This is a genomic window from Bacillus cereus (genome assembly GCF_015071065.1).
Classification (GTDB): domain Bacteria; phylum Bacillota; class Bacilli; order Bacillales; family Bacillaceae_G; genus Bacillus_A; species Bacillus_A cereus_BA.
This window is the reverse complement of sequence record NZ_VOVA01000011.1, coordinates 1-57,671: the sequence shown is the minus strand read 5'-3', so window position 1 is coordinate 57,671 and position 57,671 is coordinate 1. Positions and strand designations below refer to the sequence as shown.

Here is a 57,671-nt window from a genome sequence, read left to right as displayed (position 1 = left end):
TACGAGGAGCGCCGGCAATAGGTGTTTCAGCAGCCTACGGTGTGTATTTAGGAGTAAAGGAAGTTGCTAAAAGTTCGGCGGAAGAATTCATAGCGGAAGTAAAAAAAGTATGTGCATACTTAGCGACATCAAGACCGACGGCAGTAAATTTATTTTGGGCGCTTGAAAGAATGGAAAGTGTAGCGAAAGAGAATGCTCACTTATCAATCTCGCAGTTGAAAGATAGATTATTAGAAGAAGCAAAAGAGATTCATAGAGAAGATGAAGAAATTAACCGTCAAATTGGAGAACATGCATTAACATTATTCCATGATGGAATGGGGGTATTAACGCATTGTAATGCAGGTGCGTTAGCAACGACTAAGTATGGTACTGCGACAGCTCCAATGTACTTAGCGAAAGAAAAAGGATGGGACTTAAAAATCTATTCGGATGAAACACGCCCTAGATTACAAGGTTCAACGTTAACAGCATTAGAACTGCAGCGAGCGGGAATTGATGTCACTGTCATTACAGATAATATGGCAGCAATGGTCATGTCACAAGGGAAAATTAATGCAGTAATCGTTGGATGTGATCGTGTAGCAGCAAATGGGGATGTAGCAAATAAAATTGGAACATTAGGTGTTTCGATTTTGGCTAAATATTATAACATTCCGTTTTATGTAGCAGCACCAACGCCGACAATTGATTTGAAAACACTTACAGGAAAAGAAATTCCAATTGAAGAAAGGGATGCTTCTGAAGTGATCAATCGTTTCGGACAATATTCGGCTCCGAAAGAAAGTAAAGTATACAATCCGGCATTTGATGTCACACCACATGAAAATATAACAGCGATTATTACGGAAAAAGGAATTGTGAAAGCACCGTTTATGGAGAATTTAAAAAAGCTATTTTAGTAAGTATATATAGTCAGTCATCATAAGCTTCATACTTAGGGGGATGTATATGTTATTACAAAAAGAAAGAGAAGAAATTGTAGCGTATGGAAAGAAAATGATCTCTAGTGGTTTAACAAAGGGGACCGGGGGAAATATTAGTATTTTCAACCGTGAACAAGGTCTTGTTGCAATTAGCCCAAGCGGCTTAGATTATTATGAAACGACGCCTGAAGATGTAGTTATATTGAATTTAGATGGTGAAGTGATAGAAGGAGAGAGAAAACCATCAAGCGAGCTAGACATGCACCTTATTTATTATAGAAATCGTGAAGATATAAATGCGCTTGTGCATACACATTCTCCTTATGCGAAGACAATCGCATCATTAGGATGGGAACTTCCTGCTGTGTCATATTTAATTGCTTTTGCAGGTCCGAATGTTCGCTGTGCACCGTATGAAACATTTGGTACGAAGCAATTAGCAGAGGCAGCTTTTGAAGGAATGATTGATCGTCGTGCAGTTTTACTTGCGAATCATGGTTTGATGGCTGGTGCAAATAATATAAAAATGGCGTTTACTATTGCAGAAGAAATAGAGTTTTGTGCTCAAATTTATTACCAAACGAAAAGTGTTGGAGAACCGACGTTACTGCCAGAAGATGAGATGGAGAATTTGGCGAAGAAGTTTGAAGGGTATGGGCAGCAGTAGAATGAAACGAAAACACCCTCAAGATTTCACTCTTGAGGGTGTTTTTATGCTTTCTTAAGCAACAAATACATAAAGTAAGGAGCACCAATTAAAGCAACGACAATACCAGCTGGAATACCGCTAGGTTCGACGATATTTCGTCCAATTGTATCCGCTAGTAGCAATAACCACCCGCCGATTAAAACGGCGATTGGCATGAAGATTTGATGCCTTGGACCTACTAAAGATTTCGCGATATGAGGAGCCATTAGTCCGATAAAGCTAATGCCTCCTGTTACGGAAACAGCTGCAGCAGCAAGTGCAACGGCTGCGATTAATAAGTATCTTCGTTCTTTTTCAATTTCAATTCCAACACCGATTGCTACTGGTTCGTTTAATGCTAGTATATTTAATCGATTTGCTTTATAGAAGACAAAAGGGATTAATATGATTAGCCATGGAAGCATTGCTAAAACAAATGTCCAGTCATCTCCCCAAATGTTTCCGGCAATCCATTTTGAAATGAAATCTACTTTCATACGATCTGCAGATGAAATAAGTACAATCATCATTCCAGATAGTGCAAAGGAAAATCCGATACCGGTTAATGTTAATCGTATTGGCTGAAGCCCAGTTGATTTGCTATATGAAAATACGTAAATTAGAACGGCTGTAAGAAAAGCCCCGACAAATCCAACGACTGGTAGTAAGTAAAGAAATGAACCTACGTCTATCGGGAAGTATAGAAAGAAAATAGAAACAGCAACACCGGCACCAGCGTTAATGCCGAGAATACCAGGTTCAGCTAAATCATTTCGGGTAATTCCTTGTAAAATAGCGCCTGATAAAGCGAGCGCCATACCAGCTAATAATGTAATAACAATTCTAGGTAGTCGTAAAGAATATAAAACGAATTCTTCTTTAAATGTACCTTGTCCCATAAGTGTTGGGATTAATCTGTCATAGGAGAGAGAGGCAGAACCGAGCCCCATTCCAATTACAATTGTTGTGATGGTAAGTATAAGTAATGCAAGTATGATAAGGCGTTGTTTCTTTATAATAGATTGCATCATGAGAAAGTTCTTCCCCCTTTACGTACAATGAATAGGAAGAATGGTAATCCTACAATTGCAACGATAGCGGCAACTGGCGTTTCGTACGGAGCGTTAATGGTACGTCCGATTGTGTCTGCAAGTAACATAAAGGAAGCACCAGCGATTGCTGACATCGGAATGACAAAACGGTAATCGGGACCGACAATTGGTCGCACCATATGAGGTACCATTAAGCCAATGAATGCCATATTTCCGACAAGCGCTACAGAAGCACCAGCAAGCAAGATAATAATGATAAATAAAATCGTTTTAATGACGATAATTTTTTGACCAAGTCCAACAGCAACTTCTTCACTGAAACTAAGGACTGTCAATTTTCTTGCAAATAAGATAGCGATAAATATACTGATTGAAATAACCGGAATAATAATTTTTAATTGGCTCCAAGTCGTTCCAATTACGCCTCCAGCTGTCCACATTGATACATCTTGTGAAATTTTAAAATAAATGCCAACACCTTCTGAAATTGCGAGTAGAAATGCTGAAACAGCAGCACCAGCTAATACAATTCGAAGAGGAGAAAGGCCGCCCTTTTTCACCATGCCAATTCCAAATACCATAATAGCGCCAATTGCAGCACCGATAAAGCAAGCTAGTGTTAAGTAAAGGTAGCTTATAGAAGGATTGAAAGCAAGTGTTAGTGCAAGTGCAGCATTTGCACCACCAGTTAGGCCGAGTAATCCTGGATCAGCAAGAGGATTTCGCGTTAATCCTTGCATAATAGCACCAGAAACAGCGAGTCCAGCTCCTACAAAAATAGCAGCAACTTCACGTGGTAAACGTATTTCACGAAGGATAGATAGCTTATCTCCTTTAGCAGAGGAAGTAAGTGCTAACCATACGTCTTTTATAGAAGTATCTGCAGCACCTAACACCATTGCAACCATAAAAATAAGAAAGAATGCAATGATACTCAAAATTAATTTGTATGTAAAAGCGTTGGAACGTAGGGTGTCTTGCTCTTTTTTCATCAGCTTCACATCTTTTCTTTTCATAGAATAAAGGAAGAGGAATTCTTAAATTAAGAATTCCTCATGTTTGAATTATTGACCAAGAAAGCTTTTCTTGAAGAAGTCTAGTTGGAAGTCTAATGTAAGTGGATCATTGAAATAGAATTCCATCATGTTTGCTTCAAATACACGATTATTTTTTACTGCTGGAATGTTTTTATATGATTCTGTCTCTTGGAATGAGTTATCAGTATCTTTGTTTTTACTTACGATTAAGTAATCACCAGCGAACTCAGGTAATACCTCAGTAGATAATGCGTAGTAGCCTTCTTTTAAAGCTTTTTCTTTTACTTTTTCAGGCATTTTTAATTTCATTTCTTGGTAAAGAATTTCTGTTCCACGGCCCCAGTTTTCGCCGTATACGTAAAGCTGTTTGTTGAAGTTTTCAACAACAGAAACTGTTGCATCTTCACCGATCTTCGCTTTAATGTCTTTTCCAGCTGTTTGTGCGCGTTTCTTGAAATCATCAACCCAAGTTTTTGCTTCTTTTTCTTTATTTAATAATTTACCGATTTCTAAATGTTGTGTTAAGTAATCAACTTTTCCGTAAGTGTATGTTACAGTAGGAGCGATTTTCTTTAACTTATCGACATTTTTAATATTTGATAAACCAATAATTAAGTCTGGATTTAATTCTGCAATTTTTTCAACATTCTCATCTGATACTTCAGCAACATTTTTAAGTTTGCTATCGAAACGTGGGTTTTGTTTAGACCATGAATCTACCCCAACAAGGTTTACACCTAATGACATTACGTTACCAGCGAATGATGATAGGACAACAACACGTTGTGGATTTGCTGGAACTTCTACTTTACCATTTTCTGATTGGTATGTAATTGTTTCTGACTTCTTACCTTTTGCGTCGTTCTTCTTGTCTGTTGAACCATTGCTACAAGCACTCATAACAAGGACGAACAGAACTGTTAGTGAAATAAATAATTTTTTCATCGTCTTTCTCCTTTTGATAGATGATATGTGATATACAATAAATTGTTTAGCTTTAATCTTTTGAAAAGTTAGTGGTAATACAAAAGTCTTATTAACAATCTTGAACTTGAGATTTTACCATATAGTATTCGCCATAGTAATAGAAGAAGATGTAATCTCACAGTTGCTAATAATTAAAAAATTGATAATGATTATCACTATTGATTCTTTAAATAATATAATTTTATATAGGTGTATTGTCAATAGTAATTTTGATTGTAAATTTTGCGGAAACAGGTTATATTTTATTGAGAATGATAATCAATGACTGATAGCTGAGGAGTGGGCACGAATGAATCGAGAAGAATTGTTTGATGTAACTGTGATAGGCGGAGGACCTGCAGGGCTTTATTCAGCTTTTTATAGTGGACTCAGAGAGATGAAAACGAAAATAATAGAATTTCAGCCACAGTTAGGTGGAAAAATACATGTTTATCCGGAAAAAATGATTTGGGATATTGGCGGATTGTTACCGGTTACTGGTGAGAAATTAATTGAGCAACTTGTACAACAAGGATTAACATTTCAGCCTGAAGTTGTATTGAATACAAAAATAGAATCAATTATTCGTAATGAAGAGGGTATTTTTACGTTGAAAACAAGCTCTGGGGAAGAACATTTTTCAAAAACAGTGATCGTCGCAACTGGGAGTGGTATATTGAATCCACAAAAGTTATCAATTGAAGGTGCGGAGAGATTCGAAGTCTCAAATTTAAATTATACAGTTAAATCGTTAAAACGTTTCAAAGATAAAACGGTAATTATTTCAGGCGGAGGGAACTCTGCAATTGATTGGGCGAACGAATTAGAACCAATCGCGAAAAAAGTTTATTTAACATATAGAAAAGAAGAATTATCTGGTCATGAAGCACAAGTAAAACAACTTATGAACAGTTCGGCGGAGTGCTTCTTTAATACATCGATTACAAAATTAATTGCTGGTGATAATCATGAGGCAATTGAATATGTAGAATTAACGAATCATGAGACAGGTGAAGTTTCTCATTTACCTATTGATGAAGTTATTATTAATCATGGATATGAACGTGACATTACATTATTGGAAAATAGTGAGCTAGATGTCGCTATTGTTGATAATTATTATATTGCAGGGAATGCAAATAGTGAGTCCTCGGTAGACGGATTATATGCCGCTGGAGATATTTTAAAGCATGACGGAAAATTACATTTAATCGCAGGAGCGTTCCAAGATGCTGGAAATGCTGTGAATAAAGCGAAACAATTTATTCAACCTGATGCAAGTGAGTACGGAATGGTTTCTTCTCATAATGAAGTATTTAAGAAGAGAAATCGAGAATTGATAAAGCAGATGATGAAATAATAAAGGAACAAGTATACCCCCATTTACTTCTCTATTCGCATGGACGAGAGAGGTAAATGGGGGTTTTCCTGTTTATTATATCTTCAATCATTATCATGACACCGGTTTCATTAGTTCATGTGACATGAACGTTTTATTTGTAATCTCTTTAGAAAACAATGAATCTAGGTTTGGTTTATGCGGTCCCTTTTGCCTGTTCATTAGGGAATGGAATATTTTGTATAGAAATAATATATTGTTTTCCATGTTGTCGAGCTAATGATTCTAATATTTGGCGAACACGTTTTGTAAGATGACCTTGTTTTTTTATAGCCTCACAATATGCGTCATAGAACACGTATTTAGCCCAAAGGAAATCATCTTGTTGGAACAAGAAATGATTTTTGTACCATTCACCAATTGTATGGTAGCAATTGCTTTCATGTACTGCTGCACTTTGTGAAAGAATACGATCGGATAAAGACTTAGATAGATGAGAAATTGTGTTTTCTGTTTCAACTCGTAATGTTTTTTCTAACATTGTAATGATGTGACGAGTAGCCATATGTTAACTCTCCTTTGTGTAAATGGGTAATACCATTCTATATTTTAAAAAGATACTTACTATACTATTATACAATATATGGAATGCATCTACCTGCTTTTTGATTCGCATTTACAAAATCTTTTTTATTTGTTTACAAAAATAAAGTAAGATACAGTATATATATGAAAAAACAATAAAGGAATGAACACATTGTATATAACGATAGAAGAGGCTGCGGAGTATTTGAAATTACCAAAATCGTATGTTGAAGACTTAATTCAGCAAAAGAAAGTTCGTGCATTGTTTGATGGAGAGCAATATTTAATAAACAAGGAACAGTTTAATACACATTTAGAACAAATGGAGAAATATAAGCAGTTAGTGGAAGAAATATTAAACGAACCAATTCCAGAAGATATGGATGTTAAAGACGAAGATTAAATTTATGAAAAGATCCCGTAATAAGGTATACAGGAATGTATCTTATTACGGGATCTTTTTATATTAAGGGATGAAAAAGTCATCCAAAATCCTAGATTTACTTTAAGTGAAAGAAAGTAAATGTGGCGATTGCTATATCTCATGTTTCTACTCTGATGATGATAATTTTGTCGATGTATTACGTGACTTGAAGTATAAGTGGGTAAAAATTAACCGTGGTGGACCAGAGTGTGTAGAAGGCTTATTAAGTGAAGTACATGATGAATGTATAACACTAGTAAATGGTGATGAAGTTATTTACGTGATTATTTATCATATTAAGAGTGTGAGTCAAGTAGTTAAATGTAAAAAGAATGAAGAAGAATAATGTTTGATAAATAAGAGGGGCATTATGATTGGAAGTGAAGAACGATTTCTTATATCGATACAATTATGTTGCGATATAAGAAAAGGAATTCCTTACTATTAAAAGATGAAACATTGCCCCTGATTATTTTTTAGAAATAGAAGACAGGAAAAGTAGTATTTCATAGGAAGGAGGATGTAGATGAATGAATTAAACAAGAGCATTGGGGAAAATATGTACGTTAAATTAATCGGTGAAAAAAGATTTAAAGGTGTATTAATTGATGTAGGAAATGATATTGTTGTTCTCTACAATGGACAAGACTATGTATATATATCTTTATATCATGTCCAATATTATAAGTTTTTAAGAGAGCATGATGAAGAAATATTAAAGCCAGATGTGGACTCTGTAATTAAGAGGGAATCACCTTCAATTTCTTTGAGAAAAGTATTAAGCACATCTAAAGGGATCTTTACAGAAATTTATGTGGCAGGCAATGCTCCAATACACGGTTATGTTACAAGTGTAATGAATGATTATATTGTTTTTTATAGCCCAGTTTATAAAACGGTATATATATCTTTAAAGCATTTGAAATGGTGAATTCCTTATAAAGAGAATCAAGTACCTTATGCCCTCAATAAAAATGAACTCCCCGTAAATCCATTAAATATTACTTTAGCTAGAACATTTGAAGAACAGCTTATTAAAATGGCTGGGAAAATTATGGTGTTTGATTTAGGTGAGGAATCTAACAAAATCGGAAAGATGGCGAAAATTGATGAAGGACATATTGAAATATTAAAAGCACGTGACGCAAAAATGTATGTGAATATTCAACATGTGAAATCTGTCCATTGTCCGTAGGCTAGTTTAAAGGGCTGGCTTTTTCTTTTATGTATGCGGAAGAAAAGGTCGAGCCTATTTGTTTACCGCTATTTGGATATGAGGGGAAAGTGAATTGAATATATAAGTATGGTACTGTTTTTTACCTATGAAGAGATAACCCTGTGTGAAATTATAAAAAATCTGTACGAGCTATCTTTTGGTGTATTCAATTCATTTTTGAGGAAGTACTGCTCAATTAATCTATTAAAGGGGTTTTGTTTGTGGAGCAGTTTCCAAATTCTTTTTCTATTACATTACTTGGAAGTGCTGGTGGAGCAGCAAAAGCAGTGTTAGCAATTTTAAATCAAGCGGTAGTAAATGAAAGAGATCCAATTTATGAAGTGATAAAAAATGTGGATTTGCATTTGGTGGATATAAAACAAAAAGATAAGAGTTATTATGATGAGTTGTTTCCAAATTTGAAAGATCAGTTTTTTTTATATGAAATAAATCTTCAAGATGTGATCAGATTTAAACAGCATTTAAAAGAAAAAAGAACGAAGGTTGTTATTGATGTTTCAGGTGCAGATACGATTAGGGTACTGAGTTGTTGTAATGAACTTGGCATTTGTTATATTAATTCGGCTTTGGAAAATGAGGTGGTAGATCAAGACGATAGTTTACTTGGTTTTCAGCTTACGGAAAGGTATACGAGGTTTGAGAAGGAGAAAGAAACATTTACAAATACAAGAGCAATTATAGGCTCAGGTATGAATCCAGGTGTTGTTCAATGGATGGTTGTTGAGCTTATGGAAGAACGTCCAAATGAAAAACCAAGAGCATGTTATATTGTAGAACATGATAATTCATTTTTGAATGATAAAGAGCTTATAAAACCTCGTACACTTTATGCATCATGGGCAGTTGAGCGTTTTCTTGATGAAGCGATATGGAGTTATCCTATGTATATGAGTCAACATCGTTCACTTTACTTTTATGAGGATGTATATGCTTCAGAGTATAAAGTGAAGTTAGGAGAAAAAGAATTTTATGGTTGCTTAATGCCGCATGAGGAAGTCTTAATTTTAGGGAAAACTTTTAATATGGAAGTTGGTTTTCTTTATCGAATTAATGAATATACAACAAATTTAATTAGACAAAACTTAGATAAAGTAGAAGATTTATGGAATTGGAATCGTAAAGTATTTAATCCCGCAGAAGAAGAGATTACGGGAGAGGACTTAGTTGGTGTGCTACTCGTATATGAAAATAGCGAGACATACATGTATAATGTAATGAATAGTAGTCAAGTTTTTCAAAAGTATAAAACAAATGCAACTTACTTCCAAGTAGGATGTGGGATTTATGCGGGCTTGTGTAGTTTACTTTTAGATACCTTTGGACAAGGTGCTTATTATGTAGAAGAATTATTATTAAATACTGAAAGTAAGTATGGGGAATATTTAAATTTATATATGAAGGATTTTGTAATAGGGCATAATAATTTTACAGATGGATTGCTACATGATAGGGTAAGGTGGCTATAAATTGTGACTGAAAAGGAAGGAGTTGTGTCTCCTTCCTTTTCGTATTAGAAGGTTACATATTGCCCTGAAAGCAATTTCATATTTATAATTTAAAGAGATAATAGTTGAAATGTTTATTGGGGATTGATCAAGAGGAGTTTTTATATGAACAAATTCAAGAGCTTGATTTATGAAGAAAGAGAAGCTTTAAAAGTATTTATATTATTATTCTATATTATATTCTTTTTATATGACGCTATATATTATTTTATGTATCCCGCCATGAATATTAATGGGACAGAGATAGGGTGGCCAAAAGGTAGCCTTGGGATAGGTGTATATATATTTGTAATAGCATTATTTCCTATTTCGATATATCTTCAAAAAAGAGGCTATGTATACTCTGTAAAATATTTATTTTTATTGGGGTACATGTTTATCAACCTTATTAATAATTTAATGATTTATTTGCGAACGGATAGGGCTTTTGAACATGGTAGTATGGTAGAAATGTTATTAATTTTATTTGCACCGGTTTTCGTGAATAGAAAATATTTTTATTTAGTTTCCTTTAGTGTAATTGGAAAGTACATATTTTTCACATTGATATTAAAAGATTTAAAAGTTGTGATTCCGCTTGTTTTATGTATATTCTATTTCATTATTTCACATTCTTTGTTAAAACGATTTCAATCTTATGTAAGAACCGTTGTTGAAATGATGAACAATATGAAAGAGACGGAAAATTTGGCTGTTATTGGTACAATGTCTACAACAATTGCTCACGAAATTCGAAATCCATTAACAGCTTTAAAAGGATTTACACAAATCCAAAAAGAAAGAAATCCTGCTGATGCGATGAGTTATGAAATTATGTTACAAGAAATTGAGAGGATTAATGGATTCGTTAGTGAATTGATGTTATTAGGAAAACCCAAACCAATTAATTATGAATGGTGTAATATACGAGAAATCCTTTTATATGTTGTGCAGTTAATGGAAAGTTATGCGGCTCAATATAAAGTGAAACTCCACTTGCAAGTAGATGGAAATTTACCCGATATAAATGGCGATGATAAGCAATTGAAACAAGTGTTGTTAAACATTATCAAAAATGGAATCGAATCGATGCCAGAAGGTGGAGACATTCATATTTGTGTATTCAAAAAAGCTGGAGATAATTTGTGTATTTCTGTCGAAGATCAAGGTTTTGGTATAGAGAATGAGAAAATAGAAAAAATCGGAAAGGCATTCTATACAACAAAAGAGAATGGTACAGGCCTTGGGTTAATGATTACATATAAAATTATTGAGGAACATCAAGGGAGTATCGCGATTCAAAGTAGTATGGGCGTAGGAACGAAATTCGAAATTTATTTACCAACAGTGTAGTACATTAGAAGAAATTATTTTTCAGAAAAGTTTTCTTGTTGTGTAAATATAAACATTTTATAAAATGTTTAAAGAAGGGTTTTTTTTATAAAACACTTCGTTTATAATGGAGGAAAATATCGACACGCAGCTTTTGGCTCGTGTAACGGTTCGGTAGTGTTAAGAAAAGAAAAGAAGGGGTGCACGCGCATCCTTTTTTCTATGCAGATATGATGAAAGGGGTGGTATGATGGAATTAACACTAAATTCAACTGTATGTTTACACACAATTCAATTTCGAAAAGAGCAAAAGAATTATATTGTAAAAGATACGATTACAGGAGAGACATATGAAATGCCGCCACTTTGGATTGATGCACTAGCAATGATGCGTGACGGTTTTTTATTGGGAGAAATTGAGGAGAAATTAAAAGAAGAATATCCAGCAGAAGAAGTAAATATGCTAACATTTACGAGGCAACTGTTAGAGCTAGAACTTGTCGGAATGGTAGATGGAGAAGAGATAGCTTGTACAAAGAAGAAAGATAAAGATTATTTAGCTTGGATACGTCCAAGGGTGGAACAATTCTTTCTTAACTTAAATAAAAAATATAAAAGCAAAGGTCAAAAGTGATCTTTGCTTTTTTAGTGCAATACAAAATAGGTATTCACCCAAATAAAGATTTTCGCATATTGTAGCTTATGTAAGTAGAATGCTGCGAAGGAGTGAGTGCAGTGACAGGGAATGTATTGAATTATTATGCCGGTGGAAATACAGCTAGAGGATTTCACAGCTTATACGAAGAGAATTTGAAGGGGCTAGACAGGTTGTTTATTTTAAAGGGAGGCCCAGGAACGGGAAAATCTTCTTTAATAAAGGCAATAGGACGTGAATGGGTTGATAAAGGGTATAATATTGAATTTTTACATTGTTCTTCTGACAATAAATCAGTTGATGGTGTGATTATTCCAAAATTAAAAGTAGGGATTGTTGACGGTACATCACCGCACGTTATTGAACCGAAAATGCCTGGGGTTGTTGAAGAGTATATAAATTTAGGCGTTGCTTGGGACTCAGGTAAATTAAGAAAGCAAAAAGTAGAGATTGAACGATTCGTTTCAGAAGCGAGTAAAGCCTTTCAAGCAGCTTACGGGTGTTTTAAAGAGGCGCTGGAAATACATGATGAGTGGGAGAAAATATATATTAGTAACATTGATTTTAATAAAGCAAACGAATTAACAGATCAGCTTATACAGAAACTATTTACAGATAAAAGTGGAAAAAAATCGATTGTGAAACATCGATTCCTAGGAGCTGCTACACCGAAAGGAGCAGTTGATTTCGTTCCTAATTTAACAGAAGGGCTCCCGCATCGCTATTTTATAAAAGGTCGCCCGGGTTCTGGAAAATCAACCATGCTTAAAAAATTAGCAAAGGCAGCAGAAGAAAAAGGATTTGAAGTAGAAGTATATCATTGTGGATTTGATCCAAATAGTCTCGATATGATTATCGTAAGAGAATTGGGATTTGCAATTTTTGATAGCACAGCACCGCATGAATACTTTCCAAATCGCGTGGGTGATGAGGTTATTGATATGTATGATCTCATTGTTACACCAGGGACAGATGAGAAGTATGCTACGGAAATTCGTGATGTATCAATTCGGTATAAAACAAAAATGAATGAGGCGATGTCCTGCTTAGCAAAAGCGAAATCAGTCCGTGATAAATTAGAACGAATTTATATTGCTGCTATGGACTATTCAAAAGTGGATGCATATAAAGAGGAGATTCAAAAAGAATTTGAACGTATTGCGGCTACTGTAATGGAAAAGAAACAATAGGTGCTTTATTGAGCTGTCAGAAATTGTCTGACAGCTGTTTTAGTATGTAGTAAAATTAGTCGTATATTTGTCGAATTTCCAAGGAAATAATCAAAAAATGGGGATGGTATGAAATGAGAGAAAAAATTGAATTAGAGTTAGAAAGAATTGAAAAAGAGAATGATGTGAAAATTTTATTTGCAGTGGAATCAGGGAGTCGGGCGTGGGGGTTTCCATCGAAAGATAGTGATTATGATGTTAGGTTTGTTTATGTACACCCGGTAGAATGGTATTTATCAATCAATGATAAGCGTGATGTAATCGAATATCCAATTAGCGATGATTTAGACATAAGTGGTTGGGATATGAAAAAGGCTTTGAAACTGTTTGCAAAGTCAAATCCAGCGTTACTCGAATGGATTCGATCGCCGATTTTTTATTCGAAAAACTCGAACCTTCCAGAACAGCTTCAGCAAATGAGTGAAAAGGATTTTGATCCGAAAGCAACGATATATCATTACTTACATATGGCTTCAAAAAACTATCGTGAATTTTTACAAGGTGAAAATGTAAAGTTGAAAAAGTACTTTTATGTACTACGTCCTCTTTTAGCCTGTAAATGGCTAGAAGAGAAAGAGACATTGCCTCCAGTAGAATTTGACCGGTTAATTACGGAACTATCAGTAGAGCGTAGTGTATTGAATGAAATTGAAAAGCTGCTAATAAAGAAAAAAGCAGGTACTGAATTAGATATTGGATTGAAAATTAATGTGTTGAATCAATTTTTAGGGGAACAAATTAATTATTATCAACAATATGTGAGAGGAATTGAAAAGGTATCAGGGATTGATATAGAGAACTTAAATACATTATTTCGAAATATGTTGTTTGAAGTATATGAAAAAGAGCACAAATAAGTTTGTGCTCTTCTTTATTTTCTACTCGTTATCAACCCGTTTTAATGGTTGATCTGCTGGACCTTCCATAACATCCCCATCAATTGAAAAACGAGAACCGTGGCAAGGACAATCCCAAGTACAATCACCGTTGTTCCATTCAACTTCACAGCCAAGGTGTGTACAAGTCGTATCGACGATATGTAATTTTCCTTCCTTATCTTTATAGGCACCTGCTCGTTTACCGTTGACATGTACAACAGATCCCTCGCCAACTTCAAGATCTTCTGGTTTACGTAATGCAGTTTCAATTTTCCCTTCAATTAAATGTTTAGCAACATCAATGTTCTGAGAGAGGAATGTTTTTATATCTGGGTTTGCATGAAAGCGTGATGGTGCAAACAGCTCTTTATATGGGCTGTGGACTTTTAGAATGGAGTCCTTCAGTAAATGAGCTGCAGCAGTTCCTGTTGTCATTCCCCATTTGCGATATCCAGTTGCAACAAATATATTTGGATTTCTTTCGTTAATATGTCCGATATAAGGGAGTTTATCTAGAGTAATTAAATCTTGTGCTGACCATCTATAGGGAACTTCATCTACTCCAAAAGTTGCTGCAGCAAAAGAATAGAGTGCTTCATAATGAAGCATCGTATTTATTCCTTGTCCTGTTTTATGACTTTCTCCACCAATCAAAATCAACTTTTCTCCATTGTTTGTTATATAGCGTAAGGAGCGTTTTGGATCATCAATACTTAAATACATGCCACCTGGATAATCCGTTTTTGTTTTTATTGCAAGAGCATAGGAGCGTTCTGCGTACATTCGCGTAAAGAAAAAGCTATTGGCATCATAAAAAGGAAAATGTGAACAAGAGACAACATATTCACAAGTGATGCGATGGCCCTCCTTTGTAATTACTTGTGGATAATCTCCCTTTTCCACATCCATAGCTGTTGTTTGTTCATAGACCTTTCCGCCCATCTCCACAAACTTTTCTAAAAGTATTTTCAAATAAAGGAGGGGATGGAATTGTGCTTGATTTTTCATTACAAGTGCAGATTGTACGGGAATAGGAATCGATAGAGATTGAACATAGTCACAAGGTATATTTAATTTTTGATAAGCTTCATATTCTTTCGATAAATTTCTTAATCCGTTATCAGTAGTTGTATATAAATATGAATCTTCATTTGAGAAATTACAGTCGATTTTATATGTTTGCACAGTGTCATTTATGAATTGTAGAGCATGATTATTTGAATCGTAGTAAAGCCCGGCCTTTTCAACACCGAAATGAGTTATTAATTCGTCGTAAATAAGATCATGTTGTGCTGTTACTTTCGCTGTTGTATGTCCAGTCGTCCCGTTTAAAATAAGGCCAGAATCAATTAACACAACGTCGATGCCTTCTTTCGCGAGTAAATAGGCGGTAGTAATACCTGTAATACCAGCACCGATAACAGCAACTTTCGTCTTTATATTTTCGGATAAACGAGGGAAAGTAGGAAACGGAGTAGAGTCAATCCAATAAGATAATGGCAATTGTGGAAATGTATCACTTGTCATTGCGGAAACCTCCTGATTTTAGAACAATTTTCCTTTTAATATTTCCAGATTATATGGAATTCATGTATGTTGTTTTAGTAGCATCCTATTTTTATTAAAAGAAAGATAAAATTATTTTAATATAATTATTTTGTTGGGGCAGTATGAGGAAGTAGGATTTATATAAAGCTAAATTTAAGTGATTCCATTTGTGGATTACATAGAGAGTTCTTGAATAAGGTAGAGTCTATGGAGTTTAATTGGATGTATATGTATAGCGGATAAAGCCTTGTGAAACCTATACTTTTTCTTTAGCGCAATAAAGTGTAATTATAAAAATATAACCAACTTTTATTACTAGGTCATAAAAGTTGTTGACAATATAGAAATTCTATTGTTATGATTCATCATGTGGAAAGGTTGATAGAGAGTAAAAAGAGAAATGTTTTTCATTGATAATAAAAGCGAAAAATAAGTGACGATAGAGTGAGTATATTTTCCTTATAATAAATGCTTTTTGGATCACCTAGTAAGATCAATCTGGAAGCAAGAATTAATATATGCAAGTTGCGCAGGGCGCGGCATAAGAAAGGGGCAAAAGGATGAAGGAGCTTCATACGTTTGGGTGGTATGCAGCACGTGTATCACCACATTTGCCGAAAAAAGCATTTAAACCAGTGCCTACTCGTTTATTTGGTGGACTGGCTTATTTACTTGTGGCATTAGCGGGGTTAATAGCGATTGGTGTATTTGAATTGAATATGTGGGCAAATCTAGGAATTGCGATTGTTCTTGGATTATGTTTTGCTTCACTTGGGTTTTTAGGGCATGAAATTTTACATGGAACAGTTGTAAGAAAGGCATGGCTTCGTGATTTCTTAGGCGCGATAGCATTTATGCCATTATCAACTGGCCCAAAACTTTGGAGAAAGTGGCATAATGCAACGCATCATGTTCACACACAGCATGAAGAGAATGATCCAGATGCATGGCCAACATTTGAGAAACTGAAAAAGAGTAAGTTTTTGAGTTGGGTATATCGCATGCCTCTTCATGTACGTTCATTCTTCAGTTTTCTGTCACTAACAATTCAATTTACGTTACATTCGACTCGAATGTTCTTTCATTTTATAAAAGAATTTAAGTCATCCAACCAAAAATCTGTATGGCTACAACTTCTTTTGCCCTGGACAGTTTGGATTAGTTTATTGTTTATTATGGGACCTGCAAAGTGGTTCTTTGCATACGTGATTCCGTTGTTAATTGCTAACTTTATTGTAATGGCATATATTGCAACAAATCACCGCTTAAATCCAATAGTTCCAGTAAATGATCCGTTAGCAAACTGTTTATCAGTAACAGTGCCGCGCTGGGTAGACGTTTTACATTTCAATTTCTCATACCATACGGAACATCATCTGTTTCCTGCTATGAGTTCTAAATACTATCCATTAGTAAAAGATAAAATTAAAGAAATGTGGCCGGAACGCTATCACGAAATGCCGATGACAAAAGCACTGGCAGCACTTTGGAATACACCACGTGTGTATTATCACGGAAGTGAATTAGTTGATCCGCATAGGGAGCATTTCTATGGTTCTTTAGGAAATGGATTGGATCCTCATAATATTTCATATCGTGAGGAACATATAGAGGAAAAAGAGACTATAAAAAAAGTACATCAATAATGGATATATTTTACGATGAAAAAGCAAGCTCTCTTAGAGCTTGCTTTTTGTTATAAAGAAACTTCTTTCTTGTTTTTTGTCTTGACGTGGACAGAGTTATTTTCTTTCCGTTGTAGTCGTTTTTCTAAAAGGTTAACAAAATAAGTAAACAGAAGAACAAGTACGAGATAATATAAACCAACGATTATGTATGTATCTAATTGTTGGAAGTTACCTGCAGCAATGGATAAACCGGATCCCCATAATTCGGACAGTCCTACGTAAGCGACAAGTGAAGAATCTTTTAATCCAATAATAAATTGGTTTCCTAGAGGAGGAAGAGATAGACGAAATGCTTGTGGTAATATAATCCGGCGCATCGCTAAAGGGTAAGGCATCCCTAAAGAGCGAGCAGCTTCTAATTGTCCCCGGTCAACGGATTGAATTGATCCGCGGAAAATTTCGGTAATATATGCACCGTTATGAATTGCTAAAGCAATTGCTCCTGCCCAAAAAGGGGTAAACACAATAACGGATGTAATCCCAAAATAGAGAATGGCAATTTGAACAATTAAAGGTGTACCACGAATAATGGCGATGTATACATGAGCAATACTATTTAAAACCTTATTGTTAGAGATTCGAAAGAAAGCGACTAGTAATCCAATTAGTGAACCGAGTAATAGGGATGTTAGTGTTAATTGTAATGTGACAATAGTAGCTTTTAAGAGTGTGGGATAGGTAGAAATAAATATTTCAAACATATGTGTCACCTCATATTGTATAGATTTTAGTAGGGAATGAAATGCCCCACATAAAGTGAAATTGTAATCAGTGGGGGTGTTCATCCCCCACTGATTATTAGCCTTCACCAATCGGGCATGTACAGGCAGTTGATCTCCCACCTAATTTCTTTGCTTTACAACCAAATTTTGAGGTGGGAGTTTTACTACCCGCAAATAGAGAGATAAAAAGTGGGGCATAATCTATGAAATCTCTGAATAGCCAACTTACTTTGTTTTTGCCTCTTCCCCAAGAATATTGCGCCCAAACCATTTTTTACTAATCTTTTCATACGTGCCGTCTTTAATGATTTCATCTAGCGCTTTATTTACCTTTTCGACCATGTCTTTATTGTCTTTATGAATAGCAATTCCCATCTCATCAAGGTTTAACGGTTTTCCAGCTTCTTTTATATTAGATTTACCTTCTTTAATCATACGAAGACCAACCATTTGATCAGTAATAACTGCGTCTACACGTCCTGGTTCTAAGTCCATAAGTGCAGTAATATCACTATCATATTCTGTAATTTGATCTGTATATTTTGCAATAAGAGTTTTGAAAGTACTTGCTTTTACAACACCTATTTTTTTACCTTTCAAGTCCTCTGGAGAAGAGATAGATGTATTCTTTTTAGCTACAAAAATTTGTGCACCAGAGCGATAATATGGATTTGAGAAATTCACGGCTTTTAATCGTTCTTCTGTAATTGCCATACTTCCTAATATCACATCATATTTTTTTGATTGTAGACCTTGAATCAATGTTTCCCAAGGATTTGTAACAGGAACAGGTTTCATTCCCATCTTTTTCGCGAGAGCTTCACCTATTTCTACATCAAAACCGACAAGTTTCCCGTCATTTTCTTTATAGTTAAAAGGTTTGTATAAACCACTCATCGCATAACGAAATTCTTTTTCACCATTAGATGAAGTGGTAGAGCTTTCCTTACTACATGCTCCTAGTATGAAGGATGTACATAATGTAATAATCGCAACAATGGTTAATAGTTTTCTTTTCATAAAACCCCTCCTATATATTGATCATACGGATTGTTTTCAATATGTTATGGAGATATTTTATTTGGACAATTAGTTGTGCCCCGTATGAATGCATTTCTTTATGTTTTGAACAGAAGTTACATTATAAAACGTTGCGTAAAAATTGCTTTGCCCGTTCATGCGATGGAGCGGAAAAAAATTGCGCTGGCGAAGCATCCTCTACAATTTTCCCGTCATCCATAAAGATGACGCGGTCAGCTACATCTCTTGCAAAATTCATTTCATGAGTAACAATGACCATTGTCATTCCTTCTTCAGCAAGTTCTTTCATAACTTGCAACACTTCTCCAACAAGTTCAGGGTCTAAAGCTGAAGTAGGTTCATCAAATAGCATAATTTTAGGATTCATGGCAAGAGCTCGTGCAATCGCAACTCGTTGTTTTTGACCACCGGAAAGGAGGTGGGGAGTTACATCTGCTTTATCTTGTAGGCCGACTTTTTGTAGGAGTTGATTTCCAATCTCCTTTGCATTTGCTGTCTCCAATTTTTTTACGTGAATAGGTGCTTCTATGATGTTTTCTAGTGAGGTCATATGAGGAAAGAGGTTAAAGTGCTGAAAAACCATACCGACATTTTCACGGACTTTGTTTAAATTTGAATGCTTTGGATCAATTCGCTCACCTTGTAAGTGAATTTCACCTTCATCGTACATTTCTAAAAAGTTAAGACAGCGAAGTAATGTACTTTTGCCGGAACCACTGGCACCGATTAAAACAACAACTTCTTTTTCTTTTACTTCTAAATCAATTCCTTTTAAAACATCAAGTGATCCGAATGATTTTACTAGATTTCGAACTTGAATCATACAAAACCCCCAGTCAAAAATGTATTTTACAAATGTTGCCCCTTATTTCTGTTATTAGTCATAAATTGTCAGAATCCTTTATTTTTTTCGTAGGATTTGATATTCAAAGAAATAATGATTTTTAAAATCCCTATATCTTTCTATAACGAAAATATGGATAATAATATATAGGTAGTACTTATATTGCTTATAAGAAGGGGGAAAGAAGAGATGGGAAAAGAAAGAAAAACATTTTCCTTTGGCTTGCGTATACAGCTTATGTTATTTACTACAGTTTTAGCTTTCATTACATATTCAACAAGTTTAATTTTCATTTACGTTATATATGATTATTTTCAAAGTTATGTAAGTCAAACTGTTTATAATATTATCGTTATGTTATTAGGTGTAGTATGGTCTGGAATTTTAGCGTATGGGGCAGCAATATTTTTAATTAAACCACTTCGGAAGTTGGAAGAAGCTGCAAGGAAAGCAGCTGAGGGTGATATTCGGGAGGATGTCCAATTGCCAAAGGCAGACGATGAAATTAAATCTTTAAGTGTTGCATTTAATATGATGCTAGGAAATTTAAGAGTAATGGTAAAAAATATCGATACTACATTTTCGTATACAAATAATCAAGTTCAGCGAATTAGAAAACAAACAGGTGAAGCGACAAAGCAAGCACAAGGTGTGTCTGAAACTCTTGCGGAGATTTCTTCCGGTGCCGAGCAATCAGCAGCATCGATACAAGCGATCGTTTCTACTGTTGATACAACGACTTCTATTGCAAATGAAGTAGAAGGAAAAGCAAAACAGTCTGACGAGTTGTCTTCAGAAATGGTTCAAGCTTTAGGTCAAAGTACACGTGTCTTCACTTCTTTAATTCAAGGTATTCAAACATTGGCGAGAGAAAATGAAGATTCGATGCAAAATGTACAGAAGTTAGAAGAACGAATGAAACAAGTTGAACATATTGTTTCTGTTGTGAGTGAGATTGCTAGCCAAACGAATTTATTAGCACTCAATGCTTCTATTGAGGCAGCTCGTGCTGGTGAACATGGAAGAGGTTTTGCAGTTGTAGCAGAAGAAGTACGTAAACTTGCTGATGAAAGTGATCATTCTGCCAGAAATATATCGCAATTATTACGGGATATGCAGGAAGAAGTGCAACAAGTCGCACTGAAAATGACAGAGCAAGTGAAAACAGCTAAAGAAGAGGCAAAACGAGGAGAAGCTACTGAATTAATTTTAAAAGAAATGTCATCAAGCATTATGGAAGTAGCCGATGTAACCAAGCAAATTAGTAGTTATATGAATGAACAAGTGAGTCACATTCATCAGACAGGAGCACAAACAAAAGCTGTAGCAGCAATTGCTGAGGAAACGTCAGCTGGTTCGCAAGAAGTGGCACGTGTGACTCTGCAACAATCTAAAAACATGGTGGTAATCGATCGATTATTAAAGGATTTAGAGAAGCAAGCAGCTGATTTGAAACAAACGATTGAACGATTTTCAATGTAAAAAGGAAGAACAGAATTCTGTTCTTCCTTTTTACATATGGAAAGGAGGGATGCTTTGTTGAAAACGAAAAACATTACAAGGGTCATATGCTGTCTTCACTTTACGCAACCTTTGAAAATTAGAGCCATAATAACTAGTTTGCCAATTTTTTATGTCGATATCGGGCCAATTGACATAGTCTCCTAGTGTGTAAGGTTCTAAGCTTTCCCGTAAATCTTTAACCCAGCGTATATTTCGGTTTTCTTCATCGTTGCGTTTCCAAGAAGTAATATATTCTTGAGCAATAATTGCCTTGCGGTGGAAATAAGCTGTTTCGTTAGGGGAAATGTTTTCTACAGCACCTACGAGTGATTGGTGCCAAATACTTGCATCTTTATTTGGTGCATGAGAAAGAAAATGTTGTAAGATTTGAATACCTTTAAGAGGGATAGGTTTATATACGTAGGAACCAGAGCGTTTAAATTTTTCAGGAATATTACCACCGTTAAAGAATTGAACAGCTTTTATATATGGAACTTCCTCAATAAAGCGAGAGGGATTACCGGTTTTAAGAAGAGGAGATAATAGATGATAGAGTTCAGAAGGAGAGCCGACAAATTCACCTTTCACCTCAATTTTATTTCGTTGTTTAGAGAATAATTCAATTGATGAAGTGAGACGTTCATCTATATAAGGTGCCCAGTTTTGCCAAGCTTGAAATGCAGCAACAAAGTCTTTCCATTCCCATGTAAGTGAGAAAATTGATACGTTTTTTATAGGGTGGACTCGAAAGGTTAAGGAAGTAACAATTCCGAAGTTTCCACCGCCACCACCACAGCATGCCCAAAACAGGTTAGGGTTTTCTCGTTCATTTGCGCGAATGATTTTTGCACCAAATTTTCCGCACGCTTGTACCATTTCGACTTCTACTAATTGATCACATGTTAGTCCAAATAAGCGTGAAAGCATGCCAATGCCACCGCCGAGTGTTAACCCCACAATTCCGACACTTGCACTTGTGCCAGCGGGTATTGTAACACCATATTTCCAAAGTTCTTTATAAACAGTTCCAAGATTTGCGCCAGCTTCAATGGTTGCTGTTAATTTTCCTGCACTAACCGTAATTTGCTTCATTTCACTCACATCAATAATAAGCCCGCCATTTAAAAGAGAGAAATTTTCGTAGCTATGACGTCTACTTCTTAAGCGAAATGATATATGACGCTCACGTGCCCATTTTAAGGCGTTACACACATCATTTTTATTTTGACAAAAAACAATAATACAAGGGAATTTTGGAATGCTTAAATTTAAATTTATCCGGGCTATGTCATACCCAGGATCCGAAGGAACGACGATACGACCAGTTAATTTTGTTTGTTTCAATTTATATCTCCTTCCTGAAATAATATGAGCTTGTATTAGTATATGAAGAGTGTATTTAACATGCATGGACGAGAAGAAGAGAAGGATTAGATTTATCCCGTTATTTGCGAGCAGTAAGACTCCCACCTCAAAATCCGGCTGAAGCAAAGAAGATAGGGCTGCTCGTAAAAGCGCGATTGGTAAGGGCTAATAATCAGTGGGGGATGGACACCCTCCACTGATTAAAGTTTCACTTTATCTTTGTGAGAAATAAATAAAGCATAAGAATAAGGAATCTACATAGAGTTCAATGAAAACAGTTGCAAACTATTCATATTTTGTTATGATAGTGTTACGAAAACGTTTGCATAAAAAATTCCGATGGGATGCAAAAGGAGAGAATTAGTATGAATAAGACATGGTGGAAAGAAGCTGTCGCTTATCAAATTTATCCACGTAGCTTTATGGATTCAAATGGTGATGGTATTGGAGATTTACAAGGTATTATTGCAAAACTGGATTATTTACAAGATTTAGGTATAGATGTAATTTGGATTTGTCCAATGTATAAATCACCTAATGACGATAATGGTTATGATATTAGTGACTATCAAGATATTATGGATGAATTTGGTACGATGGAAGATTTTGATGCGCTACTAGATGAAGTTCATAAGCGTGATATGAAGCTTATTATTGATTTGGTTATTAATCATACAAGTGATGAACATCCGTGGTTTATTGAATCACGTTCTTCTAAAGACAATCCGAAGCGTGATTGGTATATTTGGCAGGATGGTAAAGACGGCGTGGAACCAAACAATTGGGAAAGTATCTTTAATGGTTCTGCATGGGAATATGATGAAGTGACAGAGCAATATTATTTACATTTATTCTCGCGTAAACAACCAGATTTGAACTGGGAGAATAAAGAAGTTCGTGAAGTTTTATATGATACTGTTAATTGGTGGCTTGATAAAGGTATTGATGGTTTCCGCGTCGATGCGATTAGTCATATTAAAAAAGAAGATGGCCTCAAGGATATGCCGAATCCAAAAGGGTTAAAGTATGTTCCTTCTTTTGACAAGCATATGAATGTAAATGGTATTCAGCCTTTATTAGAAGAGCTAAAGGAAAATACATTTTCTAAGTACGATATTATGACTGTTGGAGAAGCAAATGGCGTCAAGATTGAAGATGCTGATCTTTGGGTTGGAGAAGAGAACGGTAAATTCAATATGGTATTCCAATTTGAGCATTTAAGCCTATGGGATGCAGAAAAGAAGAAAGATCTTGATGTTGTTGAGCTGAAGAAAGTATTAACGAAGTGGCAAAAAGGATTAGAAAATAAGGGCTGGAATGCTTTATACATTGAAAATCATGATAAGCCACGTATTGTGTCTACTTGGGGAAATGATAAAGAATATTGGCGTGAGAGTGCAACTGCTTTAGGGGCGATGTATTTCTTTATGCACGGTACACCGTTTATTTATCAAGGACAAGAAATTGGGATGACAAATGTTCAGTTCCCAAATATTGAAGATTATGATGATGTAGCGATTAAAAATTTATATCGTGAGAAAATTGCAGAAGGCGTATCTCATCAAGATATGATGGAAATCATATGGGCTTCTTGCCGTGATAATTCACGTACACCTATGCAGTGGAATACTAAAAATAATGCCGGTTTTACAACGGGTACACCTTGGTTCGGCATGAATCCAAATTATGAAGAGATTAATGTTGAAAAGCAGAAAAATGAAGAGGACTCTATTTTCAATTTCTACAAGAAGATGATTGCCTTGAAAAAAGAGCACGATGTATTGAATTATGGTACGTATGATTTACTTTTAGAAGATGATCCGCAAATTTATGCGTATACTCGTACATTAAACGATGAAAAAATCATTGTTATTAGTAATATCTCGAAAGAGGAAGCAGTGTATAATGAGGATAAATTCGCACTAGAACGCAAACGTTTGCTTTTAAATAACTATAAAGTTGCGGAACATGATCAAGTAACTACAGTCACGTTAAAACCTTATGAAACAAGGGTTTATCGCATTTCATAATAAAAAAGGATGCTCTTTGAGCATCTTTTTTTATGAAAAAAAATAAATTTCTATTGCAATGTGAAAACGCTTTTATTAAAATAGATTTATGAAAACGGTTGCGTAACGAAAGAATAAGGGATAAAAGGAATCGTTTTCATAAGAGGAACAGAAATTATAATTTAAATCATTATGTTGTTATAAATAAAGGGGAGGAAGAACAGATGAAAATTACGTCTTTTGATTTTTGGCAAAAGTTTGGGAAGGCATTATTAGTTGTTGTAGCTGTAATGCCAGCAGCGGGCTTAATGATTTCGATCGGTAAGTTAATTGGGATGTCTGCTGGGGATATTAACGCAGTTCATACAATTGCTCGAGTAATGGAAGATATCGGTTGGGCAATTATTACAAATCTACACATTTTATTCGCGGTAGCAATTGGGGGATCTTGGGCGAAGGATCGCGCAGGTGGTGCATTTGCAGCACTATTAGCATTCGTCTTAACAAACAGAATTACAGGAGCTATCTTTGGCGTAAACGCTCAAATGTTAGCGGATTCAAAAGCGACAGTTTCTTCATCATTAGCAGGTGATTTACTTGTAAAAGATTATTTCACTTCTGTACTTGGTGCACCAGCATTAAACATGGGAGTTTTCGTAGGGATTATCACAGGTTTCTTAGGAGCTACTTTATATAACAAATACTACAATTATAATAAACTGCCACAGGCACTAGCATTCTTTAATGGAAAACGATTCGTACCATTCGTTGTAATTGTATGGTCTACAGTCACTGCGATTGTATTATCACTTGTATGGCCATTTATCCAGAGTGGATTAAATGAATTTGGTCGCTGGATTGCAGCATCTAAAGACAGTGCGCCAGTTATTGCACCGTTTGTATATGGAACGTTAGAACGTTTATTATTACCATTTGGATTACATCATATGTTAACGATTCCGATGAACTACACAGAGCTAGGCGGAACATATACGATGTTAACTGGCTCAAAGGTTGGACAAATTGTAGCAGGACAAGATCCATTATGGCTTGCATGGATTACAGATTTAAATAACTTATTAGCAAATGGAGATACGAAAGCATATAACGATTTATTAAATAACGTTGTACCAGCTCGTTTCAAAGCTGGACAAGTTATCGGCTCAACGGCAGCATTAATGGGGATTGCGTTTGCGATGTTCCGTAATGTTGATAAAGAAAAACGTGCAAAATATAAACCAATGTTCTTATCAGCTGCATTAGCAGTATTCTTAACAGGTGTAACAGAACCAATTGAATTCATGTTCATGTTTATTGCGCCAGTATTATATGTTGTATATGCAATTACAACAGGTCTTGCATTCGCATTAGCAGATTTAATTCATTTACGTGTTCATGCATTCGGATTTATCGAGTTAATTACACGTACACCAATGATGATCAATGCAGGATTAACGAGAGATTTAATCAACTTTGTCATTGTTTCATTAGTGTTCTTCGGTCTTAACTTTACGTTATTCAATTTCTTAATTAAAAAATTCAATTTACCAACACCAGGACGTGCAGGTAACTATATTGATAATGAAGATGAGTCAACAGAAGGAACAGGAAATGTACAAGATGGTTCATTAGCAACAAAAGTTATTAATTTATTAGGCGGGAAAGATAATATTGCTGACGTAGATGCTTGTATGACACGTTTACGTGTAACAGTAAAAGATTTAGATGTTGTTGCACCAGAAGCACAATGGAAACAAAATGGTGCTTTAGGACTTATCGTTAAAGATAAAGGTGTACAAGCAGTATATGGCCCGAAAGCTGACGTATTAAAGTCAGACATTCAAGATCTGTTAGGTGCGTAATAATATGAAATTGCTAACTTTAAATTGTCACTCTTGGCAAGAAGAGAATCAAATTGAAAAAATAAAGTATCTTGCTAAAGTAATTCAAGAAGAAGATTATGATGTGGTCGCATTGCAAGAAGTAAGTCAGTCTATACAAACTGAAAATGTATGCGGTAACAAGAAAAAAGATAATTTTGGACTTTTACTGCTAGAAGAGCTAAGAGCATTAAATGTAAAAGAATACAATATTATTTGGGATTTCTCTCATATTGGATATGATGTGTACGAAGAAGGATTAGCAATTATAACAAAGCACAACATTGTAAAGGAAGATACGTTCTTTGTCTCCGAAAATAAGGATACAACGTATTGGAAAACACGCAAAATTGTAAGTGCAACAATTGCTTATAATGGTAAGAATATAACGTTTTACTCTTGCCATCTCGGTTGGTGGAATGATGAAGAAGAGTCATTCCAAGGCCAAGTTGATCGTTTGATGGAGCGTGTAGATAGCAATGAACTTTCCTTCTTAATGGGTGATTTTAATAATAATGCTCGTTTGCAAGGAGAAGGTTATGAATATATGATGCAAAAAGGTTTGTACGACACATACGAACTAGCAATAGAGAAGGATGAAGGAACAACTGTCCAAGGCGAGATTGCTGGTTGGGATGAGAATAAACAAAATTTGCGAATCGATTTAATATTGTTTAACCAAAGTAAAACAGTTCGTTCTTCAAAAGTTATTTTTAATGGTACAAGCCGAAATATAATTTCTGATCATTTCGGTGTAGAAGTACAATTAGATATATAGTAGAAGAAACCCTCACAGATAATGAAAAGTTGTGAGGGTTTTTTGATAAATACAAGTATTTCCAAGAGAAAATACTTGTATTTTTTATGACATTTCCTATATATTTGTTATTATTGAATGTAAAACTAATTTGGTCATTTTGTATTCATACTTCTTTTACTTCGTTATATAATAAAGTAAGTGAAATATTTAATGGGAAAAATAGTATGTTTTCGTTTAATTCACGATGCAGAAAGTGATATAATTGCAAAATGTATGTATCATTTTCTAAAGAAGGAAAAATATATAATTAGGTGATTGCTTATATGAAACAGATTTGGCGTATTTATAAGACAGATTTACGGAATGTAGCTAAACATTGGGCTGCAATTGTTATTGTATTAGGTTTGATGGTTCTACCATCGTTATATGCATGGTTTAACATTAAAGCCTCTTGGGATCCTTACGGAAATACGAAAGGAATCCAGATTGCAGTTTCTAACCAAGATGTTGGATCAAATTTAAGAGGGAAAGATATTAACATTGGGAAAGAAATTGTAGATTCACTTAAGAAGGACAAAAATTTTGGGTGGAAGTTTGTCGATGAAAAGCAAGCAATTTATGGAGTAGAGCGTGGAGATTATTCAGCAAGTATTACTATTCCAAAAGATTTTTCTGAAAAGATTGCAACAGTCTTGAATGAAAATCCACAGAAACCGGAAATTGATTATTACGTAAATGAAAAGGTGAATGCCATTGCACCGAAGATTACAGCTAAAGGTGCATCGGGTCTTACAGAAGAGGTTAGTAAAAACTTTGTTAAAACAGCAAACGGTGAGATTTTTAAAATCTTCAATGACCTTGGAATCGATTTAGAAACTAACTTACCGAGTATTGAGAAGGTCAAGGATCTCGTATTTAAGTTAGAAGCACAGTTCCCAGAAATGAATACACTTGTGGATAAAGCATTAGATGATGCGACTCGAGCAGAAGATGTTGTGAAAGTAGCACAGAAAGAGTTGCCAGTTGTAGAAAGTGTTATTAATGATGGGCAAGATACGCTCAAGAGTTTAGATGCATTTTTTGCAAGAAATGACGAAACGTTGAAACGTGCACCAGGAACGATTAAGAACAATTTAACCGTAATGAAACAGGGGATGGATGGTGCAGCTAAAATTACGGATTATTTAAAAAATCCGGCATTTGATTTTAATCTGACACTTCCAGATCCATCGCAATTACCAGAGTTACCTGTTATAAATATCCCGCAAATCCCGGAAATTCCGGCATTACCGCAAGTGAATGGTGAGGGATACAAAAATATTGCTCAAAATATTGATCAAACTGTAAACAATGTTTTCAATTCTACTCGTGTTGGAACGGCATATGTGAAAAGTGTTATGGATGGTCTTCAAAATAAGGGCGTGGATCCAGCTGTAGCACAGAAAAATGTGCAGGATGCTTCGAAACTTCTCCAAGAACGTATCGATAGTGTTTCGTATTTAATTGATTTCTTTACAGCGTTTAAGGAATCAGCTTCAACGGACTTTGGTAAACAGTTCTTTGGGAACAGAGTAGAAAGTTTAACGGTGCTTAAAAATTCTATGGTGGATGCTAACAATAGAGTTAAGCATGTAGGGGATTTAATTAGTTCCGGGCAAGAGGTTAAACAAGATGTGCGAGATGCTGTAAATCAAAAATTAGATACAGTAAATAATTTAGTAAATCAAGCTGAAAAGGATTATAATGCAACATTTGTAGCTGATTTTGAAAAAGCAGTAAGTACAGCTGAACAACTGAAAAGTAAGGCTGAAAATGTGCAAGAAGATGCGCAGCAACTTAGAGGGAATTTAAATCAAAATATTAACAAAGCGAATGAGATATTAAGCAATGGTAGAAATAGATATGATCAGGCTGTAACGGATTACGGAAAACTAAAAACTAATCTTGAGAAAATAAGAGAAGATCTAAGTAATAAAGGCGTTAATGGATTAGATTCTACAAAAGTAGCCTTAAATGATTTAAATGGACAGTTCCAAGCAGGGTGGAATTTAGTTAATGATATGATTCCTGTTATGGAAAATACAAATAAAGTTTTAGCCGATGTGAATAGTGATAAAAACCTTAATGGCACAATTGCTAAGTTAAATAAAGTAAAAGATGGTTTCCAAAAAGGAAGGGATCTAACAAATAAAGGAATTGACGCTATTAATCAAGGGCAAAAACCAGCAGCAGATGTTATTGAAAGTATTAATGAAGTATCTAAAAGTGTTTCAGGACAATTAGGTGACATCTTAGCTAAATATGATTCAGAAATCGTTCCAAACTTTAACGCAGCAATTGCTCGTACAAAAGAGATGTCTAAAAATACATCTCAAATTTTAGGTGAGGCAGATAAGAAGCTTCCAGATGTGAAAAAATTACTTGAAGACTCATCAAAAGGCTTAGTAGATGGTCAAAAGAAAATTGCAGATATTAAAGCTGAAATGCCAGCTACTGAGAAAAAGATTAAAGAATTAGCAAATAAAATTCGTGATTTTGAATCAGAAGAGGATATAAAAGACATCATACGCTTATTGAAAAATGATGTTGAAAAGCAAAGTGATTACTTCGCAAATCCAGTAAATTTAAAAGAGAATAAATTATTTGCGATGCCGAACTACGGTTCAGCAATGTCACCATTCTATACAGTGCTTGCATTATGGGTAGGCGCACTATTAATGGTTTCGTTATTAACGGTAGAAGTACATGAAGAGGGTGCTAATTATAAGAGCCATGAAATATACTTCGGACGTTTATTAACATTCTTAACGATAGGTCTTTCACAGGCGTTTATCGTATCGATGGGGGATATGTTCTTACTCGGTACGTACGTAGTCGATAAATTCTGGTTTGTGTTATTTAGTTTATTTATTGGGGGAGTATTTGTTTGTATCGTGTACTCACTCGTTTCTATTTTCGGAAACGTTGGGAAATCGATGGCAATTATTTTACTGGTACTGCAAGTAGCAGGATCGGGCGGCACGTTCCCAATTCAAATGACACCACCGTTCTTCCAAGCACTGTATCCGTTCTTACCATTCACATATGCTATTAGTGCAATTCGTGAAACAGTAGGTGGAATGCTTTGGGATATAGTAACTAGAGATTTACTTGTGTTAAGTGCTTTCGTAGTAATCATGGTTGTGGCTGCATTATTACTGAAAAAACCAATTAACAAATCAAGTGAAAAGTTTGTTGAGAACGCAAAAGGAAGTAAAATTATTCATTAAAAATAAAAGGTTCCTACCGATAGTGGTAGGAACCTTTTTGTTTAATCAAATTTTAATTTCTTTAATGCTTCTGCGAATGGATTGTTTAATGGTTCTTCTTCCTCTTTGTTCTGTTGTTTCATATATTTTTGGACGTCACGTTTATCAGCTTTGTTTCCAGATTCTTTTTTACGTCTATCTTGGAATGTAGAAAGTTTCTCACGATAGCCACATTTACATGCGAAAATTTGGCCAGCGCCTTCACCACGAAGTTCTAGTTTCTTTTTACACTGAGGGCAGCGTGCGTTTGTAGTGCGAGATACATTTTTACGATGACCACACTCACGGTCTTGGCAAACGAGCATTTTACCTTTTTTGCCGTTTACTTCTAACATTGGTTTACCACAGTCTGGACAAGACTTCGTTGAAATGTTGTCATGTTTATATTTTTTATCACTCGATTTAATTTCAGCAACAATTTCTTTCGTATAGTTCTTCATTTCTGAAATGAATACTTCTTTCTTTAATTTTCCTTTAGCGATAGCTTCTAACTTTTGCTCCCATTCACCAGTTAGTGTAGGAGATTTCAGTTCTTCTGGCACTAAATCAAGTAACTGACGACCTTTTGAAGTAATATGAATATCTTTACCACGTTTTTCAAGTAAGAACGAATTGAATAACTTGTCGATAATATCAGCTCGTGTAGCTACAGTACCTAATCCACCAGTTGACTTTAACGTGTCAGCAAGTTGTTTGTTTTGCGTATCCATGTATTTTGTTGGGTTTTCCATCGCTGAAAGTAATGTTGCTTCATTAAAGCGTGCAGGTGCTTTTGTTTGACCTGATGTTTGGACAATTAGTTTTATGTTTAATGTATCGCCTTTTTCGATGCGAGGTAAGATTTGTTCTTTTACATCATCGATTGCATCATCATCTTCAAATCGATTTTCATAAACCTCTTTCCAACCAGCATGTAAAATCGTTTTTCCGCGTGCGATGAATGTTTCGTCACCAATTTTCGTGCGCAATGTTAGTTGCTCATATTCAAAGGCCGGGAATAAAACAGCTAAGAAACGTTTTACAACTAAGTCATAAATTTTACGTTCTTTATCTGTGAAAGCTGAGAAGTTTACATAGCTCTCTGTTGGAATAATTGCGTGATGATCGCTTACTTTACTATCATCAACAAATGATTTATTAGATTTTACAGGTTTCTGCAATACTTTATGTGCTAAAGGACGGTATTCTCCAACTCCGCAAGCCTTCAGACGCTCAGGAAGTGTTCCGACAATATCAGATGAAATATAGCGTGAATCTGTACGAGGGTACGTTAAAACTTTATGCTGTTCATATAATTTTTGCATAATGTTTAATGTTTCTTTCGCAGAGTAACCAAATATTTTATTCGCATCACGTTGTAGTTCAGTTAAATCGTAAAGACCAGGAGCGAACGATTTCTTTTGTTTTTTATCAATGTCTACAACAGTAGCATTTTGCTTACTAATTTTGTTCACGATTGTATCAGTTTTTTCTTTATTAAAGCTACGGCTATTTCCTTTTGTATCTTGCCAAGTTAGCTTTAATCTCTCAGCTGTTTGAGCTTCGATACCATAGTAAGTTTGAGCTTTGAAATGTTTGATTTCATCTTCACGGCTTGCAATCATGGCTACAGTAGGTGTTTGCACACGCCCACAATTTAGTTGGGCATTAAAGCGAGTAGTTAATGCTCGAGTCGCATTAAGCCCGATATACCAGTCAGCCTCTGAACGTGCGACAGCCGAAGCATATAGATTGTCATACGCTTTTCCTGGTTTTAAATTTGCGAAGCCATCTTTAATTGCTTTATCGGTAACGGATGAAATCCATAGACGTTTAATCGGTTTCTGCATTTTAACTTTATCGATAATCCAGCGTGCGACCAACTCTCCCTCACGACCGGCGTCAGTAGCTATAATGATTTCATTTACATCTTTTCTAAGAAGCTGACTTTTTACAGCGTTAAACTGTTTCCCTGTTTGTTTAATAACTGTTAGTTTTAAACGCTCAGGTAGCATTGGTAAATCTTCTAAATCCCACTTTTTATATTTCACATCATAGCTTTCTGGATCTGCTAATGTAACGAGATGACCTAAAGCCCAAGTAACAATATATTTACTACCTTCAAGATAGCCGTTTCCTTTTTTATCACATTTCAGTACACGTGCGATATCACGTGCAACAGAAGGTTTTTCAGCAATTACAATACTTTTTGCCATATTTAAAAACATCCTTTCAAATTTCCATACGTTAAATATAGCATACATCTTTGTTCTATTCAGTTTTGCTGAAGGTTTGAACTATTTATGATGAAATATAAAAGAATTTGAAAAAATCGCTCCAACAATTTATGTAGAACAAGATACAAAAGATTACATGAAATCATTTAAAGAAAACACAGAAATGTTAGCAAAAATCTTCGGTAAAGAAGATGCAGCGAAAAAAGAAATTGCAGCAGTTGAAAAAGATGTGAAAGCATTAAATGAAAAAGCTACGAAAAGCGATAAAAAAGGTTTAGTTATTTTAGCGAACGATGGTCAAGTAAGTGCATACGGACCTCAATCTCACTTCGGCATTATTCATGATGTGTTTGGTGTAACACCTGTTGATCCAGAAATTAAAGCAGATACACATGGTAATAAAGTTTCATTTGAGTACATTCTTGAGAAGAACCCTGATTACTTATTTGTAATTGATAGAGGCGTAGTAGCTGGTGGTAAATCTTCTGCTAAACAAGTTGTTGAAAATGAACTTGTAAGTAAAACAAACGCTGTGAAAAACAATAACGTAGTTTATCTTGATGCAAACTACTGGTACTTATCTGGTGGCGGACTTGAGTCTGTATCAGCAATGGTAAAAGAAGTATCAAAAGCTATAAAATAATAGTATAAAAAGAGTGATAGATTCCCTATCACTCTTTTTATATAAGGAAGTAAAGAACTTGTTATTTTACTAGAATAAGAGTAGACTCTGAAGTAGATGAATAAGAAACACATGGGAGTTTGTGGATGCAAACTGAGAGTATGGCTAACCCGTCATTGACCATTTGAACCTGTTGGATAATGCCAGCGTAGGGAGAGTGTAAAAGCACATGTTCAGACACTTTGCGTACGCAAAGTGTCTTTTTGTGTATCTCCCATCATTAAAGTTAGGAGATGAAAAGAATGAATGTACAAGAAATTAGTAAAGTCGTGGAATTGGTGAGAGAGTCTAATCCACTCGTGCATAATATTACAAATGTTGTTGTAACAAATTTTACAGCAAACGGTTTGTTAGCATTAGGAGCATCGCCTGTAATGGCGTATGCAAAAGAAGAAGTAGCAGAAATGGCTAGCATTGCGGACGCGCTTGTTTTAAATATGGGGACACTTCGTCCTGAAGAGGTAGAAGCAATGCTCATTGCTGGGAAATCAGCAAATAAATATCATGTACCAGTATTATTTGACCCAGTTGGGGCAGGAGCAACTTCTTATCGAACAGAAGTGGCGAGACATATTCCAGCTGAAATAGATTTAGCGATAATCCGCGGAAATGCAGCTGAAATTGCTAATGTTATTAATGAGAAATGGGAAATTAAAGGTGTAGACGCTGGTACAGGAAATGGTAATGTTGTAAATATTGCAAAACAGGCAGCGGATGAATTAAATACAGTTGCGGTAATTACTGGAGAAGAAGATGTTGTTACAGATGGAGAGCGAACTATTCTTATTCGAAATGGCCATCCTATTTTAACGAAAGTTACCGGGACAGGCTGCTTATTAACTTCTGTAATAGGAGCATTTGTTGCGGTAGAAAAGGATTATGTAAAGGCAGCAGTAGCCGCATTAACATTCTATGGAGTAGCAGCAGAAATGGCTGCTTCGAAAACAGTAGAGAATGGACCAGGAAGCTTCCAAATTGAATTTTTAAATCAGTTAGCGAATACAACTTCAGATGATATTGAGAAGTATGGGAAGATTGAGGTTATACAGTAAGGAGGGAAACTAGATGTCGCGTATTACAATGGATGAAATGTCTAGGTTATTACCAGTATATTTTATTATGGGAAGTAACAATTGTACGAAGGAGCCACTACAAGTATTGAGAGATGCACTAGAAGGTGGTATAACAATTTTTCAATTTCGTGAAAAGGGAGAAGGGGCTTTAACGGGAGAGAAACGTATTGATTTTGCGAAAGAACTACAAGCGCTTTGCAAGGAGTATGGTGTACCATTCATCGTAAATGATGATGTAGAACTAGCCCTCGAGTTAGATGCAGATGGCGTGCATGTTGGACAAGATGATGAAGGAATTACATCTGTTCGTAAAAAAATGGGAGATAAAATTATTGGAGTATCTACACATACAATTGAAGAAGCACGCTGGGCGATTGAAAATGGAGCCGATTATTTAGGAGTTGGTCCAATTTTCCCGACGAGCACGAAAAAAGATACGAAAGCGGTTCAAGGAACGAAAGGTCTAAAGTATTTTAGGGAACAAGAGATTACAATACCGATCGTTGGGATTGGTGGGATTACAATTGAAAATACGGCTTCAGTTATAGACGCGGGTGCGGACGGTGTTTCAGTTATTTCAGCGATTAGCTTAGCGGAATCTGCGTATGAAAGTACGAAGAAATTAGCTGAGGAAGTAAATAAGAGTTTGTAGAGTCGCAAAATGAGTTGCTTCGTTTATCCCGCTATTTGCGGGCTAATAATCAGTGGGGGATGAACAAAACCCCCACTGATCAAAGTTTCATTTTATTTAAACAAACGTTTGATTAAAAAAGCACAAACCCTTTAAAATTGTAGGTTTGTGCTTTTATTTAAAACATAATTGAAATTAAGAGCATTCCAATTCCGATAGAAGTAAAGGTTGCGATCAGGCCAGGAATCATAAAGCTATGATTTAAAACATATTTGCCAATTCCTGTTGTACCAGTGCGATCAAAATTAATTGCAGCAACGATTGTCCCGTAATTTGGAATGAAGAAGTATCCATTTACTGCAGGGAACATTGCAATAAGTAATGCTGGTGGAATACCAAGTGATAGTCCAAGTGGCACTAAAGCACGAACTGTTGCTGCTTGGCTATACAGTAAAATAGATAGAATGAATAGTGCGATAGCAAATAGCCATGGTGCACTTGTCACTAAGTGTTGAATTGACCCTTGAATTATATTTAAGTTTCCGTTGAAGAAAGTATCTCCCATCCAAGCGATACCAAAAATAGCAACAACTGCTGTTGCGCCTGCTTTAAAGACGTTACCAGTTACAATGCTTTCCACATTTGGTTTACAGAAAATAATAATAAGAGCAGCAATGGTTAACATGATCATTTCAATTGTGTTTGGCATTGACAGACGAACTAATTTCCCATCAATCATCCATCCTGGGCGAAGTGTTTCAAATGAACCGAGAAGTACAACAAGGAAAGTTGCGACTAGGAAAAGAATAACTGATAATTTTGCGCCTTTTGAACCTACAAATTCTTTTTTCTCTTCAAGTTTAGGAATCATTCCCTCTTTTAATCGCTTCAAGTATTCAGGGTCTTCATTTAATTCTTTTCCCATTTTACTAGCAACGAATGCAGCTACCATACAAGCGATGAAAGTAGAAGGGATACTGACTTTTAAAATATCTAACAAGGTGATTTTATAGTCGGCTAACATTGCTAAAAGTGCAACTGTTGCAGCCGATATTGGACTAGCTGTAATTGCCTGCTGGGAAGCGATAACGGCAATTGACATTGGTCGTTCAGGTCTAATTCCTGATTCGCGAGATACTTCGGCAATAACGGGAAGTACAGAATAAGCGACATGACCAGTTCCCGCGCATAGCGTGAATAAATAAGTAACAATAGGAGCAAAAAATGTAATGCGCTTTGGATTTTTTCGTAATGCTTTCTCAGCAAGGTGGACGAGATAATCCATTCCTCCAGCAGCTTGCAAAGCACCGGCAGCTGTAATTACTGCTAAAATCATAAGCATTACATCAATAGGAGGAGCTGTAGGTTGTAAGTGGAAGACGAAAACAAGTATTGCCATACCAACGCCACCCATTACTCCTAGACCAACTCCGCCTAGGCGTGCACCAATAAAAATGCAGAGTAGTAACGTAAGAAATTGTAGCCAAAACATGATAAACTACCTCCGAAATTCGTAAGTTAAGATATATTCGAATAGTTTAATTTGAATGAAAATTAAATAAATATCCGGAATAATCCTTGTGTTATATACGTTTTTTATTATATAACACAAAAAATGTAACATTCACGTATTTTGTTAAATTATTTCGAAAAAATAATAGATTGGAATTTCATATTTATATCTCTAAATAAGTGGACATTTTAATGTTTATGTTGTAATCTTTGAAGGAGAATATTTTAATTCTCATAGAACTCCCATATCGTTCAACTCGTTCAGCGAGAAAGGCAAACTGATGGAAACATGAGGACGCAAAACTACAGGAGCTAAGGTCGAAAGGCTATGCTAGCCAGTTACCGGACGGATAGGGTTGGTCTTGACCAATGCTCTTTTCATTGGTCTTTTTTTTATATTTATATGCAATTGAGAATTATTATCAATTCGGTGTATTTATATTTTGATAGTTTCACTTTAGATGGAGTGAATTAAGAAAGGTGATGTTAATGAAAAAATATTGGCACAAGCTATCGTTTCTTCAAAAAAATGTATTGTTAACCGTACTAGTTATCTTGACGCTTGTTGGAAGTATGGGTGCGTTAAGTTTCAACATGTTTCAAAATAGTATGATGTCTTTATTTGAAAGACAGTCTATTGAAACTGGAGAGATAGTGTTAAATAACCTGGATGCAGAATTAGTTAAAGATATGGCGAAAGATCCTACAGCCGAAAGAGTGAAAAAAGAAAAATTAACAGAGCAATTAGATGAAGTGACAAAAGAATTGAAAAGTGTTGGACAAACGTATGTTACAGGAGCAAAGCCGAATGAAAAGCGAGAATTACAACTCGTTGGTTTGACTACCGAGTTAACAAATGCGGTCCCTGTAAAGCCGGGAGATTATTATGAACAACCGGTTCATTGGATGAATGCATACGATAAAGTAATGGATACGAAAAAGGCTCAGATGACAGAAGTATATGAAGATGAATTAGGTTCGTGGGTGACAATATTAGAGCCAATTAAAGATGAAGAAAACAATATTGTCGCAATTGTTGCGGCGGACTTAGATGCTTCTATCGTTCCTAGTACAAAGAAGAATTTTATGATACAGGGTTTACTCTTTATTATTATTTCATTAGCAATTGCAACTATTACTCAATTCTTTATCGTACGTAACTCGTTAGCTCCATTAAAAGATTTACGAGAGGGATTACGTAAGATTGGTGAAGGTGATTTAAGTATTAAATTAAAAGAAAGACCAGATGATATTGGAATTATTAATGTTTATTTCAATAACACGATCGAGAAATTTAAAGGGATTATTGATAAAGTAAGGCAGACCGCTGAGCAAGTTTCTTCTTCTTCACAAGAATTGTCGGCAAGCACAGAGGAAAACAGTATGGCAGTTCAAGAGATTGCAAGTTCTATTGAAGGTTTAAGAGTAGGGGCACAGTCTCAAGAAACTTCAGTACAACAATGCCTAGGAATTGTGCATGGAATGGAAAATAAGGTAGAAGAGATAACTGGGGCTGCCAAACAAGTTGCAGTTGCCTCAGAAGGTATGGAGCAACATTCAATTGAAGGTAATGAAGTGATTGGACAAATTATTAATCAAATGAGTTTAATCCAAAATGCAGTAAAAGATTTATCTTCCATCATTTATTCGTTGGAAATAAGGTCAAAAGAAATTAGTGATATTGTAACTGTAATTACAGGTATTTCAAATCAAACAAATTTACTAGCTTTAAATGCTTCTATTGAAGCTTCACGTGCTGGAGCAGCTGGAAGAGGGTTTGCAGTTGTTGCTGATGAAGTACGCAAATTAGCAGAACAAACTGAAACGTCAGCGAAAGATATAGCAAAATTAATTAGTGAGACGCAAGCTGAAACAGAAGAGGCTGTAATTTCAATGCAGAAAGGTTCAAAAGAAGTAGAATCTGGAATTACTCTTGTTCAAAGTAGTGGTGCGTTCTTCGAGAAAATTTCAAAGTCAGCACAGTCTGTTACAAATCAAGTTAGGGCTGTTTCTAGTAACTCAAGTGATATTTTACAAAATAGCCAGAATATCCTTCAAGTCGTAAATGAATTATCACATATTGCAAATACTTATGCGAATAGCAGTAGTAATGTTGAAGAGAGTATGAAGGAGCAAGAAATATCAGTACAAGATATTGCAGAATTAGCGACTTCTTTAAGTTGGCTTTCTCAGGAATTACAAGAGCTAATTGGTGAGTTTAAAAGCGAATAAGGAGAAAGTGAAATTCTAATCAAGGGTTGGTTTATCCAGCCCTCTGATTATGAGTTGAACCAATCTGCCCGTTAATACGGGATAAAAAAAGGTGTGGATTTTCACACCTTTATTATATTTAGGAGAGGAATTTACATAAATATGAAATTAGCGATTTCTTATAATGAGATGGTGAAAGAATTTTTAGGGGAAATAGAAGGGAATATTAAAATACCTAAAGATATTCAAGAGATAGAGTTTGGAATAAAAAGAAAAACTATACCATTTACAAAACTGACTCATATTGTAGATTTAATAGGAGCAACTGCAACGTGGTTATATCATATTTCTAAAGAAAAGCACATTATCGTGCTTTATCATATAAGAGGAAGTTTATTTCCTATTACTATTGAAGTTTCTAATTTTCTCTCCTATGAAAGTTTAAATTTGCAGATTGTAGAGCAAGTAGAACAAATCCAAGAAATGAATGAGGAAGAAATAGAAAAGTTTCAAAACAGTAATAATCCATCTGAAATGTCACCTATTATTATTGGTGAAATGTATTATGATTTACAAGACAAAAATACGTTGCAATTTGTATTGAATAAAAATATGCAAAGTGTAGAAATGATATTTAATAGTGTTAATTGGAAAGAGACAACAATTATTCGTTATGCACAACAAATAAATGGTGTTTTAATTGATGCATTACAAAATACAAGTAAGTATATAAATCATTTTAATATTATTACAGAGGCCGAGATGGCACTCTATAATCAAGTGAATGACACGACAGCAGTATATCCTGAAAAAAGTATCATTGATATGTTCTATAAAACGGTTACTCAATTTCCGAATCGTATAGCTTTATCTTCAAAAGAAGGTACTTTAACTTATGAGGAGTTAAATAAAAAAAGTAATCAAATAGCTCATATGTTAATTAAAAGCGGTGTGCAATTAGGAGACTATGTTGGAATATTTATGAAACGTAGCATAGACACAGTGGTAAGTATGATAGCTATATTGAAAGCTGGCGGGGCGTATGTTCCGATTGATCCAGATTATCTGGAAAATAGAATTCAATACATTATTCAAGATAGCCAAGCGAAAGTTATTTTGATGAAAGAAACGCCTATACCATTTGATGGGGTTCAAACTGTATCAATTTATGATAGTGAGAGTTATGAAGTGACAGATGTAAAGCGTCCTATTCATTGTGATGATATGGCATATATGATTTATACATCTGGTTCAACAGGAAATCCGAAGGGAACGATGTTAGCGCATAGAGGGGTTGTTAATCTATACACTTGGATGCAAAGGCAATATGAATTGACAGAAGAGGATATATTTGCACAATTTCCTTCCTTTAGCTTTGATGCTTCTGTATGGGAGTCATTTGCTTCTTTATTCTGCGGAGGAAACTTGTATGTATTATTAGAGGAGGAGCGATTGTCTGTAGAAGCATTTGCAAATGCAATCTATAAAGTGAAAGCAACTTCGATCTTGGCGTTGGCGACGATTTTTGTTCGACAAGTAGCAACTTATTTAGCAGAAGAAGATGTATACAAGCTAGCTTCCTTAAAAAGAATTGCTATTGGCGGTGAAATGTTGCCTGTAGAGGTTATTAAATTGTGGAGAGAAAGAATAGGGACGAATGTTGAAATTCATAATGTATACGGACCGACAGAATGTACTGTAGTAACAACAACCTATCAAATACCTAGTCAGTTGAATGAGGATGGTGCGAGTATTCCAATTGGTAAGCCATGTGCCAATTATCAAGTTATGATTTTGGATGAGAATATGAATCATTGTCCAATTGGTGTACCTGGTGAATTGTATATAGATTCAGTAGGACTAGCAAAAGGGTATTTTAATAAGCCTGAAAAAACACTTGAAGCTTTTGTTCCGAACCCTTTTAATCCTATAGTTAATATATATAAAACAGGTGATATTGTTAAGTTACTAGAGGATGGAAATATAGAGTTTTTACACCGGAAAGATGATCAAGTAAAGATTAGAGGTCATCGTATTGAATTAGGAGAAATTCAAAGTAAAATTTCTCAAAATCATAATATAAAAGAAAATGCTGTTTTTGCTAAGAAGAGTAAGGAAGGTAGCCAGTATTTAATCGCATTCTATACAACTTTAAACAAAAAGGAAATACCAGAATTAGTTTATCAGTTACAAGAGCAGTTACCCGATTATATGGTGCCATCTAAACTAATTTATATTAATGAACTACCACTTACACCAAATAAAAAGATTGATGTTAAGAAGCTAGCCCAGTTAGAAGAAAAGTATGAGCCGGTCCGTCTACAAGAATATGTTGCGCCTTCTACTAAAGCAGAAAAACAGATAGCGGACGCTTGGGCGGAGGTATTAGAAATTTCAAAAATTGGAGTGCATGATGATTTCTTTACAATTGGTGGACATTCATTGAAGGTATTGCGAGTCTTAACATTGTTAAAGGAAGGTTTTTCATATTTAACAATTCAAGATTTCTTTAAAGAAAGAACGATATATGGATTAGCTCGAATTGAGAGAGAAGTAAAAGTAGAGACAGGAGAAGTATTCCGTGAATATAAGGTGATTCACGAACCGGATACTATTACATATTTAAACGTTTTGGAAGACAACCACATTTCAAATATCTTTTTAACCGGAGCTACTGGTTATTTGGGATCGCACATATTATATGAATTACTGAGAGATACATCTGCTACCATTTATTGTTTAGTAAGACCGACAAAAGATGTGCAGCAAAGAATTATAGATACATTAACAAGCTACTTTAATGATATATGTGAAGAGTGGTTACAGCGTATACAGGCCGTACCTGGTGATCTGGGAGAAGAGTATCTTGGGATGAGCGAAGAAGAATTTATTTTCATCAGTTCTAAGATGGATACGATAATTCATTGCGGTGCAGATGTAAGACATTTTGGAGATGTAAAACAATTTGAAAATGTAAATGTCCAAGGAACTAGCCGTATGCTAGCATTAGCTGAGAATGGTGCTACATTCCACTTTATTTCTACAATTGGTATTCCCATAGAATTAGCGGTAGAGCAATGGGATATATACATGAAAACAGGTGATTTTAATTACAGTGTAGACTTAGAGAATGTATATTCAAATAGTAAACTACAAGCGGAAAACATTGTTCGTGACGCGATGAAAAATGGCTTACGTGGAAATATTTATCGTGCAGGTAATTTAGCATGTCACTCAGAAACGGGTTCGTTCCAACAAAACATTGAAGGGAACGCATTTTATCGTCTTATTAAAACGATGCTTCTAATTGGAAAAGCACCAAATGTGAAGTGGAAAGTTGATTTCACACCAATTGACTTTGCTAGTAAATCAATTGTATCGTATTTACAAGATTCGCAAATTATAGGAGAGACGTTACATATTTGTCATCCACATCAAGTTGAATTTGAACATTTTATACAGCTAATTGAGGAATGTGGATACAACCTTGAAATGGTTTCACTTTCGGAATATGTAAATACAGGGCTTGAATTAGCGAAGGGAAATGAAGTAATAGCAGAGCTAATTGCTTCTCAAGTTGCAGGAGATGGAGCAGAGCAATCTGAAATTGTAATGGGTACTCGTAGAACGAATGAATGGATTAAGAAAAAAGAAATGGTAGTGCCAGCGATTAATAAAGAATTTATTCAGCAATTATTAGCTCATGGTGAAAAAATTGGATACTTTCCAAAAATAATGAAATGATTATGCATGCTTTTGTTTGTTCAATAAAATAAATCGTGCTACAATGAAGACGAATTAAGAACCGGGGAGCCAATTGGCTGAGAGGATGTAAGTATACATCGACCCTCAACCTGATCTGGATAATGCCAGCGTAGGGAGTTACTTTAAAGTGATGTAGCATAAGTTATTATAGAATAACTTGTATACAAGGCTTTCCTACACGGTAGGAAAGCCTTTTCTTTTTTTAGAACCATATTTTGTAAGGGGGATTTTATTATGTCACAACAAGTTACAATTTCATTTTCAGTAGTACCACAAGCGAAGAACAAAGATGTGTATTCCGTTGTTGATAAAGCAATTGAAGTTGTACAACAGTCGGGAGTTCGTTATGAAGTAGGGGCAATGGAAACAACGTTGGAAGGAGAATTAGATGTACTTCTTGACGTCATTAAACGCGCGCAACAAGCTTGCGTCGATGCTGGAGCAGAAGAAGTGATCACTTCTATTAAAATTCACTATCGTCCAAGTACGGGCGTAACGATTGACGAAAAAGTTTGGAAGTACCGTGATGAATATGCAAAACCAGAAGCGATCTAAAATAATCACAACAATTTGGCTTATCCTTCTCATTGCTATATGGGAAGGATCTGTTTCATTATTTAAAATTGAGCCGTGGATTTTACCGAGGCCGTCTGCAATTGTGCAAGAGTTAATTGGAATGAAAGATTTACTATTACCGAATACAGTGCAAACGTTACAGGAAGTAATAATTGGGTTGTTTTTTGCAATTTTACTTGGGACGAGTATTGCTATCATTATGGATGTCATCCCTTTATTTCGGATTTTAATGAATCCGTTGCTCGTTATTTCGCAAACAATTCCAATCGTTGTGCTTGCACCATTATTTATTATTTGGTTTGGATACGGAATGTTGCCAAAAGTAATGGTTGTTATTCTTGTTTGTTTCTTCCCAATTGCGCTTAGCATTTTAGAAGGTTTCCAAACGGTAGATAAAAATATGCTGAAGTTGTTACAAACGATGAAGGCGACAAAGTGGCAAATTTATCAGAAAGTAAAATTTCCAGCAGTGCTCCCGTACTTTTTCTCAGGCTTAAAAATTGCTGTTACATATAGTGTGATGGGAGCGATTATTGGGGAATGGCTTGGTGCGAGTGAAGGATTAGGTGTTATGCTCACAAGGGCAACAAAATCCTTTTTAACAGCTCGTGTATTTGGTGTTGCAGCGATTATCGTCATGGTGACATTGCTCTTGTACTTTATTGTTGAATTTATGGCAAGAATAACAGCACCATGGATATACAGAAAGGGCGGCAGAAAATGAAAAAAGGTTTAAAAGTTATGTTAGCTGCATTATTAGCAGTTGGTGTGGCTGGGTGTAATCCGGCGAAGAAAGAAGAGAGTACAAGCAAAGAAAAGAAAGTAAAAGTCGTTTTAGATTGGTTCCCAAATACAAACCATACTGGTTTATATGTAGCGAAGACTAAAGATTATTATAAAAAACAAGGATTAGATGTAGAAATCATTCAACCAGGTGATAATGTTACGGCTGAACAAATGATAGCTTCAGGAAAAGCTGATTTTGCGATAAGCGCACAAGAAAATGTAACGTTAGCTCGTGTTGAAGGTATTCCTGTAGTTTCTGTAGGAGCGATTATCCAGCATAATACTTCAGCTTTTGCATCACTTAAAAAAGATAATATGATGTCACCAAAAGATTTTGAAGGTAAACGTTACGGCGGCTGGGGAGGACCAGCAGAAGAAGCGACGCTAAAGACGATTATGAATAAACATCAAGCTGATTTTAATAAAGTTGAAAAAATTATTCTTGGACAAACAGATTTCTTTAAATCAATCGGTCGTGATGCAGACTTTGAATGGATTTATTATGGATGGGATGGAATTGAAGCGAAGCGTCAAGGAAAAGAGTTAAATACAATTATGGTGAAAGACTTAGATCCAGCGCTCGATTTCTATAGTCCTGTTATTATTACAAGTGAAAAACATACGAAGCAAGATAAAGATTTTGTGAAAAAGTTCATGACTGCAACGACAGAAGGCTATGATTTTGCAATTAAAGAACCTAAAGAAGCTGCGGATATTTTAATTAAAGCTGTTCCAGATTTGAATAAAGAATTAGTACAAGAAAGCCAAAAGTGGTTAAGTACAAAGTATCAAGATGATGCAAAAGCGTGGGGAGTACAGAAGGAAGAGATTTGGACAAATTACATGAATTTCTTATATGACAACAAAGTTATTAAAAAGAAAATCGATGTAAAAGATGCCTTTACAAATGAATTCCTTCCAAGTGAAAAATGAGTGGATTACAAATAAAAGATATTGTAAAAGCTTTCGATGGAAAGAATGTATTAGCAAATATTAGTGCTTCTATACAAGAGGGAGAGTTTGTCTCTTTTGTAGGTCCGAGTGGTTGTGGAAAAAGTACATTATTAAATATGATTGCAAGTGTTGAACAACCAACGAGCGGAGAAGTGTTTTATAACGAGGAGTATGTAAAAAAACAAGATGTTGTTAGTTATATGCCGCAACAAGATTTATTACTACCGTGGCGATCGGCTTTGCAAAATATAGTTCTTCCATTGGAAATCGAAGGAAAGCCTAAAAAACAAAGGCTGACAGAAGGAATGGAAGCATTAAAGCAGTTTGAGCTAGATGAATATGCAGACCATTATCCAGATGAGTTATCAGGTGGAATGCGTCAAAGAATTAGTTTCCTTCGCACATATCTATGTGAAAAGCCAATTATGCTGCTTGATGAGCCTTTTGGAAAATTAGATGCATTTACAAAAATGGAAGTACATAGTTGGCTCTTAAATTCTTGGCATCAAGAAAAGCAGACAATTGTTATGGTTACACATGACTTAGATGAAGCAATTTTGCTTTCTGATCGCGTATTTATTTTATCTCAAAGACCGGCATCAATTGTTGGAGAGATACAAGTGAAATTACTTAGGCCGCGAACGATGGATATGTTAACATCGCTTGAGTTAAAGAAGGATAAGGAAGAAATTTTAAGAGTATTAGCTCCTTACATGAAAAAATAGAAAAAAGTCTTTTAACAGTTTTTGGTATAATTGCTGTTAAGAGGCTTTTTTATATAGGAGGAGAAAGATGAAATCTATAGGGGAAGTAGTGGATTTATTAACACCGGATAAAATGGAAGAAGGAACAAAAGGAAAAATAGCGAATAGAATATAACAGAGTAGTTTATACTCGTAATATAACAAATGTAAAAGGAGTGAAAGGATAAAATGACTTTATCAACTGTTCTTCAAATGGTTTTAGCTTGATACGGGAGAAGTCTGCCCATTTTTAAAGATTAAGCTAAATTGAAGACAGCAGGTAAAGAACCTTAATCCTTTCTTACGATAATATGTAATGGGTAAGGTGTATTCACCTTACCCATTTTTATATGCACAACTAAATAAGGTTTTTACTGGTGTTCTCTCTATTTAGCTTATGAACTATAAGTAGAGGAGAGAGAAAAAATGAGTATATTAACAGTAGAAAATGTAAGTCATTCATATGGTGAGAAAACCATTTTATATAATGCGTGCTTTCGATTATTAAAGGGCGAACATGTTGGGCTAGTAGGGAAAAATGGAATTGGAAAATCAACATTGTTACGACTGTTAACAGGAGAACTTATACATGATGATGGGAAAATTGAATGGTTTCCACATGTGAAGGTTGGCTTTTTACAGCAACATATGGATTTACAAGAAGGTATAACAATCGAAGAATACTTGCAAAGTGCATTTTCTAATTTGTATGCAATTGAACGTGAAATGTTAAAAATTACAGAAGAGATGGCTACAACGGAAAAGATAGGAAAGCTATTAGTAAAGTATGGTGAGTTACAAACGATACTTGAAGGTTCTAATTTCTATCAAATTCATACAGAAATTGAGGAAGTAGCAACCGGCTTAGGCTTGTTTGAAATAGGAATGGAAAAGGATGTTTCAAAGTTAAGTGGTGGTCAGCGGACAAAGTTGTTACTTGGGAAACTCCTTTTAGAAAAAGCGGATGTTTTATTATTAGATGAGCCAACTAACTATTTAGATACAGCACATATAGAATGGTTGCAATCTTATTTAAAGGTGTATGAAAAAGCTTATATTATCATTTCGCACGACGAGGCATTTTTGAACAATATTACGAATGTAATTTATCATCTAGAAGAACGAAAGGTTAAGCGCTATGTAGGAGATTATGAAGCCTTTTTGCAAAGTTATCAATTACAAAGGAAACAATTACAAGCGGCGTATGCGAAACAACAAAAGGAAATTGCCCATTTAGAAACCTTTATTCAAAAAAATAAAATTCGAAAAGCGAAACAAGCAAAAAGTCGCGAGAAAGTATTGGAGAAAATGCAAAAGGTTGAAAAGGTTAATGATGTACCTCGGTCCCGTTTTGATTTTAATGTTTATACTGAGCCAGTGAGTCGTATATTACAGGTAGAGAAACTAAGAATTGGTTATAGTGAGCCATTATTTCCAGAATTGAATTTTCAAGTGAAGAAAGGGGAAAAGATTGCAATTATTGGTCATAATGGGATTGGAAAAACAACAATGTTAAAAACATTACTAGGACAAATAAAACCGTTAAGCGGTTCAGTTTCTGTTGGGGAACGAGTAAAACCCGCTTATTTTGCACAAGAGGAATTTTCCTCAGAAATAACTGCACTAGAGAGAGTATGGGCAGGAAGACCAGACATGACAAGAAAAGAAATCCGACAAGTATTAGCAAAGTGCGGATTGAAAGAAGAACATATATTAAAACCTATTCAGTTATTAAGTGGAGGAGAACAAACAAAAGTACGATTATGCGAACTTATCGTAACTAAAAGCAATGTTTTAATTTTAGATGAACCAACGAATCATTTGGATACAGAAACTAAGATGGCTTTACAGGAAGCGTTAAAACAATATAAAGGTACGGTTTTAATTGTTTCACATGAGTCATCTTTCTATGAAGCATGGATAACGAAAATATGGAATATCGAAGAATGGAACGTTTAACAATATGAATAAAGAAAAGGCATTAGCTTTTATAAGCTAATGCCTTTTCTTTGTGATTAACATGATTTTCAAGAACTCTTATGTGAGAATTGTATGAAAAAAGCACTCTTATGGTACGCTTATAAGCGTACCATAAGAGTGCTTTTTCTTTGGTTATATTTATAATAATACTAGATGCCTTTCCCTAATAGGCTACTATCTTTCTTTGTATATATAGATAGTTTGAGATGGAATGAAAATGATTCCTATATGTAAAGGATAATGTGATTAGTATGGGAAGACAATAGAATTTAAAGGGAATTCATGTAAAATTCAGATGAACTTCACATAAACTTCATATTAGAAACTAAATATAATTATAATAGGTTATTATAATATCTGTTTTCGATTTTTCGCAAAATTAGAAGTTTGGCGGGGGTTCTTGTGCCTTCGTCATCGATTTAGGAGAAGGGATATCTCCGTTTTTTTATGCATTAGTAATTTCATAATGATTATTTGTTTTACTACAAATTTTAGCGTGCAAAATTTGTGTTCGATTATCGTTTAAATAAAGTGAAACTTTAATCAGTGGGGGTTTTGTTCATTCCCCACTGATTATTAGCCTTCACCAATCGGGCGTTTACGGGCAGCAGGGCTCCCACCTAACTTCTTTGCTCCAGCTGAATTTTGAGGTGGGAGTTTTACTGCCCGCAAATAGCAGGATAAACTTGGGGAAATTGTATGAAGTCAATCTTGAATGACGTGGCAGGATGATGAGATTTCATGTAAAATAATAGTAAAAAAATGTAAGGGAGGGGATAGTGTGGATGTGTTTTTGAACATTGCTGAGGAAAAAATTCGTCAAGCAATACGGAATGGTGATCTTGATAATATTCCGGGAAAAGGAAAACCACTACAATTAGAAGATCTTTCAATGGTACCTCCAGAATTAAGAATGAGTTATAAAATCTTGAAAAATGCAGGGATGATTCCACCAGAAATGGAAATACAAAAAGATATATTGAAAATAGAGGATTTAATCGCTTGCTGTTATGATGAGGCAGAGAGAAAAAAATTACAAGAAGAGTTAACGGTAAAAACGCTGCGCTTTCAGCAGGTAATGGAAAAGAGAAAGGTTAAAGATAGTTCAGCATTTCGTATGTATCAAGATAAAGTATTTCGTAAATTACGTTAAGAGGGATAAGATGAGTAAATTTGAAACGATAGAAGAATTAGCAACATATATTGAAGAACAACAATTAGTACTTCTATTTATTAAAACGGAGAATTGTGGCGTTTGTGATGTTATGTTACGGAAAGTAAATTATGTATTAGAGAATTATGATTACGTAGAGAAAGTAGAGATATTACTTCAAGACATGCAAGAGATTGCAGGGCGATATGCGGTATTTACAGGGCCGACAATTTTATTATTTCATAATGGAAAAGAGATCCTTCGTGAATCGCGCTTTATTTCGCTTGAAAATATTGAGAGAGTACTTCAGTTATTAGAAAAATAAGGGAGGTTTTTATATGGGGTTTGTTATAGCGGCATTACTATTTTGTGTTTTAATTTGGATGATTGCAGCATCAGTTAGATCAAATAAACGAAGAGTAAATCTTACTAAAAAGAGTAATGCACATAGTACGTCTAACAGTTCATCACCACTATTTTTCTTTGCGGGATCTGATAGTGGTAGTTCACATGATGGTGGCTCGCATGATTGCGGAGGATCTTTTGGCGGAGATAGTGGAGGTAGCTGCGGTGGTGGCGGGGATTGATGAGAATACGCCTTATATGGGCGTATTTCTTTTTAAACAAACGTTTGATTAGTTGGCTTACATATACATAATACCAGCTAAACAAACGTTTGTTTAAATTTTATAAATGTAATAAGGGGAAGAGAACCGAAAGTAAAAAACAAAGGGAAAATGGCATTATTCTTATTAGTTGCTGGGGGTGTATTTCTTGTTAAAATCGGGCTTAAATTTGGAGCGATACATTTCAGTCGAGTTTGGTTTGAAAATACATTTTCTTAAATAAGGGATATAGCCTCTTGCGATAGAGGTTTTTCATTTGTTATTATTAGACTGAACGGTCGGTTTAGTGAGGTGTGAATATGAGAAGAAGTGCAGAAGAGATAAAGAAAGAAATTGCATATAAAGCAGAAAGTTTGTTTTCACAAAAAGGTTATGCAGCTACATCTATGGAAGATATTTGTGAAATTACTGGGCGAAGTAAAGGAAGTATTTATTATCACTTTAAAAGTAAAGAAGAATTATTTTTATTTGTAGTGAAACAGCATACGTATGATTGGCTTGAGAAATGGAATGAAAAAGAGAAGTTGTATGTTACTAATATTGAGAAATTATATGGTCTCGCAGAATATTATGTAGAGGACATACAGCAACCTATTTCTAGTGCAATAGAAGAATTTTCTATGAGCCAAGTTGTAAGTAAAGAGATTTTAGATGAAATGTTAGCTCTAACTAGAGAATCGTATATTATTTTTGAGAAATTAATTGAAACAGGCATAAAGTCTGGAGAGTTCCGTGAAGATAATACTCGCGATCTTATGTATATTGTGAATGGGTTATTATCAGGGCTTGGAGTACTTTACTATGAGTTAGATTATCAAGAGCTAAAACGAATTTATAAAAAGGCAATAGATGTATTGTTAAAAGGGATGGCAGCTGAATAATAAGTCAGCGGCTTTTCTTACAAAATAAATTAGACTGAACGGTCGGTTTATAAAAGGAGGAATGAAGATGAAGGCTTTATTTAAAAACCGAGCATTTATGCTCGTTATGGCATCTGATATTTTACAACAATTTGCAATTTGGATCAGAAATATGGCTCTTTTGTATTTTATTATGGAGCGAACGAATAATGATCCGATTTCAGTTTCTTTATTATCGGTTATGGAATATGCACCAATTTTTATTTTTTCATTCATTGGTGGTGCGTTAGCAGATCGCTGGAATCCGAAGAGAACGATGGTTGCTGGAGATGTATTAAGCGTACTATCTATTATAGGAATTGTCTTGTTGCTAAAGCTTGATTATTGGCAGGCTATATTTTTTGCAACACTCGTTTCCGCAATTGTAGGTCAGTTTTCTCAGCCGTCATCTTCACGTATATTTAAGCGCTATGTAAAAGAAGAACAGGTAGCAAGTGCTATTGCATTTAACCAAACATTACAGTCGTTATTTATGATTTTTGGACCAGTTGTAGGTTCAATTGTATATACACAACTTGGCTTATTTACCTCACTATATAGCTTGATCATTTTATTTTTGTTATCGGCTATTGTCCTTTCGTTTTTACCAAAATGGGTTGAACAAGAGCTGGCAGTGAGAGGGTCATTAAAAAATGATATAAAAGAAGGATGGAAATACGTTCTTCACACGCGAAATTTACGTATGATTACAATTACTTTTACTATTATTGGTTTAGCAGTCGGATTAACGAACCCATTAGAAGTATTCCTTGTAATCGAACGTTTAGGCATGGAAAAAGAAGCTGTTCAATATTTAGCAGCAGCGGATGGAATAGGTATGCTAATCGGTGGTATTGTTGCTGCTGTTTTCGCTTCAAAAGTAAATCCGAAAAAGATGTTTGTATTTGGTATGAGTATATTAGCAATCTCATTTTTAGTTGAAGGGTTGTCTACATCATTTTGGATTACTAGTTTGATGCGATTTGGAACAGGTATTTGTTTAGCCTGTGTCAATATCGTTGTCGGTACGCTTATGATTCAACTTGTACCAGAAAATATGATTGGAAGGGTAAATGGGACAATTTTACCACTGTTTATGGGTGCAATGCTAATTGGAACTTCACTAGCTGGAGGATTGAAGGAAATGACGTCACTAGTTATTGTGTTTTGTATAGCGATGTCACTTATTTTATTAGCAATAGGTCCGGTTTTACGTATGCAAATAAAGAAAGAAGATGTTGTTAATCGAGAGAAAGTGACGAATTCATTGGTTTCGAAATAGCTATTGTAAGGGGGCAGAACTGCTCCCTTTTTCTATGGCAATCTTTTGACAATGAAATGTACCAACTATATACTGATGTTGTAAAAATAATTTTACAGGTTAGGAGAAAGATGTGAAAAACCAAATCTATGAATTACGCACTGAAAATAATATTTCACAAGGTGCATTAGCTGATAAGTGTAACGTATCAAGACAGACGATAAATGCAATTGAGAATAATAAGTATGATCCAAGCTTAGCACTAGCATTCCGGTTAGCAGAAGTATTAGGAACAACTGTCGATAAACTATTTTTGTACAAGCTGTAGAGTCTTTAATTGTACGACGTTATCGCTAAAAATAAAGAAAAAGATCCTCTTCTCGTTTGAAGAGGATCTTTTTTTCATATTGTTTTAGTTTTCGGATTAGGTGGTGTAACGGACGTATCATTTTCAGGTACTCTAGTTAATAAGAATCCACCGATAATAAATAGGACAATAATACTAAGGACACCAGCGTTCGTTTTTCCTGTTAATTGTGTTGTGACACCTACTAATACTGGACCCATAATTGCTGCGAATTTACCAAAGATATTATAGAATCCGAAGAATTCATTTGCAGATTCTTTCGGTACTAGTTTTGCGAAATAAGAACGGCTAAGTGCTTGAATCCCGCCCTGAGAAGTAGCAACTAGCATTGCTAAAATCCAGAAATCTAGTGTCGTTTTTAAGAAATAAGCATATGTGCAGATAATAATATAAATAATAATACCGACATATAGCATTTTTTTACCGGTAAATGTTTCCGATAGTTTTCCATATAATAAAGCGAATGGACAAGCGACAATTTGTGTTACAAATAAGATGATTAATAGATTGGTTGCACTAATACCGAGATCTGTTCCGTAAGCGGTAGACATAGTGATAATTGTATCTACCCCGTCAATGTAGAAAAAGTAAGCTATTAGGAACATAAATACAGTTTTATATTCTTTAATATTTTTAAAAGTATTAGCAAGGCGCTTGAAGCTCATTGCAATTGGTCTTGGATGACGTTCAATATAGTGTGTTTGTTCTACATTTTTTAGCATTGGTATCGTAAATAGTCCCCACCAAAGAGCTGTTATTGCAAAGGAAATTTGACTAGCAATGCCGACCGATAAGGGGATAGTTCCTTTTTGAGAAAGAATAATAAGAGCAATACAACCGATAAAAGGAATTGTGCTCCCAATATAACCTAATGCAAAGCCTCTTGTAGAAATTCGGTCCATTCTATCTCCAGAGGTAACATCTACTAAAAATGCATCATAAAAAATATTTGCTCCAGCAAAGCCAACTAATGCGAGCATATAGCATCCTAGTAATAAGTGCCACTGAGATGTTGGAACAACTGCTAGCATACTTGTAAATACGATACCGAGTCCAAAGAAGAATGTGAAAAATCGTTTTTTAAATCCCTTATAATCAGCAACTGTGCCAAGAATAGGAGCGAGTATAGAAATTAAAAGTGTAGCGAGCGAGTTTGCATATCCCCAATAGGCTGTTGAAGTTGCACCAGATAGTCCAGCTTCTTTTGCAGCTGCTTTAAAGTAAATTGGAAATAATGCAGTTGTAATGACGAGCGAATATACCGAGTTAGCCCAATCATATAATATCCAGCTTTTTTCTTGTCTGGACATTTTTTTCATATAATGTTCCCCCTTAAATTTGTTCTACTAACAGTGTACAAAAATAAAAATTATAAAAAGAGAAACAGTGATGATTTTTACATAACTTTTACATATATACACAGTTCTTTACAATTGAAGTAAATCCTCTACAATTGCTCCGTCTGTTTCACCTAAGTGCAAACCGAGTAATCTAGCAATAGTGGGACCTTCATCAATCAGTCTCATATACGGGATTGTAACGCCACTTTGAATGCCTTTCCCAGCAGCCATAAAAATTGTTTCATAGTTAGGCTTTGTTGGGGAATATCCGTGTGTTCCAAATGTATATTTCTTACTAGAAGTAACATCTTTTTTAGTAATTTTTTTTATGAAATCACCTGTATGATTCTCAATGAAGTAATATCCTTCCATGGCTTCTAGCATAAATAAGCAATTACCATCAGCACCGCGTTCTTTTGCATCTTCATCGTGCAGAATAAATTCAATTCCATTTTGTTTATTCTGAAGAAGCTCTTCAAGAAGAATTTGAATCTCTTTAATCGTTTCAGTATCATTTTTATCTTTTACATGTACGTAGGCAGATCCATCACAGCTTTGGCAATAAGCTTTCCAATCGTGTATTTTTCCACTTTTATTTACGGATATAAGCCCTTTTTGACAGAATAGGGCATTTAGTTGGATTGCTTTGTTTTCACTTAAAGCGCTATGATCGCCAAGTGCAATAATTGTACTCTCTTCGTATATACCACTTTCTTTTAATGCATGAATAATTTCTCCTAGACGTTCGTCGTGTCTATGGATTGCAGCTACTGTTTCCTCGGACTCGAAGCCATGGTAATGTCTTTGAGTATCTAAATCAGTAAAATGTACAAACATAACATTAGGCTTTTTCGTCTGAATTGTATGTACGGCAGAAGCAAGGACGAAATCATCAAGCTCAGGCTGTGACAATCCATTTCGTATATGGCCGAAACGACGATTTAAATCTAATTGATATAGCGGGCTACCACTAAATAATGAAACTAAAATTTGATTTTGCCACGGTCTATTTGGAAAAATTTCTGGTAAATTGTAATCGATATTTGCTCTTCCAGTAACAGGCCATAGAAGGGCTGCTGTCGTTAAATTTGCTTTGCGTGCTTCATCATATAAAGTTGTTCCTTTAATAGACTTTCGATACCAATGCCAATCTGGTGACTCACGTCCTGGTTGAAGTAATGTATTGCTGACAACGCCATGCTTATTAGGGTAATTACCGGTTACGATTGTTGAGTGGCTTGGATATGTTACAGAAGGATAAATTGGCTCCACTTTTTTCGCAATCGCGCCCCTTTTTATTAAAGTTTGGAAATTAGGTAGTTTTTGTAATATAGGAAAATCTAAAGCTGATAAGCAGTCAAAAGATAAAATAATGACGTGATTTGTTAATGCTTTATCCATAAAGTTTCCCTCCTGATTATATAAAACCTATTCTTATATATTACTATTAATACCTGGTAATAAAAATATATTTCCAAATAAAATTTTATTGTTTATTTTCAGAAAAATTAAACATATAATGAGTATAAGGGAATGAATGGAAGGAGGGAGGGAGGGAATACTATGGATTGGCTAGATGGATTTGGTATCTTTTACATCATTGGTGGAATCACAATTCTCCTTGTATTTGCTATTTCATATTTACTAAAGAAACGTTTTCCAGACAAACAGTTTGATATTATATTTGCACTTAGTTTAGTACTTCTTTGTTTGGCCTTCTTTCCTGTAACAATGATCGCTATTGGTGGATGGGAAGGAATGGGCTACGGATTTATTTGTTTCTTTATTTTAATCGGTACGCTGGTTGGTATGGTAGCTCATCAACTCGTAAAAATCGTTCGGAAAAGTTATGCATAAAACAGTAATAATTGAAAAGAATGTATAAAAATAAGAAAATTGACTCTTGTTTTGAAATAAAATTTATATTATGATATTCAACAAATTTATTTCGTTATAACGATGAAAAAGGACTAGTACATGTCCAACCTTTTTGGCAGAGAGAGAATCCGTTCGGCTGAAAGATTCTTAAAAGGGCGATATGGAACCTACCTTTGAGTTCTGCATATGCAGCGGGAAATTCCCGTTATCAAAAAGAGAGCATACTCAATTTTTTTGTGTATGAATCAGGGTGGTAACGCCGAAAAAGCTCGGTCCCTATTTAGGGACGCGGGCTTTTTCTATTTTCTAAAGGAGGAAGAATGACTATGGTAAAAGAACAAGTACAAGCCATTACGAAGATGGAAGAAGACTTTGCTCAGTGGTATACCGATATTGTAAAAAAAGCGGAGCTTGTTGATTATTCAAGTGTGAAAGGTTGTATGATTCTAAGGCCATACGGTTATGCATTATGGGAAAATATGCAGAAAGTAATGGATGGAAAACTAAAAGAATCTGGTCATGAAAATGTGTATATGCCAATGTTTATTCCAGAGAGTTTATTACAAAAAGAGAAAGATCATGTTGAAGGATTTGCTCCTGAAGTAGCATGGGTTACTCATGGTGGGGATGAAAAATTGGCGGAAAGACTTTGTGTACGCCCTACATCTGAAACTCTATTTTGTGAGCATTTTTCAAAAATTGTTCAATCATATAATGATTTACCAAAGTTATATAACCAGTGGTGTTCAGTAGTTCGTTGGGAAAAAACGACGAGACCATTTCTTCGTACAACTGAATTTTTATGGCAAGAAGGTCATACGATTCATGAAACGGCAGAAGAATCTCAAATTGAAACATTAAATATTTTAAATCTATATGCTACTTTTTGTGAAGAGTATTTAGCAATTCCAGTTATTAAAGGGCAAAAAACAGAAAAAGAAAAGTTTGCAGGAGCGAAGGCAACTTATACGATTGAAAGTTTAATGCATGATGGAAAAGCACTTCAAACAGGAACATCTCATAACTTTGGAACGAACTTCTCAGAAGCATTTGATATTAAGTTTTTAGATCGTAATGGTAAATGGCAATACGTACACCAAACATCTTGGGGTGTATCGACAAGAATGATAGGTGGACTTATTATGGTCCATAGCGATAATAACGGACTTGTAATGCCACCGAAAGTTGCACCATTACAAGTTGTTATCGTACCTATTGCTCAGCATAAAGAAGGGGTTTTAGAAAAAGCAACAGAGTTACAAGGGCGTATTCAAAAGGTTGCGCGAGTAAAAATAGATGCTAGTAATAAAACACCTGGATGGAAATTTAATGAGTATGAAATGAAGGGTGTTCCAATTAGATTAGAAGTTGGTCCAAAGGATATTGAAAAGAATCAAGTTGTACTTGTAAGACGAGATACGAAAGAAAAAGAGTTTATAGCAATGGATCAATTAGAAGAGCGCATCCCATCATTACTTGAGGAGATTCATCATTCTTTATTTAGTAGAGCAAAAGTATTTAGAGATGAGAGTACTTATAGTGTGACGACTTTCGAAGAGATGAAAAAAATAGCTGATGAAAAACAAGGCTTTATTAAAGCGATGTGGTGCGGAGAACTAGCTTGTGAAGAAAAACTAAAAGAAGAAGTTGGAGTATCTTCACGTTGTATTCCGTTCGAACAAGAAAGTTTAGCTGACGAATGTATTTGCTGTAGTAAAAAAGCGAAGCAGATGGTGTATTGGGGAAAAGCGTATTAATACTCTTTCTGCTAGATGACAAAAAGGACTTTGGATTGCATAATAAAATACAATCCAAAGTCCTTTTTAGTTTTATCCCGCTATTTGCGGGCAGTAAAACCCCCACTGATTAAAGTTTCACTTTATAATTTGTTTCATGTATTTTTTAGATGGAAGGATGATGTTTTTATTTTGCGTTTTTACGACGAATAAATAGTAACACACCAATTAGGAATGTCGAAAGACCAATTAAAATAGATGCAGGATAATGCGTTGCAGTATTAGGTAACTTATCGCCTTGTTTTACTGAATTGTCTTTTCCGTTACCGTTACCGCTTTGAGAGCCGCTATCGCCTTTAACACGGTTGCCGCCTTGAGAGCCGTTATCACCTTGAGAACTGCTATCGCCTTTAACACGGTTGCCTCCCTGAGAGCCATTGCCACCTTGAGAGCCACTGCCACCAGAACCACTGCCACCAGAACCACTGCCGCCAGAACCGTTGCCACCAGAACCACTGCCGCCAGAGCCGTTGCCACCAGAACCACTGCCGCCAGAACCGTTGCCACCAGAACCACTGCCGCCAGAACCGTTGCCACCAGAACCACTGCCGCCAGAACCGTTGCCACCAGAACCACTGCCACCAGAACCGTTGCCACCAGAACCACTGCCGCCAGAACCACTGCCACCAGAACCACTGCCGCCAGAACCACTGCCACCAGAACCACTGCCACCAGAACCACTGCCGCCAGAACCACTGCCGCCAGAACCACTGCCGCCAGAA

47 protein-coding genes, 4 pseudogenes, 3 riboswitches and 1 other annotated feature (1 of these 55 running past the window's edge) are annotated in these 57,671 nt (G+C 35.2%); of the genes and pseudogenes, 37 read left to right on the top strand and 14 right to left on the bottom strand.

Translation table 11 applies throughout. The annotated features are described in order from the left end of the window. Both mtnA and FT637_RS21520 read left to right on the top strand, forming a co-directional pair. Positions 1 to 902, top strand: partial view of an S-methyl-5-thioribose-1-phosphate isomerase gene (gene mtnA / locus FT637_RS21525; RefSeq protein ID WP_193648029.1) — the 3' portion only. Its footprint begins 139 nt before the window's first position; the window shows 902 of its 1,041 coding nt (coding positions 140–1,041); its start codon lies off the left edge, out of view; the stop codon is at positions 900 to 902. 49 nt (positions 903 to 951) lie between these two features. Then, entirely contained in the window at positions 952 to 1,593 is a 642-nt protein-coding gene (locus FT637_RS21520; RefSeq protein WP_193648028.1) for an L-fuculose-phosphate aldolase, read from the top strand. 44 nt (positions 1,594 to 1,637) lie between these two features. On the opposite strand, the gene FT637_RS21515 is transcribed toward FT637_RS21520, so the two are convergent. The 3 genes from FT637_RS21515 to FT637_RS21505 are packed head-to-tail and all read right to left on the bottom strand — an operon-like array spanning position 1,638 to position 4,648. Continuing rightward, a complete protein-coding gene (locus tag FT637_RS21515; protein ID WP_193648027.1) occupies positions 1,638 to 2,645 on the bottom strand; it encodes a FecCD family ABC transporter permease in 1,008 nt (335 codons plus the stop codon). Further along, on the bottom strand, positions 2,642 to 3,682 hold the full coding sequence (locus FT637_RS21510) for a FecCD family ABC transporter permease (protein ID WP_193648026.1): 1,041 nt from the start codon (positions 3,680 to 3,682) through the stop codon (positions 2,642 to 2,644). Before FT637_RS21510 ends, FT637_RS21515 begins: the two co-directional genes overlap by 4 nt. A gap of 48 nt (positions 3,683 to 3,730) precedes the next feature. Continuing rightward, the gene (locus tag FT637_RS21505) at positions 3,731 to 4,648 is read right to left on the bottom strand and encodes an iron-hydroxamate ABC transporter substrate-binding protein (RefSeq protein WP_193648025.1); all 918 of its coding nucleotides are present in this window, start codon (positions 4,646 to 4,648) and stop codon (positions 3,731 to 3,733) included. A gap of 331 nt (positions 4,649 to 4,979) precedes the next feature. Here FT637_RS21505 and FT637_RS21500 point away from each other — a divergent pair, with 331 nt between their 5' ends. Continuing rightward, positions 4,980 to 6,029, top strand: a complete 1,050-nt coding sequence (locus FT637_RS21500) for an NAD(P)/FAD-dependent oxidoreductase (RefSeq protein ID WP_193648024.1) — start codon at positions 4,980 to 4,982, stop codon at positions 6,027 to 6,029. Positions 6,030 to 6,204: 175 nt separating this feature from the next. On the opposite strand, the gene FT637_RS21495 is transcribed toward FT637_RS21500, so the two are convergent. Then, positions 6,205 to 6,573, bottom strand: coding sequence for a hypothetical protein (locus tag FT637_RS21495; RefSeq protein ID WP_193648023.1), 369 nt, complete (start codon positions 6,571 to 6,573; stop codon positions 6,205 to 6,207). 183 nt (positions 6,574 to 6,756) lie between these two features. Between FT637_RS21495 and FT637_RS21490 the strand changes: the two genes are divergently transcribed. From FT637_RS21490 to FT637_RS21455, 8 genes and pseudogenes are all read left to right on the top strand, one after another. Beyond that, positions 6,757 to 6,996, top strand: a complete 240-nt coding sequence (locus FT637_RS21490) for a helix-turn-helix domain-containing protein (RefSeq protein ID WP_002010190.1) — start codon at positions 6,757 to 6,759, stop codon at positions 6,994 to 6,996. A 106-nt stretch (positions 6,997 to 7,102) separates the two neighbouring features. Further along, positions 7,103 to 7,363 (top strand): annotated as a pseudogene (locus tag FT637_RS21485) (spore coat protein); the annotation flags it as partial. Between the two features lie 180 nt (positions 7,364 to 7,543). Beyond that, positions 7,544 to 8,212 (top strand): annotated as a pseudogene (locus FT637_RS21480) (DUF2642 domain-containing protein). 242 nt (positions 8,213 to 8,454) lie between these two features. After that, the gene (locus tag FT637_RS21475) at positions 8,455 to 9,720 is read left to right on the top strand and encodes an S-adenosylmethionine decarboxylase related protein (protein ID WP_193648022.1); all 1,266 of its coding nucleotides are present in this window, start codon (positions 8,455 to 8,457) and stop codon (positions 9,718 to 9,720) included. Between the two features lie 144 nt (positions 9,721 to 9,864). Next, on the top strand, positions 9,865 to 11,091 hold the full coding sequence (locus FT637_RS21470; RefSeq protein WP_193648021.1) for an ATP-binding protein: 1,227 nt from the start codon (positions 9,865 to 9,867) through the stop codon (positions 11,089 to 11,091). Between the two features lie 229 nt (positions 11,092 to 11,320). Further along, positions 11,321 to 11,704, top strand: coding sequence for a hypothetical protein (locus FT637_RS21465; protein WP_193648020.1), 384 nt, complete (start codon positions 11,321 to 11,323; stop codon positions 11,702 to 11,704). A gap of 92 nt (positions 11,705 to 11,796) precedes the next feature. Next, complete coding sequence (locus FT637_RS21460; RefSeq protein ID WP_193648019.1) at positions 11,797 to 12,915, top strand: PRK06851 family protein; 1,119 nt, start codon at positions 11,797 to 11,799, stop codon at positions 12,913 to 12,915. Positions 12,916 to 13,028: 113 nt separating this feature from the next. Then, on the top strand, positions 13,029 to 13,811 hold the full coding sequence (locus FT637_RS21455; protein ID WP_193648018.1) for a nucleotidyltransferase domain-containing protein: 783 nt from the start codon (positions 13,029 to 13,031) through the stop codon (positions 13,809 to 13,811). 21 nt (positions 13,812 to 13,832) lie between these two features. On the opposite strand, the gene FT637_RS21450 is transcribed toward FT637_RS21455, so the two are convergent. Beyond that, complete coding sequence (locus FT637_RS21450; RefSeq protein ID WP_193648017.1) at positions 13,833 to 15,359, bottom strand: FAD-dependent oxidoreductase; 1,527 nt, start codon at positions 15,357 to 15,359, stop codon at positions 13,833 to 13,835. Positions 15,360 to 15,940: 581 nt separating this feature from the next. Between FT637_RS21450 and FT637_RS21445 the strand changes: the two genes are divergently transcribed. Further along, positions 15,941 to 17,026: a fatty acid desaturase family protein gene (locus tag FT637_RS21445; protein ID WP_193648016.1), complete on the top strand. Its 1,086-nt coding sequence runs from the start codon at positions 15,941 to 15,943 to the stop codon at positions 17,024 to 17,026. A 50-nt stretch (positions 17,027 to 17,076) separates the two neighbouring features. On the opposite strand, the gene FT637_RS21440 is transcribed toward FT637_RS21445, so the two are convergent. The 3 genes from FT637_RS21440 to FT637_RS21430 all read right to left on the bottom strand — a co-directional run bounded on the left by FT637_RS21440 (position 17,077) and on the right by FT637_RS21430 (position 19,654). Next, positions 17,077 to 17,769 carry an amino acid ABC transporter permease gene (locus FT637_RS21440; RefSeq protein WP_193648015.1) on the bottom strand — a complete coding sequence of 231 codons (693 nt, stop codon included), beginning with the start codon at positions 17,767 to 17,769 and terminating at the stop codon, positions 17,077 to 17,079. A 246-nt stretch (positions 17,770 to 18,015) separates the two neighbouring features. Beyond that, a complete protein-coding gene (locus tag FT637_RS21435; RefSeq protein WP_193648014.1) occupies positions 18,016 to 18,810 on the bottom strand; it encodes an ABC transporter substrate-binding protein in 795 nt (264 codons plus the stop codon). Positions 18,811 to 18,931: 121 nt separating this feature from the next. Further along, complete coding sequence (locus FT637_RS21430) at positions 18,932 to 19,654, bottom strand: amino acid ABC transporter ATP-binding protein (protein WP_193648013.1); 723 nt, start codon at positions 19,652 to 19,654, stop codon at positions 18,932 to 18,934. A 210-nt stretch (positions 19,655 to 19,864) separates the two neighbouring features. On the opposite strand from FT637_RS21430, the pseudogene FT637_RS30670 reads away from it, so the two are divergent. Both FT637_RS30670 and FT637_RS21425 read left to right on the top strand, forming a co-directional pair. Beyond that, positions 19,865 to 20,215: pseudogene (locus tag FT637_RS30670) on the top strand (HAMP domain-containing protein); the annotation flags it as partial. After that, positions 20,207 to 21,157 (top strand): methyl-accepting chemotaxis protein, encoded by a 951-nt coding sequence (locus FT637_RS21425; protein WP_413773241.1) that lies wholly within the window; start codon positions 20,207 to 20,209, stop codon positions 21,155 to 21,157. The pseudogene FT637_RS30670 and the gene FT637_RS21425, both read left to right, overlap by 9 nt. Positions 21,158 to 21,187: 30 nt before the next feature. Here FT637_RS21425 and FT637_RS21420 read toward each other — a convergent pair whose 3' ends face one another. Beyond that, positions 21,188 to 22,522: an FAD-binding oxidoreductase gene (locus FT637_RS21420; RefSeq protein WP_193648011.1), complete on the bottom strand. Its 1,335-nt coding sequence runs from the start codon at positions 22,520 to 22,522 to the stop codon at positions 21,188 to 21,190. Between the two features lie 386 nt (positions 22,523 to 22,908). On the opposite strand from FT637_RS21420, the gene FT637_RS21415 reads away from it, so the two are divergent. From FT637_RS21415 to FT637_RS21400, 4 genes are all read left to right on the top strand, one after another. Then, positions 22,909 to 24,573: a glycoside hydrolase family 13 protein gene (locus FT637_RS21415; protein ID WP_193648010.1), complete on the top strand. Its 1,665-nt coding sequence runs from the start codon at positions 22,909 to 22,911 to the stop codon at positions 24,571 to 24,573. A gap of 203 nt (positions 24,574 to 24,776) precedes the next feature. Further along, positions 24,777 to 26,414 carry a PTS transporter subunit IIBC gene (locus tag FT637_RS21410; protein WP_193648009.1) on the top strand — a complete coding sequence of 546 codons (1,638 nt, stop codon included), beginning with the start codon at positions 24,777 to 24,779 and terminating at the stop codon, positions 26,412 to 26,414. A gap of 4 nt (positions 26,415 to 26,418) precedes the next feature. Then, the gene (locus tag FT637_RS21405; RefSeq protein ID WP_193648008.1) at positions 26,419 to 27,210 is read left to right on the top strand and encodes an endonuclease/exonuclease/phosphatase family protein; all 792 of its coding nucleotides are present in this window, start codon (positions 26,419 to 26,421) and stop codon (positions 27,208 to 27,210) included. A gap of 305 nt (positions 27,211 to 27,515) precedes the next feature. Then, positions 27,516 to 30,461, top strand: coding sequence for a YhgE/Pip domain-containing protein (locus FT637_RS21400; protein ID WP_193648007.1), 2,946 nt, complete (start codon positions 27,516 to 27,518; stop codon positions 30,459 to 30,461). Between the two features lie 41 nt (positions 30,462 to 30,502). Here the strand turns inward: FT637_RS21400 and topB are convergent, their stop codons facing one another. Beyond that, the gene (gene topB / locus FT637_RS21395) at positions 30,503 to 32,695 is read right to left on the bottom strand and encodes a DNA topoisomerase III (RefSeq protein WP_193648006.1); all 2,193 of its coding nucleotides are present in this window, start codon (positions 32,693 to 32,695) and stop codon (positions 30,503 to 30,505) included. A 100-nt stretch (positions 32,696 to 32,795) separates the two neighbouring features. On the opposite strand from topB, the pseudogene FT637_RS21390 reads away from it, so the two are divergent. The 3 genes and pseudogenes from FT637_RS21390 to thiE all read left to right on the top strand — a co-directional run. Beyond that, positions 32,796 to 33,359, top strand: a pseudogene (locus FT637_RS21390) (siderophore ABC transporter substrate-binding protein); the annotation flags it as partial. A 101-nt stretch (positions 33,360 to 33,460) separates the two neighbouring features. After that, positions 33,461 to 33,570, top strand: a riboswitch (TPP riboswitch). Positions 33,571 to 33,640: 70 nt separating this feature from the next. Then, positions 33,641 to 34,450 (top strand): hydroxyethylthiazole kinase, encoded by an 810-nt coding sequence (gene thiM / locus FT637_RS21385; RefSeq protein ID WP_193648005.1) that lies wholly within the window; start codon positions 33,641 to 33,643, stop codon positions 34,448 to 34,450. Positions 34,451 to 34,463: 13 nt separating this feature from the next. Continuing rightward, entirely contained in the window at positions 34,464 to 35,123 is a 660-nt protein-coding gene (thiE, locus tag FT637_RS21380; protein WP_193648004.1) for a thiamine phosphate synthase, read from the top strand. A 157-nt stretch (positions 35,124 to 35,280) separates the two neighbouring features. Here thiE and FT637_RS21375 read toward each other — a convergent pair whose 3' ends face one another. Beyond that, complete coding sequence (locus FT637_RS21375) at positions 35,281 to 36,594, bottom strand: anaerobic C4-dicarboxylate transporter family protein (RefSeq protein WP_193648003.1); 1,314 nt, start codon at positions 36,592 to 36,594, stop codon at positions 35,281 to 35,283. 282 nt (positions 36,595 to 36,876) lie between these two features. Then, positions 36,877 to 36,961, top strand: a riboswitch (cyclic di-GMP riboswitch). A 142-nt stretch (positions 36,962 to 37,103) separates the two neighbouring features. Between FT637_RS21375 and FT637_RS21370 the strand changes: the two genes are divergently transcribed. From FT637_RS21370 to FT637_RS21305, 14 genes are all read left to right on the top strand, one after another. Next, positions 37,104 to 38,846 carry a methyl-accepting chemotaxis protein gene (locus FT637_RS21370; protein WP_193648002.1) on the top strand — a complete coding sequence of 581 codons (1,743 nt, stop codon included), beginning with the start codon at positions 37,104 to 37,106 and terminating at the stop codon, positions 38,844 to 38,846. Between the two features lie 141 nt (positions 38,847 to 38,987). Further along, a complete protein-coding gene (locus tag FT637_RS21365) occupies positions 38,988 to 42,569 on the top strand; it encodes an amino acid adenylation domain-containing protein (protein ID WP_193648001.1) in 3,582 nt (1,193 codons plus the stop codon). A 52-nt stretch (positions 42,570 to 42,621) separates the two neighbouring features. Further along, positions 42,622 to 42,723, top strand: a riboswitch (TPP riboswitch). Positions 42,724 to 42,824: 101 nt separating this feature from the next. Next, complete coding sequence (locus tag FT637_RS21360) at positions 42,825 to 43,145, top strand: MTH1187 family thiamine-binding protein (RefSeq protein WP_000082898.1); 321 nt, start codon at positions 42,825 to 42,827, stop codon at positions 43,143 to 43,145. Then, positions 43,117 to 43,890, top strand: a complete 774-nt coding sequence (locus FT637_RS21355; RefSeq protein WP_193648000.1) for an ABC transporter permease — start codon at positions 43,117 to 43,119, stop codon at positions 43,888 to 43,890. Before FT637_RS21360 ends, FT637_RS21355 begins: the two co-directional genes overlap by 29 nt. Continuing rightward, the gene (locus FT637_RS21350; RefSeq protein WP_193647999.1) at positions 43,887 to 44,885 is read left to right on the top strand and encodes an ABC transporter substrate-binding protein; all 999 of its coding nucleotides are present in this window, start codon (positions 43,887 to 43,889) and stop codon (positions 44,883 to 44,885) included. Before FT637_RS21355 ends, FT637_RS21350 begins: the two co-directional genes overlap by 4 nt. After that, complete coding sequence (locus FT637_RS21345; protein ID WP_193647998.1) at positions 44,882 to 45,631, top strand: ABC transporter ATP-binding protein; 750 nt, start codon at positions 44,882 to 44,884, stop codon at positions 45,629 to 45,631. The genes FT637_RS21350 and FT637_RS21345 overlap by 4 nt, the downstream gene beginning before the upstream one ends. Positions 45,632 to 46,075: 444 nt before the next feature. Next, a complete protein-coding gene (locus FT637_RS21340; RefSeq protein ID WP_193647997.1) occupies positions 46,076 to 47,608 on the top strand; it encodes an ABC-F family ATP-binding cassette domain-containing protein in 1,533 nt (510 codons plus the stop codon). A gap of 802 nt (positions 47,609 to 48,410) precedes the next feature. After that, positions 48,411 to 48,782: a DUF1992 domain-containing protein gene (locus tag FT637_RS21335; protein WP_193647996.1), complete on the top strand. Its 372-nt coding sequence runs from the start codon at positions 48,411 to 48,413 to the stop codon at positions 48,780 to 48,782. Positions 48,783 to 48,792: 10 nt separating this feature from the next. After that, positions 48,793 to 49,107 (top strand): thioredoxin family protein, encoded by a 315-nt coding sequence (locus tag FT637_RS21330; protein WP_070140725.1) that lies wholly within the window; start codon positions 48,793 to 48,795, stop codon positions 49,105 to 49,107. A 13-nt stretch (positions 49,108 to 49,120) separates the two neighbouring features. Beyond that, on the top strand, positions 49,121 to 49,369 hold the full coding sequence (locus tag FT637_RS21325; protein WP_193647995.1) for a hypothetical protein: 249 nt from the start codon (positions 49,121 to 49,123) through the stop codon (positions 49,367 to 49,369). Positions 49,370 to 49,519: 150 nt separating this feature from the next. Continuing rightward, complete coding sequence (locus FT637_RS21320; RefSeq protein WP_193647994.1) at positions 49,520 to 49,627, top strand: histidine kinase; 108 nt, start codon at positions 49,520 to 49,522, stop codon at positions 49,625 to 49,627. An 80-nt stretch (positions 49,628 to 49,707) separates the two neighbouring features. Next, positions 49,708 to 50,289, top strand: a complete 582-nt coding sequence (locus tag FT637_RS21315) for a TetR/AcrR family transcriptional regulator (RefSeq protein ID WP_193647993.1) — start codon at positions 49,708 to 49,710, stop codon at positions 50,287 to 50,289. Between the two features lie 61 nt (positions 50,290 to 50,350). Beyond that, positions 50,351 to 51,589 (top strand): MFS transporter, encoded by a 1,239-nt coding sequence (locus FT637_RS21310; protein WP_193647992.1) that lies wholly within the window; start codon positions 50,351 to 50,353, stop codon positions 51,587 to 51,589. 112 nt (positions 51,590 to 51,701) lie between these two features. Then, positions 51,702 to 51,896, top strand: a complete 195-nt coding sequence (locus FT637_RS21305) for a helix-turn-helix transcriptional regulator (RefSeq protein WP_000795763.1) — start codon at positions 51,702 to 51,704, stop codon at positions 51,894 to 51,896. 74 nt (positions 51,897 to 51,970) lie between these two features. On the opposite strand, the gene FT637_RS21300 is transcribed toward FT637_RS21305, so the two are convergent. Together FT637_RS21300 and FT637_RS21295 are read right to left on the bottom strand one after the other, a co-directional pair. Further along, positions 51,971 to 53,254 carry an MFS transporter gene (locus FT637_RS21300; protein WP_193647991.1) on the bottom strand — a complete coding sequence of 428 codons (1,284 nt, stop codon included), beginning with the start codon at positions 53,252 to 53,254 and terminating at the stop codon, positions 51,971 to 51,973. A 108-nt stretch (positions 53,255 to 53,362) separates the two neighbouring features. Then, positions 53,363 to 54,676, bottom strand: coding sequence for an ectonucleotide pyrophosphatase/phosphodiesterase (locus FT637_RS21295; RefSeq protein ID WP_193647990.1), 1,314 nt, complete (start codon positions 54,674 to 54,676; stop codon positions 53,363 to 53,365). Between the two features lie 162 nt (positions 54,677 to 54,838). Here FT637_RS21295 and FT637_RS21290 point away from each other — a divergent pair, with 162 nt between their 5' ends. Both FT637_RS21290 and proS read left to right on the top strand, forming a co-directional pair. Continuing rightward, positions 54,839 to 55,132 (top strand): YesK-like family protein, encoded by a 294-nt coding sequence (locus FT637_RS21290; protein WP_193647989.1) that lies wholly within the window; start codon positions 54,839 to 54,841, stop codon positions 55,130 to 55,132. Positions 55,133 to 55,225: 93 nt separating this feature from the next. Continuing rightward, positions 55,226 to 55,434, top strand: a binding site (T-box leader). Positions 55,435 to 55,479: 45 nt separating this feature from the next. Next, complete coding sequence (gene proS, locus FT637_RS21285; RefSeq protein ID WP_193647988.1) at positions 55,480 to 56,910, top strand: proline--tRNA ligase; 1,431 nt, start codon at positions 55,480 to 55,482, stop codon at positions 56,908 to 56,910. A 166-nt stretch (positions 56,911 to 57,076) separates the two neighbouring features. Here proS and FT637_RS21280 read toward each other — a convergent pair. Beyond that, the coding region (locus tag FT637_RS21280; protein WP_193647987.1) for an LPXTG cell wall anchor domain-containing protein at positions 57,077 to 57,671 on the bottom strand (595 nt) is incomplete at its 5' end.

What these genes read in the sequence shown, in the direction of transcription:
- FT637_RS21520 (WP_193648028.1), top strand. Translation starts at nt 952, where the DNA reads ATGTTATTACAAAAAGAAAGAGAAGAAATTGTAGCGTATGGAAAGAAA.
- FT637_RS21515 (WP_193648027.1), bottom strand. Translation starts at nt 2,645, where the DNA reads ATGATGCAATCTATTATAAAGAAACAACGCCTTATCATACTTGCATTA.
- FT637_RS21510 (WP_193648026.1), bottom strand. Translation starts at nt 3,682, where the DNA reads ATGAAAAGAAAAGATGTGAAGCTGATGAAAAAAGAGCAAGACACCCTA.
- FT637_RS21505 (WP_193648025.1), bottom strand. Translation starts at nt 4,648, where the DNA reads ATGAAAAAATTATTTATTTCACTAACAGTTCTGTTCGTCCTTGTTATG.
- FT637_RS21500 (WP_193648024.1), top strand. Translation starts at nt 4,980, where the DNA reads ATGAATCGAGAAGAATTGTTTGATGTAACTGTGATAGGCGGAGGACCT.
- FT637_RS21495 (WP_193648023.1), bottom strand. Translation starts at nt 6,573, where the DNA reads ATGGCTACTCGTCACATCATTACAATGTTAGAAAAAACATTACGAGTT.
- FT637_RS21490 (WP_002010190.1), top strand. Translation starts at nt 6,757, where the DNA reads ATGAACACATTGTATATAACGATAGAAGAGGCTGCGGAGTATTTGAAA.
- FT637_RS21470 (WP_193648021.1), top strand. Translation starts at nt 9,865, where the DNA reads ATGAACAAATTCAAGAGCTTGATTTATGAAGAAAGAGAAGCTTTAAAA.
- FT637_RS21465 (WP_193648020.1), top strand. Translation starts at nt 11,321, where the DNA reads ATGGAATTAACACTAAATTCAACTGTATGTTTACACACAATTCAATTT.
- FT637_RS21455 (WP_193648018.1), top strand. Translation starts at nt 13,029, where the DNA reads ATGAGAGAAAAAATTGAATTAGAGTTAGAAAGAATTGAAAAAGAGAAT.
- FT637_RS21450 (WP_193648017.1), bottom strand. Translation starts at nt 15,359, where the DNA reads ATGACAAGTGATACATTTCCACAATTGCCATTATCTTATTGGATTGAC.
- FT637_RS21445 (WP_193648016.1), top strand. Translation starts at nt 15,941, where the DNA reads ATGAAGGAGCTTCATACGTTTGGGTGGTATGCAGCACGTGTATCACCA.
- FT637_RS21440 (WP_193648015.1), bottom strand. Translation starts at nt 17,769, where the DNA reads ATGTTTGAAATATTTATTTCTACCTATCCCACACTCTTAAAAGCTACT.
- FT637_RS21435 (WP_193648014.1), bottom strand. Translation starts at nt 18,810, where the DNA reads ATGAAAAGAAAACTATTAACCATTGTTGCGATTATTACATTATGTACA.
- FT637_RS21430 (WP_193648013.1), bottom strand. Translation starts at nt 19,654, where the DNA reads ATGATTCAAGTTCGAAATCTAGTAAAATCATTCGGATCACTTGATGTT.
- FT637_RS21425 (WP_413773241.1), top strand. Translation starts at nt 20,207, where the DNA reads ATGATGCTAGGAAATTTAAGAGTAATGGTAAAAAATATCGATACTACA.
- FT637_RS21415 (WP_193648010.1), top strand. Translation starts at nt 22,909, where the DNA reads ATGAATAAGACATGGTGGAAAGAAGCTGTCGCTTATCAAATTTATCCA.
- FT637_RS21410 (WP_193648009.1), top strand. Translation starts at nt 24,777, where the DNA reads ATGAAAATTACGTCTTTTGATTTTTGGCAAAAGTTTGGGAAGGCATTA.
- FT637_RS21405 (WP_193648008.1), top strand. Translation starts at nt 26,419, where the DNA reads ATGAAATTGCTAACTTTAAATTGTCACTCTTGGCAAGAAGAGAATCAA.
- FT637_RS21400 (WP_193648007.1), top strand. Translation starts at nt 27,516, where the DNA reads ATGAAACAGATTTGGCGTATTTATAAGACAGATTTACGGAATGTAGCT.
- topB (WP_193648006.1), bottom strand. Translation starts at nt 32,695, where the DNA reads ATGGCAAAAAGTATTGTAATTGCTGAAAAACCTTCTGTTGCACGTGAT.
- thiM (WP_193648005.1), top strand. Translation starts at nt 33,641, where the DNA reads ATGAATGTACAAGAAATTAGTAAAGTCGTGGAATTGGTGAGAGAGTCT.
- thiE (WP_193648004.1), top strand. Translation starts at nt 34,464, where the DNA reads ATGTCGCGTATTACAATGGATGAAATGTCTAGGTTATTACCAGTATAT.
- FT637_RS21375 (WP_193648003.1), bottom strand. Translation starts at nt 36,594, where the DNA reads ATGTTTTGGCTACAATTTCTTACGTTACTACTCTGCATTTTTATTGGT.
- FT637_RS21370 (WP_193648002.1), top strand. Translation starts at nt 37,104, where the DNA reads ATGAAAAAATATTGGCACAAGCTATCGTTTCTTCAAAAAAATGTATTG.
- FT637_RS21365 (WP_193648001.1), top strand. Translation starts at nt 38,988, where the DNA reads ATGAAATTAGCGATTTCTTATAATGAGATGGTGAAAGAATTTTTAGGG.
- FT637_RS21360 (WP_000082898.1), top strand. Translation starts at nt 42,825, where the DNA reads ATGTCACAACAAGTTACAATTTCATTTTCAGTAGTACCACAAGCGAAG.
- FT637_RS21355 (WP_193648000.1), top strand. Translation starts at nt 43,117, where the DNA reads ATGAATATGCAAAACCAGAAGCGATCTAAAATAATCACAACAATTTGG.
- FT637_RS21350 (WP_193647999.1), top strand. Translation starts at nt 43,887, where the DNA reads ATGAAAAAAGGTTTAAAAGTTATGTTAGCTGCATTATTAGCAGTTGGT.
- FT637_RS21345 (WP_193647998.1), top strand. Translation starts at nt 44,882, where the DNA reads ATGAGTGGATTACAAATAAAAGATATTGTAAAAGCTTTCGATGGAAAG.
- FT637_RS21340 (WP_193647997.1), top strand. Translation starts at nt 46,076, where the DNA reads ATGAGTATATTAACAGTAGAAAATGTAAGTCATTCATATGGTGAGAAA.
- FT637_RS21330 (WP_070140725.1), top strand. Translation starts at nt 48,793, where the DNA reads ATGAGTAAATTTGAAACGATAGAAGAATTAGCAACATATATTGAAGAA.
- FT637_RS21325 (WP_193647995.1), top strand. Translation starts at nt 49,121, where the DNA reads ATGGGGTTTGTTATAGCGGCATTACTATTTTGTGTTTTAATTTGGATG.
- FT637_RS21320 (WP_193647994.1), top strand. Translation starts at nt 49,520, where the DNA reads ATGGCATTATTCTTATTAGTTGCTGGGGGTGTATTTCTTGTTAAAATC.
- FT637_RS21315 (WP_193647993.1), top strand. Translation starts at nt 49,708, where the DNA reads ATGAGAAGAAGTGCAGAAGAGATAAAGAAAGAAATTGCATATAAAGCA.
- FT637_RS21310 (WP_193647992.1), top strand. Translation starts at nt 50,351, where the DNA reads ATGAAGATGAAGGCTTTATTTAAAAACCGAGCATTTATGCTCGTTATG.
- FT637_RS21300 (WP_193647991.1), bottom strand. Translation starts at nt 53,254, where the DNA reads ATGAAAAAAATGTCCAGACAAGAAAAAAGCTGGATATTATATGATTGG.
- FT637_RS21295 (WP_193647990.1), bottom strand. Translation starts at nt 54,676, where the DNA reads ATGGATAAAGCATTAACAAATCACGTCATTATTTTATCTTTTGACTGC.
- FT637_RS21290 (WP_193647989.1), top strand. Translation starts at nt 54,839, where the DNA reads ATGGATTGGCTAGATGGATTTGGTATCTTTTACATCATTGGTGGAATC.
- proS (WP_193647988.1), top strand. Translation starts at nt 55,480, where the DNA reads ATGGTAAAAGAACAAGTACAAGCCATTACGAAGATGGAAGAAGACTTT.